The sequence below is a fragment of the Chroococcidiopsis sp. [FACHB-1243] genome, from assembly GCF_014696895.1.
In the GTDB taxonomy this organism is placed as follows: Bacteria; Cyanobacteriota; Cyanobacteriia; order Cyanobacteriales; family Chroococcidiopsidaceae; genus Chroococcidiopsis.
This window is the reverse complement of sequence record NZ_JACJQX010000028.1, coordinates 57,672-101,846: the sequence shown is the minus strand read 5'-3', so window position 1 is coordinate 101,846 and position 44,175 is coordinate 57,672. Positions and strand designations below refer to the sequence as shown.

At 44.7% G+C, this 44,175-nt stretch carries 48 protein-coding genes (1 of these 48 cut by a window edge); 17 read left to right on the top strand and 31 right to left on the bottom strand.

Features of this window, described 5'->3' with window-relative positions:
- Positions 1–226 precede the first annotated feature (226 nt).
- The 4 genes from H6G17_RS20795 to H6G17_RS20780 form a co-directional block, all read right to left on the bottom strand.
- On the bottom strand, positions 227–940 hold the full coding sequence (locus H6G17_RS20795) for a J domain-containing protein (protein ID WP_192160415.1): 714 nt from the start codon (positions 938–940) through the stop codon (positions 227–229).
- Between the two features lie 15 nt (positions 941–955).
- Positions 956–1,918, bottom strand: coding sequence for a cysteine synthase A (cysK, locus tag H6G17_RS20790; protein ID WP_192160413.1), 963 nt, complete (start codon positions 1,916–1,918; stop codon positions 956–958).
- 83 nt (positions 1,919–2,001) lie between these two features.
- Complete coding sequence (locus H6G17_RS20785; protein WP_192160411.1) at positions 2,002–2,439, bottom strand: Rrf2 family transcriptional regulator; 438 nt, start codon at positions 2,437–2,439, stop codon at positions 2,002–2,004.
- 249 nt (positions 2,440–2,688) lie between these two features.
- Complete coding sequence (locus H6G17_RS20780) at positions 2,689–4,500, bottom strand: iron uptake porin (protein ID WP_015157487.1); 1,812 nt, start codon at positions 4,498–4,500, stop codon at positions 2,689–2,691.
- A 705-nt stretch (positions 4,501–5,205) separates the two neighbouring features.
- On the opposite strand from H6G17_RS20780, the gene H6G17_RS20775 reads away from it, so the two are divergent.
- Complete coding sequence (locus H6G17_RS20775) at positions 5,206–6,057, top strand: universal stress protein (RefSeq protein ID WP_192160409.1); 852 nt, start codon at positions 5,206–5,208, stop codon at positions 6,055–6,057.
- A 139-nt stretch (positions 6,058–6,196) separates the two neighbouring features.
- On the opposite strand, the gene psbM is transcribed toward H6G17_RS20775, so the two are convergent.
- The 6 genes from psbM to H6G17_RS20745 form a co-directional block, all read right to left on the bottom strand.
- Positions 6,197–6,310, bottom strand: coding sequence for a photosystem II reaction center protein PsbM (gene psbM, locus H6G17_RS20770; RefSeq protein ID WP_015157485.1), 114 nt, complete (start codon positions 6,308–6,310; stop codon positions 6,197–6,199).
- 184 nt (positions 6,311–6,494) lie between these two features.
- A complete protein-coding gene (locus H6G17_RS20765) occupies positions 6,495–6,794 on the bottom strand; it encodes a 2Fe-2S iron-sulfur cluster-binding protein (protein WP_192160407.1) in 300 nt (99 codons plus the stop codon).
- A gap of 130 nt (positions 6,795–6,924) precedes the next feature.
- On the bottom strand, positions 6,925–8,007 hold the full coding sequence (locus tag H6G17_RS20760; protein WP_192160405.1) for a PrsW family glutamic-type intramembrane protease: 1,083 nt from the start codon (positions 8,005–8,007) through the stop codon (positions 6,925–6,927).
- A 6-nt stretch (positions 8,008–8,013) separates the two neighbouring features.
- A complete protein-coding gene (locus H6G17_RS20755) occupies positions 8,014–8,937 on the bottom strand; it encodes a class I SAM-dependent methyltransferase (protein WP_192160403.1) in 924 nt (307 codons plus the stop codon).
- A gap of 195 nt (positions 8,938–9,132) precedes the next feature.
- Positions 9,133–9,567 carry a large conductance mechanosensitive channel protein MscL gene (gene mscL / locus H6G17_RS20750; RefSeq protein WP_106544316.1) on the bottom strand — a complete coding sequence of 145 codons (435 nt, stop codon included), beginning with the start codon at positions 9,565–9,567 and terminating at the stop codon, positions 9,133–9,135.
- A gap of 117 nt (positions 9,568–9,684) precedes the next feature.
- A complete protein-coding gene (locus tag H6G17_RS20745; protein WP_192160401.1) occupies positions 9,685–10,269 on the bottom strand; it encodes a DNA-3-methyladenine glycosylase in 585 nt (194 codons plus the stop codon).
- Positions 10,270–10,414: 145 nt separating this feature from the next.
- Between H6G17_RS20745 and H6G17_RS34215 the strand changes: the two genes are divergently transcribed.
- Together H6G17_RS34215 and H6G17_RS20740 are read left to right on the top strand one after the other, a co-directional pair.
- Positions 10,415–10,537 (top strand): hypothetical protein, encoded by a 123-nt coding sequence (locus H6G17_RS34215; RefSeq protein ID WP_015157479.1) that lies wholly within the window; start codon positions 10,415–10,417, stop codon positions 10,535–10,537.
- 221 nt (positions 10,538–10,758) lie between these two features.
- Positions 10,759–12,489 (top strand): MBL fold metallo-hydrolase, encoded by a 1,731-nt coding sequence (locus H6G17_RS20740; protein WP_192160399.1) that lies wholly within the window; start codon positions 10,759–10,761, stop codon positions 12,487–12,489.
- A gap of 43 nt (positions 12,490–12,532) precedes the next feature.
- Here H6G17_RS20740 and H6G17_RS20735 read toward each other — a convergent pair whose 3' ends face one another.
- The 6 genes from H6G17_RS20735 to H6G17_RS20710 all read right to left on the bottom strand — a co-directional run bounded on the left by H6G17_RS20735 (position 12,533) and on the right by H6G17_RS20710 (position 19,069).
- Positions 12,533–12,844 (bottom strand): DUF6679 family protein, encoded by a 312-nt coding sequence (locus tag H6G17_RS20735; protein ID WP_015157477.1) that lies wholly within the window; start codon positions 12,842–12,844, stop codon positions 12,533–12,535.
- Between the two features lie 672 nt (positions 12,845–13,516).
- A complete protein-coding gene (locus tag H6G17_RS20730) occupies positions 13,517–14,695 on the bottom strand; it encodes a glycosyltransferase (RefSeq protein WP_192160397.1) in 1,179 nt (392 codons plus the stop codon).
- 530 nt (positions 14,696–15,225) lie between these two features.
- Positions 15,226–16,032, bottom strand: a complete 807-nt coding sequence (locus H6G17_RS20725) for a Nif3-like dinuclear metal center hexameric protein (RefSeq protein WP_192160437.1) — start codon at positions 16,030–16,032, stop codon at positions 15,226–15,228.
- A 149-nt stretch (positions 16,033–16,181) separates the two neighbouring features.
- Positions 16,182–16,595, bottom strand: coding sequence for a secondary thiamine-phosphate synthase enzyme YjbQ (locus H6G17_RS20720; protein WP_192160431.1), 414 nt, complete (start codon positions 16,593–16,595; stop codon positions 16,182–16,184).
- Positions 16,596–16,627: 32 nt separating this feature from the next.
- A complete protein-coding gene (locus tag H6G17_RS20715) occupies positions 16,628–17,719 on the bottom strand; it encodes a glycosyl transferase (protein WP_192160395.1) in 1,092 nt (363 codons plus the stop codon).
- 129 nt (positions 17,720–17,848) lie between these two features.
- Entirely contained in the window at positions 17,849–19,069 is a 1,221-nt protein-coding gene (locus H6G17_RS20710) for an aminotransferase class V-fold PLP-dependent enzyme (RefSeq protein WP_192160393.1), read from the bottom strand.
- 174 nt (positions 19,070–19,243) lie between these two features.
- Here H6G17_RS20710 and H6G17_RS20705 point away from each other — a divergent pair, with 174 nt between their 5' ends.
- From H6G17_RS20705 to H6G17_RS20695, 4 genes are all read left to right on the top strand, one after another.
- Positions 19,244–19,654 carry a VOC family protein gene (locus H6G17_RS20705; protein WP_192160391.1) on the top strand — a complete coding sequence of 137 codons (411 nt, stop codon included), beginning with the start codon at positions 19,244–19,246 and terminating at the stop codon, positions 19,652–19,654.
- 67 nt (positions 19,655–19,721) lie between these two features.
- Entirely contained in the window at positions 19,722–20,129 is a 408-nt protein-coding gene (locus H6G17_RS32780; RefSeq protein WP_199316883.1) for a hypothetical protein, read from the top strand.
- Between the two features lie 66 nt (positions 20,130–20,195).
- Entirely contained in the window at positions 20,196–20,591 is a 396-nt protein-coding gene (locus tag H6G17_RS32775; RefSeq protein WP_199316882.1) for an AraC family transcriptional regulator, read from the top strand.
- Positions 20,592–20,697: 106 nt separating this feature from the next.
- Positions 20,698–21,318, top strand: a complete 621-nt coding sequence (locus H6G17_RS20695; protein ID WP_192160389.1) for an antibiotic biosynthesis monooxygenase — start codon at positions 20,698–20,700, stop codon at positions 21,316–21,318.
- 80 nt (positions 21,319–21,398) lie between these two features.
- Here the strand turns inward: H6G17_RS20695 and H6G17_RS20690 are convergent, their stop codons facing one another.
- The 3 genes from H6G17_RS20690 to H6G17_RS20680 all read right to left on the bottom strand — a co-directional run bounded on the left by H6G17_RS20690 (position 21,399) and on the right by H6G17_RS20680 (position 24,811).
- The gene (locus H6G17_RS20690) at positions 21,399–22,901 is read right to left on the bottom strand and encodes an FAD-dependent oxidoreductase (protein ID WP_192160387.1); all 1,503 of its coding nucleotides are present in this window, start codon (positions 22,899–22,901) and stop codon (positions 21,399–21,401) included.
- 14 nt (positions 22,902–22,915) lie between these two features.
- Positions 22,916–24,247, bottom strand: coding sequence for an FAD-binding oxidoreductase (locus tag H6G17_RS20685; RefSeq protein WP_192160385.1), 1,332 nt, complete (start codon positions 24,245–24,247; stop codon positions 22,916–22,918).
- Between the two features lie 96 nt (positions 24,248–24,343).
- Positions 24,344–24,811: a tetratricopeptide repeat protein gene (locus tag H6G17_RS20680; protein WP_192160383.1), complete on the bottom strand. Its 468-nt coding sequence runs from the start codon at positions 24,809–24,811 to the stop codon at positions 24,344–24,346.
- A 334-nt stretch (positions 24,812–25,145) separates the two neighbouring features.
- Here H6G17_RS20680 and H6G17_RS20675 point away from each other — a divergent pair, with 334 nt between their 5' ends.
- The gene (locus H6G17_RS20675; RefSeq protein WP_192160381.1) at positions 25,146–26,402 is read left to right on the top strand and encodes a GTP cyclohydrolase II; all 1,257 of its coding nucleotides are present in this window, start codon (positions 25,146–25,148) and stop codon (positions 26,400–26,402) included.
- Between the two features lie 143 nt (positions 26,403–26,545).
- Entirely contained in the window at positions 26,546–27,889 is a 1,344-nt protein-coding gene (locus H6G17_RS20670; RefSeq protein WP_192160379.1) for a URC4/urg3 family protein, read from the top strand.
- Here the strand turns inward: H6G17_RS20670 and H6G17_RS20665 are convergent.
- The 9 genes from H6G17_RS20665 to H6G17_RS20625 form a co-directional block, all read right to left on the bottom strand.
- Entirely contained in the window at positions 27,886–28,350 is a 465-nt protein-coding gene (locus H6G17_RS20665; protein WP_015157463.1) for a hypothetical protein, read from the bottom strand. The two genes, H6G17_RS20670 and H6G17_RS20665, sit on opposite strands and share 4 nt — an antisense overlap.
- A gap of 155 nt (positions 28,351–28,505) precedes the next feature.
- The gene (locus H6G17_RS20660) at positions 28,506–29,282 is read right to left on the bottom strand and encodes an MBL fold metallo-hydrolase (RefSeq protein WP_192160377.1); all 777 of its coding nucleotides are present in this window, start codon (positions 29,280–29,282) and stop codon (positions 28,506–28,508) included.
- A 19-nt stretch (positions 29,283–29,301) separates the two neighbouring features.
- The gene (locus H6G17_RS20655) at positions 29,302–29,898 is read right to left on the bottom strand and encodes an aminodeoxychorismate/anthranilate synthase component II (RefSeq protein WP_192160375.1); all 597 of its coding nucleotides are present in this window, start codon (positions 29,896–29,898) and stop codon (positions 29,302–29,304) included.
- Positions 29,899–30,016: 118 nt separating this feature from the next.
- A complete protein-coding gene (locus tag H6G17_RS20650; RefSeq protein ID WP_192160373.1) occupies positions 30,017–30,472 on the bottom strand; it encodes a diacylglycerol kinase family protein in 456 nt (151 codons plus the stop codon).
- 182 nt (positions 30,473–30,654) lie between these two features.
- Positions 30,655–31,188, bottom strand: a complete 534-nt coding sequence (gene ybeY / locus H6G17_RS20645; protein ID WP_192160371.1) for an rRNA maturation RNase YbeY — start codon at positions 31,186–31,188, stop codon at positions 30,655–30,657.
- Positions 31,188–31,415 carry a DUF3285 domain-containing protein gene (locus H6G17_RS20640; RefSeq protein WP_192160369.1) on the bottom strand — a complete coding sequence of 76 codons (228 nt, stop codon included), beginning with the start codon at positions 31,413–31,415 and terminating at the stop codon, positions 31,188–31,190. The genes ybeY and H6G17_RS20640 overlap by 1 nt, the downstream gene beginning before the upstream one ends.
- A 217-nt stretch (positions 31,416–31,632) precedes the next feature.
- Positions 31,633–32,562 carry a hypothetical protein gene (locus H6G17_RS20635; protein ID WP_192160367.1) on the bottom strand — a complete coding sequence of 310 codons (930 nt, stop codon included), beginning with the start codon at positions 32,560–32,562 and terminating at the stop codon, positions 31,633–31,635.
- Positions 32,563–32,835: 273 nt separating this feature from the next.
- Positions 32,836–33,949, bottom strand: a protein-coding gene (gene prfB, locus H6G17_RS20630) for a peptide chain release factor 2 (RefSeq protein WP_192160365.1) whose coding sequence is annotated in 2 segments (ribosomal slippage) — positions 32,836–33,876 and positions 33,878–33,949 — 1,113 coding nt in all. Because the reading frame shifts where the segments join, the coding sequence is not laid out codon by codon here.
- A gap of 175 nt (positions 33,950–34,124) precedes the next feature.
- The gene (locus tag H6G17_RS20625) at positions 34,125–34,853 is read right to left on the bottom strand and encodes a Bax inhibitor-1 family protein (protein WP_192160363.1); all 729 of its coding nucleotides are present in this window, start codon (positions 34,851–34,853) and stop codon (positions 34,125–34,127) included.
- 331 nt (positions 34,854–35,184) lie between these two features.
- Here H6G17_RS20625 and H6G17_RS20620 point away from each other — a divergent pair, with 331 nt between their 5' ends.
- The 5 genes from H6G17_RS20620 to H6G17_RS20600 all read left to right on the top strand — a co-directional run bounded on the left by H6G17_RS20620 (position 35,185) and on the right by H6G17_RS20600 (position 39,718).
- Positions 35,185–35,970: an RNA polymerase sigma factor SigF gene (locus H6G17_RS20620; RefSeq protein ID WP_192160361.1), complete on the top strand. Its 786-nt coding sequence runs from the start codon at positions 35,185–35,187 to the stop codon at positions 35,968–35,970.
- A gap of 89 nt (positions 35,971–36,059) precedes the next feature.
- On the top strand, positions 36,060–37,241 hold the full coding sequence (locus H6G17_RS20615; protein ID WP_192160359.1) for a hypothetical protein: 1,182 nt from the start codon (positions 36,060–36,062) through the stop codon (positions 37,239–37,241).
- Positions 37,242–37,363: 122 nt separating this feature from the next.
- The gene (locus tag H6G17_RS20610) at positions 37,364–38,416 is read left to right on the top strand and encodes a pentapeptide repeat-containing protein (protein WP_192160357.1); all 1,053 of its coding nucleotides are present in this window, start codon (positions 37,364–37,366) and stop codon (positions 38,414–38,416) included.
- 47 nt (positions 38,417–38,463) lie between these two features.
- Complete coding sequence (locus H6G17_RS20605) at positions 38,464–38,895, top strand: hypothetical protein (protein ID WP_192160355.1); 432 nt, start codon at positions 38,464–38,466, stop codon at positions 38,893–38,895.
- On the top strand, positions 38,876–39,718 hold the full coding sequence (locus H6G17_RS20600) for a pentapeptide repeat-containing protein (protein WP_192160353.1): 843 nt from the start codon (positions 38,876–38,878) through the stop codon (positions 39,716–39,718). Before H6G17_RS20605 ends, H6G17_RS20600 begins: the two co-directional genes overlap by 20 nt.
- A gap of 32 nt (positions 39,719–39,750) precedes the next feature.
- Here H6G17_RS20600 and H6G17_RS20595 read toward each other — a convergent pair whose 3' ends face one another.
- Positions 39,751–40,275 (bottom strand): hypothetical protein, encoded by a 525-nt coding sequence (locus H6G17_RS20595; protein WP_192160352.1) that lies wholly within the window; start codon positions 40,273–40,275, stop codon positions 39,751–39,753.
- A gap of 356 nt (positions 40,276–40,631) precedes the next feature.
- Here H6G17_RS20595 and H6G17_RS20590 point away from each other — a divergent pair, with 356 nt between their 5' ends.
- The 3 genes from H6G17_RS20590 to H6G17_RS20580 all read left to right on the top strand — a co-directional run bounded on the left by H6G17_RS20590 (position 40,632) and on the right by H6G17_RS20580 (position 43,022).
- Positions 40,632–41,147: a DUF192 domain-containing protein gene (locus H6G17_RS20590; protein WP_192160350.1), complete on the top strand. Its 516-nt coding sequence runs from the start codon at positions 40,632–40,634 to the stop codon at positions 41,145–41,147.
- Positions 41,148–41,314: 167 nt separating this feature from the next.
- Positions 41,315–41,812: a DUF192 domain-containing protein gene (locus H6G17_RS20585; RefSeq protein ID WP_192160348.1), complete on the top strand. Its 498-nt coding sequence runs from the start codon at positions 41,315–41,317 to the stop codon at positions 41,810–41,812.
- Between the two features lie 25 nt (positions 41,813–41,837).
- Positions 41,838–43,022, top strand: a complete 1,185-nt coding sequence (locus H6G17_RS20580) for an MFS transporter (protein WP_192160346.1) — start codon at positions 41,838–41,840, stop codon at positions 43,020–43,022.
- A gap of 10 nt (positions 43,023–43,032) precedes the next feature.
- On the opposite strand, the gene H6G17_RS20575 is transcribed toward H6G17_RS20580, so the two are convergent.
- Both H6G17_RS20575 and cobQ read right to left on the bottom strand, forming a co-directional pair.
- A complete protein-coding gene (locus H6G17_RS20575) occupies positions 43,033–43,272 on the bottom strand; it encodes a 2Fe-2S iron-sulfur cluster-binding protein (protein ID WP_192160344.1) in 240 nt (79 codons plus the stop codon).
- A gap of 11 nt (positions 43,273–43,283) precedes the next feature.
- Positions 43,284–44,175, bottom strand: the 3' portion of a protein-coding gene (gene cobQ / locus H6G17_RS20570) for a cobyric acid synthase CobQ (protein WP_015157447.1). Its footprint extends 593 nt past the window's final position; 892 of the gene's 1,485 nt are visible here — the last part of the coding sequence; the start codon falls outside the window, past its right edge — the gene reads right to left on this strand; its stop codon occupies positions 43,284–43,286.

Sequence of the window (44,175 nt, the reverse complement as noted above, 5' to 3'; positions counted from 1 at the left end):
CACTCTGACTCCATCCCGAACTCAGGTGTGAAACGCGACTGCGGCGACGATACTCTGGGGGTCGCCCCACGGCACAATAGCTCCGCGCCAGGTTCATTTTTATATTATACAAAGCCCTCTTTTCGTATAGATAAAGGGGGCTTTATTTTTTTAATCTTTTTTGTCAAGTTCTTAAGTCTATCTATCATGTGTCAACTTGAGGAAAACTTCAATATGACTTGACTTCTTAAGCAATCGCCTCTACTAATTTTTGTGCCTCGCAGTGCAATCCGTGGGCAATCCGAAACATTTCTTGCCCGACGTGCAAATAACGTTCATCGTAGTTAAGCGGAAAGTAGGCTAATTCATCTAATCCATCCGCTACTTGATTAATACAGTAATAAAGATGCGCTGCTGCTTTGCCCATGCTGGGGGGATTTGGTATTGAACGAAATGTCTTTTGAGCTTGTTTCAGCCAGTCCTTACAATTGACTATGTAAGCCTGAAACTTGTCCAAAAGTTCGTCATCAAACGGATCGGCAGATAATTCTTCGATTTGTTGTTCTAAAGAGTTTAGGATTCGACATAGCGATCGATTGACAGGTTGATAAACTTGTTGCATCCATATTTCTATTTGCTCGTCAGCATCTCTACCACTGGGACGATTTTGGTAGGAAGAGCGAGTATTTGGGCGTTGGGACGATCGCGGTTGTGTGGTAGTTGAATAAGGCGATCGCTTTGGCGCACCTGCTCCTAATTGGCGATCGTACTGCCGACGACTTTGAACGTCGCTCAACACTTCATAAGCAGCGTTAATCTGAATAATCCGATCGCGATCGCCTGTCTTAGGATTTGTGTCGGGATGAAATTGCTTCACCAAGTGGCGATAGGCAGATTTGATCTCCGCTTGGGTGGCATTAGGTTGAATTTGTAGGGTTTCGTAGTGATTTGAGTGAACCATTCAATCACTTTAGCGTTAACTAACCGTAGCGGGTAGTCTCGGCTCAAGATCTTGAAACAATGGCGTACTCAAGTAGCGTTCGCCAAAGCTGGGCTGAATCATCACAATTAGCTTGTCTTTATTTTCTGGACGCTGAGCTACCCGAACTGCCGCAGCCAGAGCCGATCCAGAAGAAATCCCCGATAGCAACCCTTCTTCCTTTGCCAAACGCCTACCGTAGGCAATAGATTCCTCATCGGTTACAGTAATGATTTCATCAATCAAGTCTACTTTCAGGACTTGCGGTACGAATCCAGCTCCAATTCCTTGAATTTTGTGGGGTCCTGGACGACCTCCCGATAGTACGGGACTGTTAGCTGGTTCGACTGCGATCGCTTCAAACTTGGGTTTTCTGGCTTTAATAACTTCCGATACTCCAGTAATTGTTCCACCAGTGCCAACACCAGCAACTAAAATATCCACCTGACCATCTGTATCTTGCCAAATTTCTTCAGCCGTTGTCTCCTTGTGAATTTTGGGGTTAGCAGGGTTGCGGAATTGCTGCAACATGTAAGCATTCGGCGTTGATTCCACAATTTCTTGTGCCCGCCGAATTGCACCACTCATCCCTTCGATACCTGCCGTTAGTTCTAACTCTGCTCCATAAGCCCGCAGCATAGCTCGACGTTCGGCACTCATAGTTTCCGGCATCGTCAAAATTAACTGATATCCTTTTGCTGCTGCTGCCATTGCCAGAGCAATACCCGTGTTACCAGAAGTTGGTTCGACTAAAATCGTTTTGCCAGGGGTAATCAATCCCTCCTGTTCGGCAGCATTAATCATGCTGATGCCAATTCGGTCTTTAACCGAAGCGGCAGGGTTCATGCTTTCCAGTTTTACAACGATTTGGGCAACACAGCCTTCAGCTTGCGGAATACGATTCAACTGTACTAGAGGAGTACGACCGATGAGTTCTGTAATATTTTGGGCAATACGCATAGTTTATCCTTCGTCAGTTGTCATTTATCATTCGCGAGCAGCAATAGTAATTCCACTACTCACTACTCATTACTCACTGGCAATCAGATATAGTACATAATATCGAGTTGTCGTCTGGCAGCTATCTGTTCGCAAAGATTTTGTAAGGTATGCTGCTGCAAGACCATATTTGCCGCTTGTCGAGCTTCATGCCAAATCTCATACACGACAGCAGTTTCTAACGTTCTAGGCTTACTTTCTTCTTCAGTAGCTCTTGCTTCTATACCTTCTAGGCAGACCAAAACCTCTAGCAAAGTAATTTTCCAAGGTTCTCGCGCTAGGATATAACCTCCCTTGGCTCCCCGTTGGCTTTTGACTATACCACCGCGTCTTAAGGTTGCTAGTAGTTGCTCTAAGTAGCGGTCTGGAATGTTTTGTTGAGCTGCTATTTGCCGAATTTGCAAGGGTTCACCACTTTGGTAGCGAGCTGCTAGCTCTGAGAGGGCAAGCAGAGCATATTCTGATTTACACGACAGTTCCACAAGCTAGTTCCAAGAAGTTGAAGGATATTTTAATTTTTAGTCTTAACTTCTCTATTATACCCCGGTTCTCCACTGGGGTTTGATAGATTTGTGATTTGTCACTTGTTATTTGTCAAGGGGTTCATCAAATGACAAAAGACAGATGACGAATGACCAACAAAAAACCCCGCTGCGATCGCGGGGTATGATGATTGAGAAAACGACTGATTCTAGAACTAAGAGTCACTCAAATTAGTCGGTCACCAAAACTTAGAAGTTGAATGTCGTGCGAAGCGTACCGATGATTGCATCTTCATCGCTGCCAGTTTGACCAACTCGGTTGAGCCAAATCACACCAGGAGTGACGGAAATATTATCGGTAAGTTGGTAGCGGTAGAAGCCTTCAACGTGGAGTCCATATTCATTACTGAAATCTCTGACACCAGGAGCATCTAGAGATGTTAATGTTGGTTGCACGCCAGCAAAAATACCTAACAAGTTACCTTCTTTACCCAGGTCAGAGAAAGCTACACCGCCACCAAATGACCAGATATCACCATTACCACGACCAATAAGAGTAGCATTGGTGTAAGATCCGAAGCCGCTGATCGAGATGGTGTCGCTTAATCTGAAAGAACCAGAAAGACCGTAGGAATTAGAAGAGATTGGCACAGTATCAGCACCTACAGCCGCACCCAAAAGCCTAGATGGATTGTTTGCCTCTAGCGTCCCAACAACACCAGTACTACCGGCGTAATTAAAGATATCGGAGTTTTCATCGTCATCTGGATTGAGGTTGCCGAGAGAAGCTCCGGTGTTGTATGCATTAACATAAGTTGCTGCAAGGGCAATGCGATCGCCAAAGTTGAAGTTCAACTGTCCTAGTGCGGCATAATCACCGTTAAACAAGCCAGCCCCTTGACCTGGATCTTGAGCATTTCTAGCAAAATAGCCAGCTGTGATACTAGGTTTAAAACCACTAGCTTCACCAAAAGGAGCGATGTTAATACCCAAACCTGCCCCACCACCAATCCGATAGATCGGGTTTTCGGAAGCGAAGGTAGATATTGCCCCACGACCGCCATCAAAGTCTTCAAAGAAGGGGTTGTTGGTAGGAGCGTAGTCGGCGTGAACGCCTCCCGCTGCGGCTAGATAAGCTCTGGAGTTTTCGCCAATTGGGAGTTTAAAGTCGTAGGCTGCCCAGTCTACCACAACATCATTACCATTGTCGGCTGGGTTGAAAGTGAGAGTGTTTTGGTAAGTATCTTCACCCACATCTAAGCGAGTCGCATTACCAGCTGATAAACGAGTGTGGAGGATATCGCTACCGGTGAAACTGGTTTGGAAATCCAATCGCACCCGATCTTGGAACACTGTATTAGCGTCGGTGTCTCCGCCAAAAGCATCGCTGACAGCAGCGACCACTTCACCCACGAGTTTAGTGGTAGTCGAGAACTGATTCGCTTCGAGTTCTGCAACGTTAGCTTCTAGGCTGTCTACCCGTCCGCGTAGAGTTGCTAGTTCCGCAGAGAATTCTTCTTGCAATCTTTGCAGGGTAGCTAAGTCTTCCTTGCGAACTTGATCGGCTGTGCCAGCTGCAATTAATTCGTTAACGCGATCGAGAGCAGCGTTCAAACCTGCGGCAAACTCATAACGAGTCATGGCACGGTTACCTCGAAACGTGCCATCGGGATAACCTGCAATTACGCCATAGCGTTCTACCAAAGATTGCAAGGCTTGGAATGCCCAGTCTGTAGGCTGTACGTCTGATAGCTGAGAGACTGAGGTTACCTGCGCGATGTTGTTGCGATCGCCTCGACCTTCATTACCATAACGGTTGATTTCGGAAATTGTATTGTCAGTTTCAGGGGCAGCAGGCACTTGTTGTGCGATTAGCGTTCCCTGTGGTTTTGTAACGCCACTATTGACAATACTTGTCTCTTTGGCTTCAATAGCAGCATTAAGTTCTGAAACTGCTGGAGCGCTGCTTGGTGTAGCAGCGATTGCCGACGTTGAAACTGCGAGTGCGGCAGTCAGCCACGCTGGGCTGAGAATAACGGTTTTCCACAATAACCTAGACATATTCCTTTTTTCCCTCACACCTTTAATCAATCTATATACTCAACTGTTACCTTCGTCTTGCGATCGCAGTACAGCTAGTTTACTAGTATCTGTAGATTAAGATACTTCATATTTAGTTTAACTCCGTTCTCGAATAGTGCAATACTCAATCTAAAAAAAGATTAATAAAATCAAAAAAATATTATCTCACTCCAATCTCAATTCAAGCTTCAGCAAAATTTGCTACACAGCTCTACACTCTGGCTGAGTGACAGTTTGAATAGTGTCACTCAAAAGTTTACTTTCCAATTGCTTTGAACTAAGCCTAGCCAGGGCGATGATTGTTGTACGAACTACGTGAAAGTATTGTCATTATTGTTCAGTCTAAGCACAAAGTTGAAGCGATCTTCACGCTCCTGCTGCTCCGGAAGAAATAACAGTTGAAGCGATCGGATTTTGAGATTTTCTCACCCTCGATCTTAACAAATTTTAAAATACTTTTTTCTATGTAATATATAAGCCAACTTAAATAATAGTTTATCTATCTTTAAAGAAGATAACAAATTGTCAAACTTATTGCAGCAGCATGACCATTATGCTTAAGAATAATAATGAGAGATGATGGCTTGCTAAGCTGCTTGAGCTAACTGAAAAAAAGCAAATTCTAACCCACTCATCCACTAACCAAGCATAAAAACTAGACGCATTCACTATCGGGTTAAATCAATGATTGAAAAAATTTTGCTTGCTGTCTCAGGACTGGGACACGCAGAAGAAATGCTCAAGAATTTGAAAGAGATTCCATCGATCGGACAGGCAAAAGTTACTGTTTTACATGTAGTTCCTTCCCAAGCAACTTCTGCTGGAATGACAACCAAGCTAGAGGAAGGTGACAAAATTATCGCAAATGCTGTGGAGTATTTAGGGTTAGATCCCAGCCGAACTATTACTATGCTGCGACAGGGAGAACCCAAAGACGTAGTGTGTCAAGTAGCAGATGAGGTTGATGCTGACTTAATTATTATGGGTTCGCGAGGACTCAAGCGGTTGCAAGCAATTTTATCTAACTCTGTCAGTCAATACGTATTTCAGTTATCCTCGCGTCCTATGTTGCTGGTGAAGGATGACATTTACGTAAAAAAAATCAACCGCATCATGGTAGCTTATGACAGTTCCGATGCGGCAAAACAATGCTTGCAGTTAGCACTATTTTTGCTGAGGGATATTAAAGGCAGTCAGCTAGTCTTAGCATATGTGAATAAAAATTTGAGCGGAAAACAAGGAGAAGTTGCTCTAGCAGCAGCAGAAAAAGATCCAGTTTTGGCTGGGGCGATCGCTGAAGCGAAAAAGCAAGGAGTGCAAACCCGCTGCGTTACTAGTATGGGCAAGCCAGGCGAAGAAATTTGCCGCTTAGCTGAAGATATGTCTGTAGACTTACTAATGCTGGGTTCACCCGATCGCCGTCCTTCCGTGGCTAAAAGTTTTGTTGACATCGATCGCTTAATCGGCTCATCGCTATCAGATTACGTTCGTGTCAATGCTACATGTCCCGTGCTGTTAGCGCGGACGGTTGGTTGAAGAGCAAGAAGAGAAAGTCGCAAAGCAAGACAAGTCAAAATTCAATCCTACACCCCGTGAACTAATAACTAAAAACCTCTGTAGAAAGAACTACAGAGGTTTTGTTTTTGATTCAAAGCAATTGACAAAACAGTGATGATTAATCTTTTTTTCCTTCGCGGCTAGCGGTTTGGATGTAAAGAATGATTAAAAATACAGATGGAACTAGCACGAATAAGATGCTTGCTACAAAGCCTAAATCGTTTACTTGCATCGCCAGAAAGCCTCTTTTATACGGGGGTTTGACTCTTTCAGGATATCATCAATGCGTGACACAGAGGGAGGGGCGAGTCAGCGACCAGTTGTCAGTTATCAGTTATCAGTGGTGCGTGGCTAGTGACTGGTGGCTAGTGTTATTCTCTCCCTCTGCTCCCCTGCTCCTCTGCTCGATCGCTCCCTCATTTCGGCTTAGTGACAACGCTAACTGGTCCGTTGACTAAAGTTTGACAAGCAAGACGATAGTTAGCTGGCTTTTTCTTCAGTTTTTTGTTTTCAACTGGAGTGCGGGGTGAGAGATTTTCTACACCTTCAACAATCTCTACGATACAAGTACCGCATTGACCATAGCCGCCGCAGTTCATCATTTTGCCCCAAGTCGTATAGAGATCGATACCATTTTCTAGAGCTTTGATGCGGAGGTTTGCCCCATTAGCGGCGATCGCCTCCCGATTTTCTTGCACAAATTTGATGTTAGCCATAGCTGCTCTCTTTACCTGGGTTTCTGTCTCTCCGCCCTGCATCATAATACTTTGCTGAAACAAAAATTATACGTCTTGTTAATTATGTTAAATGATTGCGAAGTTTTATAAATGATTTTTCTAAAGAGTATCATGACAAATTGCGACGGCTAGCAGCAAACCTCAAGTAGCGATAAATTCCCCAGGCGATCGCTCCAGGAATCGAATCGAGTGCCGAGCGACTCGCGATAAACCAGAAAATATCTGGTTCGAGTAGCTGAACGGGATGTAAAGGGCTAAGAGTTCTGACAAGCAGAAAAAAGCCAAAAATTGCATTACCACCGAGCATTAGGGCAAACGCAACCAAACCTCTTTGCCAGTGGCGATGCATAGCTGTCATGCCAGAAATAAGGATAATTGATGGCTGATGCTGCACCTGTCGCCACCAGCTTTCCATGCGCCAAAAGAGCCAGAGCAAAAATGGAAATAGTAAGTAGCTCAAAAGATTTATTGGTGGATTGTAGCGCCAAGCACTAGAAAATATATTAACTAGGGCGTGGCAGATAATAGCGTTTATTAGGAAGTAGTGCGTGGTGTGGTGGTAATTGGTAATTGGTAGTTGGTCGTTGCTCCCCTGCCCCTCTGCTTCTCTGCTTCTCTGCTCCCAGCTCGTCCCAGCTCGTCCCTGCTCTCTTGCTAGGGCATAGCCAAAAGCTGCTGAGAACATAGCATGAATGGGAGTACCGATCGCGCGCTCGAATACAGTTGCTACACCATTGGATAAATAAACCCAGCTTTCTTGAGCAGTGAACCCTAGAGCGATCGCGATCGTCTCTATAAAGATAGAGAGAGCAGGCGATCGCCCGTTACCTCTACGCCCTACTAAGCAGCGAAATGCAACGACTCCAGCTAACTTACATCCTTCTTCAATTGGGGCAACGAACACCAACTGGCGTACAGCTACACCAGCTAGAGTACGAGTAAATCTTTGCCAACCTTCCCACTGGTTGATGATATGCTCGAATATCCACTCTAGACCCAGAGCAATACCGCCAAAAATTGCGCCCCAACCGAAGCACAGTAGTAATAGAAACAGGGGAGGTGGTGCAGTTGCCCGACGATAGTAATAAATCAGCAGCAATAGTGGCGGAATAACTGCCCAAATGAATTCGGAATTCGGAATTCGGAATTCGGAATTAAATACATTCCACTCTGCCCGCGCACCACGCACCACGCACCACTAATCCTTCACCTGAGCCAGAATCGTTCGGTGGCGGGGGCTGTTGCAGGTGATAGTAGGTGGATGGAAACCTGCTGCTACGATTGCTTGAGTCATATCCAAAGTGAAATATTCGTCTAGATATGGCTCTGTACTTTTGAGTAGTGTCAAGATGTAGGGTGGCATCTGGGCATAGATTTCTGACTGGGGATTCATGTCCATAATTGCCAAATATCCGCCCGGACGCAATAACCGCTGCATCTCCTGCAATATCTGCCGTGTGGCTGACTGAGGCAATTCGTGACAGACAAGAAAAATCGAAACGAGATCGTAATTTGCCTCTGGTAGTCCTGTTGCTTCTGCGGCAGCATGTACCCATTCGATTTCGCTCTGGTTTTGCTGCTGCGATCGCTGATGAGCAACAGCAAGAAAATAGGGTGATAAATCTAAACCAGTAATTTTTGCTTGAGGATAGAGTGCTTTTAGAGCAAATGTACTCATACCCACGCTACAGCCTACATCAAGAATTGCTTGTGGGCTGTGAGGAAGTTGGCTTGTGACGATTTCATGATAGCTCTGACGAAGTTTAGCATCGCCAGCCGCGCCTGCATCAGACCAAATTCCTGCATGAACGGCACGCGCAGCGACTTCTACCTCAAAAGCTGCATCCCAACTGAGATTGCCTTGTTCGTAAGCGTGGAAAGAGCAGCAATAATACTCGGGATACTGCAATTGAGGATTGTATACCTGTTGCCAGTGGCTTTCCCATTCTTGAGAGCGTAATTCTCGGACTGTTTTTGTCCAGGGTACGCCGATTTTCTCTGCTCGTTTCACCATCATTTGCCGTGCTTGATGCTTAGCTAAGTTAGCTAGAGGCTGAATTGCCAGCACGGTGTTTACCAAGCGGGAACCTAGTCCCGTAGCAGTATTTGCAGCAACGGTCATGAGTAAGAGTTAAAACAATTTGTTTTCTTATAAACATTTCTGGTTGGCTAAAAGCCAACTGACGTTTTGTGTTGACTAAAAGCCAACAGGCATTTCTGGTTGGCTAAAAGCCAAGCAATACTGCAATTTTACAAGCTTTGGAACTTATGAGATAGGGGCGCGATCGCACCTATGTTTATCTTGCTCAACTCGGAATTAACCCAGGTTCCGAGTCTCAATTGTGGTCGTCAGGCGATCTAATGCTCCTGTCAATCTCTCTTGGGCAATAACAGCAGGATCGGGTGGTGCAGCTTCAGCAGCTTCTGGACTGCGGAAAAATCGGCGCTGGGCTTTTTCAAAGGCACGGATGATTAAGAAAAGGCAAAAGGCAATGACTACAAAGTTGAGAACAGCTGCTAGAAATACACCGTATTTGATGCCGTTGACCGATAAATTTTGTAAATCTTGAACGTTAGCAGCCTGCAATGCCGGATTGAGAATTACGGGCGTAATAATATCTTCTACGAAAGAGGTAACGATCTTGCCAAATGCGCCACCGATAACAACTGCAACTGCCAAGTCAATGACGTTGCCGCGCATGATAAATTTGCGAAAATCTGCCCAAAAACCGCCGCCGTTACTACGTGCCATAAATTTGTCAATCCCCTTTTATATAGAGATTTGATGTTTAGATGAGGATTATACAAGCTTTTTGGGTTTTTGCTCAAATGCGATCGCGATAATTGTCACAAATGCTACATATCATAGTTAAACTTTAGACACAGCCGGACAACCCTGCACGTACCACCGCCAAGGTAGATCTACACCTCGAGATAGTCCGATCCGCGTTGTCTGGACGATCGCAATTTCTTGCTGACGTTGTTCGAGCCATAGCGGTTGTTCTGGTTGTAATATAGTTCCGTTTAAGCCGCGATCGATCTGCAAAACACGACATAGTTTACCTGGTCCAGCCGCTAGACGGTGCAAGTTTTCTTTACTGCCGATTTCCCAGCCACTAGGCAAGCACTCCAGTTGTAAAGCGCGAATGAGTACGGCACTAGGAATTCCTTCGCAGTCCGTGACGATATTCAGGCAGTGGTACATGCCATAGATTTGATACACGTATGCTCTCCCTGCCATGCCAAATACAACTTGATTGCGCGGGGTGACACGCCGATAGGCATGAAAAGCTGGGTCTCTAGGGGCATAAGCTTCTGTTTCGACGATCGCTCCCCTGAGAATTTGTCCAGACGGCAATTGCCTAACTAAAGTGCAGCCAAGTAATGCTGGTGCAACTTCAGTAGATGGACGGGTTAGGGTAGAAGGTTCTAAAATCTGATGGAAGAGAGTCAATTTACCAGCAATTATTTATTTACAATTGAACGGATGAAGGCTGTTAGCGATCGCCCGATCGCGCTCTGCTAATATCCCCAGGGTAGAAGTCTCTCGACTTCAAATCGTTGTGCTTGTCGAAATTAAAGAGAGGAATAATCAAGAAATGGATATCAAACTTGTCTTAGTAGGATTAACGGTTGTATTTACTGTTTGTTGCCTATTTTTTGGCACGAAAAACGGATTTTACGATTCAGACAACTACCACGGTAACGGCTCCGCCCATTAACAGTGACCAGTGACCAGTGACCAGTTATTAGTGAAGAGTTGTTAGTTGTGAGTGCGTGGGGTCTAATTGCGCATTATGAATTGAATTGCCCCCCGATCTTTCCCTAACCTGTCGCTTCTATTCGCTGCTCGCTTCATTCATGACCTAATTATCCTACAATTCATCGTTTCATATTTATCGCTGCGCTCCAACAGCGGCATTAGGTTCGAGTGGAGGGGAAGATGAGCGATCGCATGTCAACATCCTCTATGCCTGTAGGGGAAGCAAATTCAGAACTAGAATGCTTTCCCTATGGTGTGAAGCATGGGGATGAAGGTGTCTGTTTGATGGTCAAGATGGGACCGTACCGCATTCTGCTCGATTGCGGATTGACGGACATTTCTGTTTTACAATCGGGACTAGAACAGCCTAAATCTCATGGTTTACTTGTCGCTACCAACTTGCCAGTAGACCTAGTTCTATGCAGTCATGCTCATCCCGATCATGCTAAAGGTTTACTATCCCTGCATCGTGCCTTTCCGCAACTGCCAATTTATGCCAGCGAAGCAACAACTCGTCTGCTACCGCTGAATTGGTTAGATGAGGATGGAAAGATAGCGCAATTTTGTCAAGCGCTACCTTGGCGATCGCCTGTGGAATTTCAGGATGGATTGACGGCTGAATTATACCCTGCCGGACACTTACCAGGGGCAGCAGCCATTCTCCTTACCTACACGACTGGACGGCGCACTTATACAGTGTTTTACACGGGGGACTTTTTCTTATCTAACTCTCGCCTGGTGGAAGGTTTACCTTTAGAAGAGTTACGCGGTTTAGAACCAGATGTATTAATTATCGAAGGAACCTACGGCACGGCACGTCATCCGCACCGTCGCAATCAAGAAAATCAACTGGCTGAAAGAATTAATCGGGCGATCGCCAGTTCGTATTCTGTCCTTTTGCCTACATCGACTCTAGGTCTAGGGCAGGAAATTCTCATGCTGTTGCGCAGCCATCACAACTTTACCGGGCGCAACCTCGATATTTGGGTTGATGGCAGTGTGGCTCAGGGCTGCGATGCCTATTTAGAATTACTACCACATTTCCCCACAGCAGTACAAAACTTTGCCAAACATCAATCTTTATTTTGGGATGAAAAGGTACGCCCGCGAGTCCGCCGCCTACCACTCGAACAGCGAGGAATTGTCGGTCAATCGCCCTGTATTGCGATCGCGGATAATGTTACCGATTTAAGTCAATACTGCCAACCCAACACGGGACCCTGGTTAGTTCTTCTACCTGAAAATCCTGGTCATCCTAACGAGTTTCAACCCTCACTCCTGACTCCTCAACGCCAGGTGCTTCAAGTCGGGAAACCCGCTCAGCGCACTGGCTCCTCCTCACCCCTAGTAGAGGTAGAAACCTACTTGCTAGCACAGCATAGCGATGGTCCTGGCACGACTCAGCTCATTCACAACCTGCGACCGAAGCACGTTATTTTCGTTCATGGCGCGCCAACTTATCTAGCAGACCTAGCTAGTCTGGAAGAATTACGCAACCGCTACCATTTACATTCTCCAGCCGTTGGCACGCTTGTCGATTTACCCATCGGCGATGTTTTCGTTCAACCAGCTGCTCCAGAAACGAATTATGAAGGAGAACTTAACGAATTAGGCACTGTCGTAACTATTACCTTGCCTGATGCCATTACTGCCGATCCTCGCTGGCGCAATTTTGCCGATACAGGCTTAGTGGAAGCTCGCTGGCAAGGTGAAGACCTAGTTTTGCGGGGCTTGTCGCCCCGCGAGTTGATGAATCAAAATGGCGATCGCTTAGCCTGGACGGATTTGAGCTGCTGCGCTACCTGCAAGTTCCAGCGCGGACAGCGCTGTTGGAATCCAGAGTCGCCCTTATTTGGCTTCAAGGTTACACCGGATGGCTACTGCCCTGCCTACGAACGCCAAGACGAATAAAACAAGTAAAGGCGTTTAAGATAACGCCTTTACTTATTAGAACTTATTCAGGATTAGAATCAGTAAAGCGATTGCGAATGCGCTCTGCTTCGGGGCAGTCGTCAGAAACTAAGGGTTCAGCATTGCCTCGCGGTACAGAAGCTAGCTTCTGAGTCACTGCACCAATGCTTTCTAGGCGAACCATCTCCTCCCAAGAACAGATTTCGTCCTCTTCTTCAGTTTCATATCTGAGAGTGACTAAATCGCCTTCGATATCGATGATGCGGGCTTTCTCGATCCAGCGTTGCTGATCCCGCAAGAAGATACATACTTCACGCCCATCGCAACACAGTTGATAAATCTTGCGGTGTAGCATTTATTGCTTCTACCTTTCTCAACGTCGTTATACCTGTGGACTGTTGGGCTAAACCCTACTACATAATACCCAGTTTGAGCTACTTAACTTTACTCCAATTTGGCAATTATATGTTTGTGTTCCAATTTTTGCTTGTATTTCAGTTTCATATTATATTTCGACCGCCAGCTATTGATTGAAACTACTACTGAGTCTAGCGGACACAAAGAAGCTTATTAGAAACTTCATCTGTCATTAGCAGCGTTTCGCTTATCCTCGCACTCCGACCGATATTAGTGGCTATCGACCGCGCTATATGCATTGAGCAACTTGGAAACTTTTGTACCACCTTTACGCTAGACGTTTACTTAAACAAATTATGCCTTTCCCTCTGCCTCCTCGGCTTGAGTGGCATCTCTCTAAGCGTCAGTTCGAGAAAACTCAACTTTATCAGCTCAATCTATTTTAATCAATTTTAACTCATTCTTTAGCATCTCATCAGCTTGAATAGAGAAAAATCAGGGTTTTCTATAAATCTTCCTCGCTCTTTTGCGCCATTTGACTGGTCATTTGCATTTGTCATTTGTCATTTATCATTGGTGAGTGGCTGGTGACTAGTGGTTAAACTCAATTCTTGTCATCAGCCACTAGTCACCGATCGCTGATTCAAGCAACTGGAATCTGCGTTCTTTCTTACTTGTGAATCCGGTCTGAGTAATGAGACGATCTCTCCTCGCTATTTTTTCGGGTCAATATTCTCTCAACTAAATTCTGTAGATGAGCTTTCCGAGCCATCATTGCTGGCGTACTATTGAGTCCGACTGTAGCTAAAATTGTTTCCCAACGGTAAACCCAATCGTGTTTTAAGAGTGAGTTGATGACATTATCAGTACGTATTTTTTGCAAGCGATCGGGCTGGGAGTCAAGCGCGGCAAGAATTTCAGCTATATTAGGAGCATCGTAAGAAACTTTAATGACTGCATCCTCCCAGTCAAAATTTCGAGTAAAGGATTCGCATTCAGGGGGAACTCCTAGCATGACTGTTCCTGCTGCTGCACCTTCAAAAAAGCGTGCGCCTACTTCTTGTCGATCGCCAGTTGCATTTGCATCGTCAATCTTTGCTCGATTAGCAATAAAATAACGACTCTTTTTTAAAATATTTTTATATAAACTTCGATGAGATATACGATCGGCTGTGTATAGATCTTTGATAGTTTCATAGATATAAAAAAAATTAACTCTTTCAGACAAATCCAATAAAGCTTGATGCGTGACTTGCGAGCGGCGACCAACACTATAAAGATCGACACTACGCTCTCTATTAAGCGGATAAGGACAGAACTTAATTGCATCAATCCCAAATGGAATGTATTTACAAGGGCGCTGAATTATTTCAGAGACTCCCTCGATACTTTGGCTAAAATTCATGAAAATATAGTCAACTTCTTGCAAGAAACTCAGCTGGACTTTCCATTTCTCAATATCTTTTGCCCAAATTTCATCGAGCCAAACTACTACCTTAAGACATTTGCTTCGCCAATTCTTAATTGAATTTATTGTAAGAATGTCTAGAGGAGACTGGCAGATGACAAAAAATAGTTCGTACTCTTTATCCAGATTAAATTGCTTGAATAATGGATTAATTAGCTTGCTACTACCAATAGCTTGAGCCATAGTATTAGCAATTCTATTAGTCACTTTGAACAAGTCGGGATTAAAAACTGGTGTAAGTATATCGGCTGAGTCAAATTCACAAATCAAATCTTCTAGTTCGTATAAATAACAGCGAGCAACATGAAACTTTATCTTTCGCAAAGATAGTAATAAAATTCGAGCGTTTTTCTTAGCATCGAGATTGAAGACTACTGACATATAGCTCACCCCTACTCGAATATTTAAATTGATAGTTTAGTTTTGCAATAGCTACTGCTATGCCACAGCAAAATTCTTCGCTTGTCTATGCAAGCGATCGCATTTATGCAACTAGTGAATTTATCCGGTTGAGTCTGCCGGAATACTACAACAGCTCCTACCAAACTTCCGCAAATTAGTCATGACAAATTATTTTGATATTGTGTAGCAATTTGTTGACAATCAATGCGGTAAACTGATTTAAAAAAATCAAATATTGCTATAAGTACTTAAACTTAAAGCGGCAAAGTTAGTAGAAACAGTGTATGTATGTAAGATGCTGCTGACGAAAATTAGTAAGAATTGTTTGCGGAAGTTGCTTAAACTCTTACTGTCTTGATAAACGTATTGTTTTATACTTTTTAGGTTACTGGCTCGATTGAGGAAAAAATGTAAAATAGACTACAAATTTTTTAAATAGATGTAAAAATGTATAACAATTCTGGCTGTGACTTACGTAAGATCGCGGAGGCGTTTCTGCTTAGTGGCTGCTAGCCTTTGTAAAAAAGCCGAAAATCTTCGTCTTGCTGACTTAGTTGCGCCCATTCCACTTCAGCAGTTTGAAGCTTTGTCACCAATCGGTCGCAAGCTGGACGTTCGGTAGCGTAGTGTCCGGCATCAATCAGAATTAAACCGCGATCGCGACTTTCTTGAAATTGATGAAACTTGCAATCGGAAGTTAAATAAGCCTGCGCCCCAGTTTTTACCACATCTGAAATAAAACTAGCACCAGACCCACCTAAAACAGCCACTCGCTCGATTGGTTTTTGTAAATCTACTGTTGGGGAGAAAATCAGATCGGGAGGGTTCAGTGCTGTTTGAATTTGTTGTAACAATTCTTGCAAAGTTCGGGAAGGGTTAATCTCTCCCACGCGACCGTAGCCTAGTTCTGGCTGTGTCGGTACGATTGGCGTGACTTGCTTGAGTTGTAATAATTGCGCTAGTACGTCAGCAGTACCGTCTGCTACTTGGTCAAAGTTAGTATGAGCTGTATAAACGCCGATATGGTGACGAAAAGCTAGGCGCGTCATGTCCGCGATCGCATTTCCACGACACAAAGATTTCAGTGGACTGAAAATCAGGGGATGATGGGCAAAAATGAGATTAACTGGGATACCCGATTTTTGTAATGCGATCGCCTCTTGCATCACTGCTAGAGTTGGTGTCAAGCATACCAGTACCCTTGCAGGTTGCTCTAATACTCCTGGTTCAATCTGCCAACCAGAATTATCCCAACTTTCTTGCCAAGCAGGATTAGCCCAATTTTCAAACCAATTTATTAAATCTGAGATTTTCATTTTGGATGGTAGTTGGTAGTTGGTAATGGGTAATGGGTAATTGGTGGTTGCCTGAAGCTCACCTGTCACCTGCCCACCTGCTCACCTGTCCCTCTGCCCCTGAAGCTCCCCTGCTCCCAGCTCGTCCCTGCTCCCTGCTCCCTGCTCCCTTATTCAGAAATATGAACGACGAGTTCTCTAATATGACTGCGCTGACGGTGTTCCCAAATGTAAATTCCCTGCCAGGTTCCTAATAATAATTGTCCTCTAGAAATGGGAATTTGTTCGGAAGTGTGAGTTAGGGCTGTACGAATGTGGGCGGGCATATCATCTGCACCTTCAGCATTGTGGATGTAATTCGCTGATTCTGGTACGAGTTTTGCCATGAAGTTTGCTAAATCTTGCAGTACATCAGGATCGGCATTTTCTTGGATTACTAAACTTGCAGAAGTATGGCGTAAAAATAAATTGCAAAGTCCAGTTTCTACACCGGATTGAGCAACAATTGCTTCAACTTTAGCAGTGATGTTAATAAAAGATTTACCAGCGGTAGAAAGTCTGAGAATATGTTGATGCATGGTCAGTTATCAGTTATCAATTATCAGTTAATTCCGACTTACGACTTACGACTTACGACTTCAAGCACGGCTTGGGCGATCGCTTCGTTGCCGTCTTTTGCTATAGATTGAGCTTGTTGAGGCGGTTGAGGCGGTTGGTGGAGAAATTCCCAGTGACTTTGAAAAAATTCTTCTGTGTTGAGAATTTGATGGTAAGAGTAATTCGCAATTCCATCAACTAAAAATTTAGCTTCGGCAAAGTCTTCACGAGTCAGGGTAACTATAGGAATTCCCACGCCAACTGCTTCAGCAAAAGTACCGTAACCTGGTTTAGAAATAACTCTGCCACAGAGGGGCATAAAATCAACTGGACGTAACTTTTGGTCAGTAATTTTGATTAAATTTGGTAAGTTTGGAGCTGTAACATCAAAAGTAAGGAACTGCCAATCGGGGAAAAGTTGAAGGTTTTTAAACGGAATTTGTTGTAGACCTAAACCGCCAAAAGTGAGTAAAATAGTCTTCTCGATTGGGGTACTGACACCCCAATTAGATCGTAGCGTGTCGATCGCATGGCGGGGCGAACCACCAGTTAAACCGACATCGGTAATCTTGGGAAAAGCACTCATGGGTTCGTGGAAAGGCAACCGAAATAGGCGATCGCATTGTGCGTAATGCTTGCCCATCCAATCGGCAAATTCCACAAATTCACCTCCCCAGTCGCGATAAATGAAGTCCCATCCAAAGTTACTACTCATATAACAGGGAATACCTGCGGTATGGGCTATCGCTACTGCCAAAGGAGGGATATCGGCAAGGATCAGATTGACGCGATTTTGACGGATAAAGTTAACTTCTGAGGCAATTATCGAGCGTTCTTGTTTACGGATTTGCTGTAGCTTTTCTAACGTGGCAACTTTGTCCATCGTTAAGCTATCCGACTGGATTACACCTAAATCGAAGGCGCGGGGACGATAAATAAAGTCTCCTTCTATGTAAGATTCCAGTAACCAATGGGGTGCTGTTGTCACCATGATGAGTAAAATATCGGGACACAACTGCTGGATCTTCGCTGCAAGAGAGGCGGTGCGGGTCGCATGTCCGAATCCGTGGTTGGTAATGGCTATGTATATTGTGGGTCTAGATTTTTCCATACGAAGTTATAGATGTTTATTGTCACGCAAAGACGCAGAGGCGCAAAGGGTGCTTAGCGTCTTCGCGCGGACACTTTGCTCAACGGGGGATACCCCCGCACGCAAGTGTCCTTGTCTTTGCGCGACATTTTAGCTTTGCTGGCAAAATCTCTCAATCCCTTCAATGAGGCGATCGATCTCGGAGGGGAGGGTATAGTAATGGACGCAAGCCCTGACGCAGCTTGGATCGACGAGGGTGCGTGTCATCAGGCGTTGTGATTCGAGAAATTGGACGAGTTTTGCATGAAGGGAAGCTCGATCTTTGAGTTGAAATGAGACAAGTCCGGCTTGGGGTGGGGCGTGACGCAGGCAAATAATATCTGATAATTCGTTCAGACGTTGCCAGAGATATTGGCTGAGTTGGCAAATTTGTTGATAGCGTGACTCGGCGGTTCCCCATTGCTGGTGGGTGGCGATCGCGGCTTTCAATCCGGCATACTGTGGAAAGGCTGATGTGGCGACTTCATACCTTCTGCCGTCTGGTTGCCATGCTTGGGGCTGTCCCGTACTATCCATAACTATACTCCGCCAGCCGATGAAGGTAGGCTGTAAGGGAGGGCAGTTATCCGTGCCAAGAAGTGCTTCTGGACGGACGTATAAACCACCAACTCCGGCGGGTCCGCACATCCATTTATGACCCGTGAAGGCGTAGAAATCTGCCCCTAGTTGAGTCAAATTTAAGGGTAACAAGCCGACAGATTGCGCTGCATCGACTAGAATTTGTACGGGGCGATCGCCTTGATGTTGTCTGCATACTTCTACTATTTTGTCAACTGGCAAGACTTGACCCGTATTCCAGAGGATGTGACTGATGACAACTAGGCGGGTGCGGGGTGTGAGGTGTTGGGCGATGACTGCGGCTGGATCTCCTTGGTTCAGCGTCGCCATGAGGGGACAGGTGGAAACTTCTACGCCGAATCGTCGAGCAATTTCTTGGGTAGTGGCGATGACTCCTGGGTGTTCGCAGTCTGAGAGTAAGATATGGTCTTTTGCTTGCCAGTCAATTCCCCACAGGGCAATGTTACAGCCTACGGTTACGTCTTCGGTGAGGGTAATTGTTTCGGGTGGGGCGTTTAGTTCAGTGGCAATTGCCTGTCTGGTTTTCTCGGTTTCTTGAGTAATCCAAACGTTAACTTGAGAGGAGAAGGGACCGTTAAGTTGAATGTATTCGTGGGCAGCAATAATTGCGTCTATGGCTGTTTGGGGCATTGGTCCCTGCCCCCCATAGTTAAAATAAGATTTATTTGCCAGGGCGGGGAATTGCTGGCGATGTTGTTCGGTTCGGGTTTGTGCCGCAGAGATGCTCGTCATGGTGTAGCAAGCGGGGAAAAACGCCATTCGCTCACTCTAGCATTATCTTTATCCTGTTGCTGTGGTAGGAGAGGCGCGATCGCTTGGGATATCAGGAAGAAATGGTTAAGTACATCAAAGTGCTGGGGCGATCGTAATATAATACATTTGTTCTAGTACATGCGAGAGGCTTGTATGACTCTAGGAACGATGAACCACCTCTGCCTCACAGTCAAAAGTTTAGAACAATCCGAACCTTTTTACGATGCGATTCTAGGCTTTATGGGCTACCAGCAGGTAGAAAAAAACGATATCTATATTATGTGGTGGTTGCAGGATGCTGGAGCAATTGAAATTACTGTTGCTAATCCAGATTCGCCTAACAAATTTCACGATCGCTACTCTCCTGGATTCCACCATCTGGCGTTTAATGCCGATTGTCGGGAGCAAGTAGATAACTTATACAAATTAGTTCAAGAAATGGGCGCGACAGTCCTCGATCCTCCCGCAGAATATCAATACTCACCTGGTTACTACGCCGTTTTCTTTGCCGATCCTGATGGGCTAAAATTGGAGTTAGTTCATATGCCAAATTTGCCTGAGTAGGTGCGATTGTTTTATCCAAAAGGATGAGGCGAATGAAGTGAGAAATTAAGAGAATGGCAAAGGGAAAATGAGCCGAGAAAACACAACCAAGAGTAAACGTTTTCTAGAGATTGTACCGCATTCGCCCATTCTATCTAGCCAAGTAACTGGGTTAGACCTTATTCGTGTCGAACATCATTATCAACCTGCAAAAGGATTCTCTGAATGCTGTCTTCCTCAGCATCTAATTAGCATTCATCTTGGACACCCAATTCAACTAGAGCGAACAGCAGAGGGACAATGTATTAGCGAACGTCTGATACAAGGTGACATCATGATTACGCCGCCTTATCTGTATCGCAAATTAGCTTGGGATCGTGATGCTGACTTCCTGTTACTTCGTCTTGACAGTAAGCTTTTCATATCTGCTTTTTATGAATCAGCAAATATTGAAATTATCCCACAGTTCAAACTTCACGATCCACTCATTCAATAAATTGGTTTAGCACTCAGATCGGAATTAGAATTAGAGGGATTGAGCGATCGCCTCTATGCAGAATCAATGGCAAATGCATTAGCAGTGCATCTTTTAAAACATTACTCAGTACGGAAATATAAAGTTCGCAATTGCGCTGGTGGTTTATCTAAATTAAAAATCAAACAGGTGATTGATTACATTCACGACAACTTGGAGCAAAATCTGACCTTAGTAGAGATAGCTGCTGTCATTCAAATAAGTCCCTATCACTTTGCTCGTTTATTTAAACAATCTATAGGAATTACACCCCACCAGTACGTAATTAGCAAACGAATTGAGAAAGCAAAACAATTGCTAGAAGAACACAACTCGATTGTTCTTGTTGCAGAGAAGGTGGGATTTCAAAGCCAAAGTCACTTTACAAAGATGTTTCGCAAATATACAGGGATAACTCCCCAAGCTTATAAAAAATTGCTATAAATCCAGCAAGATTGTTACAACTTTAGCAAGAATGCGTGAGACAAGACGATAAAAAAACTTTACTATAACTGGCAAGTTAGTGTAGCATTAATGTAGAAAATCTAAGATGATTCAAATAGATAGCACCAATGCCGTTACTGTCGGGTTAGATCTTTACAGCGTCGCCCCAAGGCATCAAGATGGTTTGGTAGAAGCAATTGTACAACAACAGATTGAATCTTGGTTATCTAGCAATTTCTTAAAATCTGCTAGCGTTCATAAAAGTTTAGATAGCGTTCGTGTCTTTACCTATAGCCAGTGGATGCCTAAATTCGATTATCGCAATTTATCACGCCCAACTATTTTTACTGAATTTTTTCCTCCCGATTCCCATTTACTCGAAGTGTTCGCTAGCCGGTCGCTATCTCAAGAAGTTTCGATTGTTGCAGGCGATCGCATCACTCATTTAGCAGAGTTTAGAATGATTTCTGCTAATCAGCAAGAAATGGTGAAACGCGCATCATCTGAACTCGATCGCGCTATGAATAATTCACCAGGTTTGATTTCGGCTACTTTTCATCGTAGTCTAGATGGTACGAGAGTTTTCAACTATGGGCAATGGGAGAGCCAAGAAGCATTTGAAGCTATTTTGAAGCAGCCTGGATTTAATCCAGATGAGCCTTATTGGGCGGGAATTGCTCGCAACGAATTCCATCTATATCAAATCGTTCATGCATACGAAAAATAGACTTAAGCCAAGTATTAGGCGAATAGAATTCGCGGCTACACAAACTAAGTCCGCCTGCGCGGACTAGTAACAAATTAAAATTATGGTAGCCAAAATTGAGGGAAGATATTACCTAAATTACGTAAATTATAGTTAAGCGATCGCATCATTTCTATATGTGGCTCGTCTGATTCGACGGGAATAATTTCGGCTTTCATCCCTTTCCCAAATCTTTCTAGAACTAAATTTGCTGCTTCTAAACCAGTGACGTAGGCTTTTTCTTGCGACCAAGAACCGTGACGGTTAATAATCCAATCACCGCTCATAAATACATTATCTATACTCGTCTTCTCTGGCAACATATTTTGATAGCTACCAGGGGCAAAATGAGTTACGGCTCTAGATAAACGAATGATACTGCGATCGCATATTTTAGCTGCTCGAAATTCTGGTACGCAAGTTGCTAAATAATCTTGCACCATCTGAACAATTTCCTTATCGCTCATTGGTAACAGTTGGTTAGCATGATAGAAATCTGCTTCGATGACTGTTTCCGGTATGTCGCGATATTCATCGTGTAAAGCATTGAGATCGAAAAACGTCCAACCCGTGGTAGCATCAAAGCCAAAACAAGCATTGGAAGGACGGGGAATGTGAATTTTGCGATCGCACCACAGTCGAGTTGCTAATACATCAACTGCGCCTAAGTTCATCAAGCTACGAAACTCTTTACGGTTTTGCAAGCTGGAACTACCGCTAACAATTTTCTGCATCCCGCTGACTCCTACAGCAAAGATAACAGCATCCGCATCGAAAACTTCATCCCCACAAACTACAGCTTTTGCCAAACCTTCACTATCGAGGAGAATATCGCTGACGCGACGGTTAGATAGAATTTTGCCTCCCGCTTGTTCGATTTGTTCTACCCAAGGACGAAAAATCTTTTCTCCTACAGTACCCCGACACCAAACTACGTCAAAATCTGGTTGGTGCGCCAGAATGAAATAATACAACATTCCCAAAGCAGCAGCCGCAGAACACTGTTCGCCTGGTGCAAATAACCCCACCAGCAGCATCGGTTCAAACGAGTCATGGTAAAGTCTAGCTGATACGCCAAAATCTTTGAATAGTTCGCGAGCTGTGACTTTATCGTAACGCTGCCAAGCTGCATCACTATTATCGAAATCTACTACAGCATAAAGTAAGGGTAAAGCACTAAGGCGATCGCTTAAAGGTAATCGTTTGAACTGAGTGTAGAGAAAAGTTCCTAGTGGTGTAGGGAGGCGCGGTAAATCTTGAAAAATTGGCGACTCTACCTCTAATCCAGCAGGGGAATATTGGGAAGAACGGGTAAAAGGCGTAAAAGGATTAATCCCTAGTTCCCGTACCAAAGAAAAGATATTGCTGTAAGGATACCAGAAACCATGAATTCCTGCTTCTACCGATCGCCCGCCTGGAGTTTTCCAACCCGCAACCAAACCCCCAGGATAAGCACCTGCTTCTAACAGCGTCACATTGTACCCTTGTTTTGCTAGGCGATATGTAGCTCCTAATCCAGCCCAGCCAGCACCAATAACGACGACTTTCGGATTCTGTGATTCCATGCTTGAGAGTCAGCCTACGATCGCATCAACGCCTTAATCTTACCTGGATTGAGCAACCCATAGGGATCGACCATTTGTTTAAACTTCATCTGTTCTGGGTCGATAACTTTTCTGCCACCGTCTTCAATAATATATGTATGCGGATTAGCAATGAAAACCCCGTGTTCTTCGTGATAGCGGATAATTTCGTTCAGGCGTTCCTCGGTAGTATATTGCACTAATTGCAGAGCAGCGGGAACAGTTCGACCGCCAACACGGATAAATTCTAAATGCATCATCACCTCGTCGCTGAAGTAACGATACATATGGTCTACTATTTGGAGATTTTTATCGGCAGGAAACAGACTTTGTAAATAGGTAATATTAGGATCGGCACTACGAGCGTGTAAAGTAGTATGATTCCAGGTAAATTCTGCCAAGTTGAATTTCTTACCTGCATCTTGTTGCGATCGCTGATAGGTAATACAACCGCCGTATTCTTGTACCAATCCAGGTAATAATTCCAAACTCGGTTCAGCTACCATTAACAGTGCTGCGTGAGTTCCATCAGGAATGTATTGACGTGCGCCGAAATAAGAGGGAATTGACCAAGCAAAAATAGAAATAAGCTTTTTAATCATCCCATCAGCATCGCCCAAAGCCTGACCGAAATGGGCAGCCGCCATAAAACTTTCAAAAGTGACAATCACCTCAACCCAAGGATAAGCCGCACCGAGGGGAATTTCTAATTCCGTGATAATGCCATTAATCCCCCAAGCATGGTTGACTTTGTGGATCTCATCTCCTCGAAGTTCAATCGCTCTGGGTTCGTCTTCCATAGTCACGACACGAATAGCATTAATATTACCGCGATCGCGCAACTGTCCGTAATTAATCGAGCCAATTCCCCCACTTCCGCCAGCAATAAACCCGCCAATCGTCGCCGTCCGATAAGTAGAAGGAACCATCCGCATCTCCCACCCCGTCTCTCGCGCTTTCTTATCCAAAGCAGCTAATTTCACCCCTGCTTCTACCCGCGCTACTCCCGATTTAATCCAGCGAATTGCCTGCATCCGCGACATATCCAAAACCACGCCACCGTGGAGGGGTACGCACTGCCCGTAATTGCCCGTTCCAGCCCCCCGTATCGTCACGGAAACGCGGTATTTAACGCAGGTTGCTGCAACTTGCATTACCTCTGCTTCTGTCGTAGGACGGACAACCAAATCCCCCTTTTTCCCATCTAACTGAGCTTGCAGTATGGGACTGAAAGTGTGGTAATCCTGAGATAACTTAGCAACTTGGTTAGGATCGCTAATAACTTCAATTCCCTGTAACTCAGCCGTCAGTGCATCCCAATCAATCATAATCAGTTATCAGTTATCAGTTATCTGTTGTCAGTGGAACCAGTGGCTGGTGACTAGTGACTAGAACTACTCGCCTATACCTTAGCTCTTTGCCCCTCATAACTTTGCCGTACATTCCAAGAGCAGCCTTTGATTATCTATGGCATATGGCTGAATCTTCAATGCTTGGCGAAAAGCGCGAATTGCAGCGGAATAATTTGCTAGTGCCATTTGGCATAAACCTAGACCGTGCCAAGCACCAAAATGCATTGAGTTGAGTTTAACGACTGTCTGACAATCTACCAATGCTTTTTCGTACTGGGCAGTGAAGTAGTATAGAATAGCTCGGCGATTCCAAGCTTCGGCAAAATCTGGCTGGTCGCGAATAAGTTCTGTCAAGACTGCTTCTGCCTGCGACACTTTTCCAGTCGAGAAAAGAACTTGAGAACGTTGGATGCATTCCCAACCGTAGTCCCCTTTTTGATAAAACCAAGCTCGCCACAGCGCTTCTGTTGCTGCCTGACGCACGACTTCATCAGGATGCTTCAGGTTTTCTAGAAAAGATTGAATAGACGACTCATTCATACGTTCGTTGTCATAGCTAAGTTATTAGTTAAGTCGGATGTTAAAGGCGATCGCGGTATGACTAAGGGCTTTTACCCGTTTCCTTCAATTTTAGAATTAAGCAAGTCCTGCCACTTTTTTGTAATTTTTTATACATAAATTCGAGAACTTAGTATCCTGAACCTCAGATTTAACCCAAGAGCAGCCAATTTCGTGCTATGGGTTACTATTGAAACCAAAATTCGATCGCTATAATTGAAGTTTCCCCCTTAAGGTTTGCTATTTGTAGCATCTTACTTTGTCTGGTTGCGTCACAGCCCTCTTAACCCCATTAGCAGGTAGAGCAAATACAACGATGCAAGAGCGAAAAAGTAGTCCCAGGCATATTATTCTGACTTCTCACCCGAGCAATTTTGGTTCGCAACCTATTCCGATTCGCTGGGGAGACAAAGACCCAATGCAACGGGGTCCGGTCGTGGCTACCCTCGCTAACCCAACTCACAGAAATGCGATCGGGACTCATTCAGGAGGTTATGCCGTCTATCGCGCTCTGGCTGTAGCAAGCGGGGTATTGCAAGCAGATCATCGTGCCGATTTAACAAATACTTCGCCTGTCGAGAAAATTGGACCATATCCGAGTTGGTACGACCCGGAGAAAATAGTTTCGCTCGATCCGTTTGGGGCAATGGTAGGCGAGGCATTTGCGTCTTATTACCAGGAAGGATACGATATTAGACCGACGATCGCAATTACCAAGGCGCACGTTTATCTTCCAGAATTACAAGCAGCGGTGGAAAAAGGGCGGTTGGCGATCGATGGCAAGCTGCTCAAATCTAAAGGCGATGTCCTTGTCACTAAAGCAGCGATCGAGCCTGTATGGTATTTACCAGGCATTGCCAAACGCTTTCAAATTTCGGAAGCAGACTTGCGCCGTGCCTTGTTCGAGCAAACGGGGGGGATGTTCCCAGAATTAGTGACGCGATCGGATTTAGAAGTATTTCTACCACCAATTGGCGGAGTCACAGTATATATATTTGGCGATTTGGCAGCAATTACCGATCCCAATCGACCCTTGGCAGTGCGGGTTCACGATGAATGCAATGGTTCCGATGTTTTTGGCAGCGATATTTGTACCTGTCGTCCTTACTTAGTGCATGGGATTGAAGTCTGCATTCAAACAGCACAGGAAGGGGGTGCAGGAGTCATTGTCTACTGTCGGAAAGAAGGTCGGGCATTGGGAGAAGTGACAAAATTTTTAGTTTACAATGCTCGCAAGCGGCAAGAAGGAGGCGATCGCGCTGATGCTTACTTTGCCCGCACGGAATGTGTTGCTGGGGTGCAAGATATGCGCTTCCAAGAGTTAATGCCAGATGTATTGCATTGGTTGGGCATGACTCGAATCGAGCGTTTGGTATCGATGAGTAACATGAAATATGAAGCCATCACCAACTCAGGTATTGAAGTTGTAGAACGAGTACCGCTCCCTGACGATTTGATTCCCCAAGACGCACAGGTGGAAATTGAGGCGAAAAAAGCCGCTGGCTACTACACTCCTGGCGTGGTACTAGATCCGCTAGGATTGGCAGAAATTAAAGGTAGAGAAATGGAATGAATTCGGAATTCCGAATTCGGAATTAACACCCCAAACTCGTACGGGCGGGTTTTGACTGAAGATTTGTTGTCAAAGCCCGTAAATCTTTTGCTAAACCCGCCCCTACACCCCATATCCCCTAATCTGTTCCCTATTCCTTGACGATGAATCTTCAAACTTCGCCATCCAACCTTCAGTCTCCAGAAGAGGCGATCGCCTATTTGCGTTCTCCCAGGGCAATTCGCGATCGCTGCGGGCAGTTGTTTGAGTTGGCACGGCAAGATAAGTTGAGTCACTTCCGCTGCGATTTGACGCAGTTAGGACGGGTGGCAAACTATGTTATTGCTGTCATGCAAGAGCAATATCCCGATGGGCAAATTCCCTTCCATAGCCGCTGGCAGCACTTTGAAGTTGGTGGAGTACCGCGTTTAGCTCAGTTAGAGCGGCTGTTGGCAGGGCTGTCGCCAGTCGAGCGAGCCGTGACTCAGTTCGATCTGGCGATCGTCAGCGTGCTGTTAGATGCGGGTGCGGGCGATCGTTGGTTGTATTGCGAACGGGAAACCGATTCAATCTTTCAGCGATCGGAAGGGCTAGCAGTGGCTAGTTTTCGGATGTTCTGTCAAGGTGCTTTCTCCAGCCATCCTCATCAGCTTTTACAAGTTGATGCCCAAGGATTGCAATCTCTGAGTGAAGCAACCCTAGCTCAAGGATTTCAGATAAGTGAGGATAATCCATTGGTAGGGTTGGCAGGACGAGTAGAACTATTACAAAAATTAGGGCGATCGCTCCTCGCTTGTCCGCAAATGTTTGGTGACGACAATCCCCGTCCGGGTCATCTCGTGCATTATTTATTAGAGCGATCGCACCACAAACAACTACCAGCTGCAACAGTTTTGCGTGCTGTTTTAGAAGGACTCGGCAGTATTTGGTCTGGCAGAATTGAAATAGCCGGAGTTAACCTCGGCGATGTTTGGTATCACTCAGCGTTGGAAGGGAGCAGGGAGCAGGGACGAGCAGGGAGCAGAGGAGCAAGGGAGCAGAGGGGCAGAGGGGTAGAGGAGCAGGGGAGCAACTACCAATTACCAATTACCAATTCCCTCGTACCATTTCACAAACTTTCGCAATGGTTGACTTATTCTCTTTTAGAGCCACTACAAGAACTCGGTTTAGAAATTACGGGACTTGACGACCTGACCGGATTACCAGAATATCGAAATGGTGGTTTGTGCCTCGATCTCGGACTGCTACAAGCCAAACACTCAGATATTTTCCACTACACCCACTCAGTGGACTCGGAAGTCGTTGTCGAGTGGCGAGCATTAACTGTGATTCTATTGGACCAAATTGCTGCAACGATCCGCCAGCAGTTGGAAATGGATGCTAAGCAGCTGCCTTTAGTCAAAATTTTGCAAGGCGGAACTTGGAGCGCCGGACGGCGGATTGCTGCCGAACTCAGACCGAATGGAGTTTCCCCCATTCAGTTACAGAGTGACGGTACGGTGTTTTAGCGAAATACTAAGCGCTGCAACAAAGTTTTCAAAAATATGCCGAGCTGAAATTGATAAAATTCGATCGCTAACCAACAAATTGTTAATAAGTGTGACAAAAAGGTGAGCCAAATCCAAGCATACGGTAGCCAATATAAAGGAGTATCTGGGAGTGGCGGAAAGATATAGACGGTCAGCCCAACTATAGCTGTTGGTACTGCTACGAGAGCGATCGCGGCTAGAGTATAACCCCAGCCAAATTCTACGCCGTCATAATAAGCTTCTATCCACCTTCTGCCATTCCAACGCCAGACTAGCGGTGGTTGACAGGAGAGCATTTTCAACTGCTGTCTTTCTACATCAGTTTCAAAAATCTGCTGGCAGCAGTCGCAAGCCATCGCTTCCATTAAAGGCATAGCTTGAACCTTGCCCAAACGACAGGCTGGGCAGGGATAAATGCTGTTAGAGTTCAACTGCATCATCGCTGTCAGGAAACTACACCTTTCCAAGTTAGCAGTTATTACGGAGTAGGGAGTGCACGAGCAGTGACCAGTGACCAGTTATCAATGACTAACAACCAACGAGCAACTACCAACTACCAACGATCGATGACAAATGACAAATGACCAACTACCAGTTAAAACTTATAACTCAATACCTGAATTGCAGTTTCGTCCTTGGGTAAGTCGGCGGGTTTAACAGTTAAACTATCGCTTTGGCTGCGACGTATGGGAGTTCCTTCCATCAATGACAAAAATTCATCTAGCGGCACGATGTCGCAGGCAGCAGGATCGGCGGCTTGGGTACGATAGTGAGTCGGAATGACTAACCTGGGATTGATACTTTTGACGGCTGCTTGAGCTTCTTGAGGGTTATAAGCTTTAGCACCACCCCCCACTGGCACTAGTAACACGTCGGGACGACCTATGAGGATTTTTTGTTCGATTGTGATTGGTGCAGCAGCTCCCCCTAAGTGCAAAATCCTGATCCCGCCTTGCGTCCACAGCCATGCTACGTTAGTACCAAACCTTCTCCCCTTTTCGCGATCGTGGTCGATCGCAATTCCTTGGATCTGCGTTCCTTTAAATTGGTATACTCCAGGTTCAAAGATCAGCTGGGGATTGCCAGGAACTTCTTCTACTGCCCCTTCATCCAATAATTGACTACTAATTAAAACCAAATCTGTTTCTACTTTCGGTGGTCTGTATCCCGCCGTACAGCCTAGCTGCCGAAAAGGATTGACCAGAATTCGCGCCCCACCACCAGTAAATAGAAAACAAGTATGACCCAACCATCGTACCGTTAACCCGCCGCCTGTTTGAGCTACAGCAGGCTGAGATTTTGCTGCAAGCGTCACTGCTAAGGTAGAAAGTAGCCCAGCTCCAGCATAGCCAATCAACTGTCGTCGTTTCATTGCTTCTCCGTTCACTCCACTAGTGGGACGGCAGTTGTTTCAGGAAGTTGCGCAGCAATTGCTTTCCTGAAGTTGTGAGGACGCTTTCTGGGTGAAACTGGACTCCTTCAATGTGAGGATATTGCCGATGTCGCACTCCCATAATTGTCCCGTCCTCAACCCAGGCGGTAATTTCTAACACGTCTGGGCAGGTCTGCCGTTCGATCGCTAAACTATGATAGCGGGTTGCGGTCAACGGATTTTCTAAATCTTTAAATACGCCTACTCCCGTATGGGAAACTGATGAAGTTTTACCATGCATTAATTCAGGTGCAGAGACAACTTTACCACCAAAGACTTGTCCGATGCTTTGATGCCCCAAACATACGCCCAATATCGGTGTATTCTCGCCTAACTGGGCGATCGCCTCCAGAGAAATTCCTGCATCTTCTGGGCGACCTGGACCTGGAGAAATCACAACCCCATCTGGCTGTAACTCGCGGATCTGCTCGATCGTAATTTGGTCATTACGATAAACCCGAACCTCTGCTGCAACTGGGAACTCTGCCCCCAATTCACCCAAGTACTGCACTAGGTTATAAGTAAAACTGTCGTAATTATCAATAACTATAATCATTTTTGAGTGGTGCGTGGTACGTGGTGCGTGGGGAGGAGTGAGGGTCAAGAAGTGAGTTTTCTGTCAATCCCCCTTGTCCCCCTTGTCCTCCTTGTCTCCCTTGTCCTTATTCCTATTGTCAATTTAAATATGAAACAATTAGTCTCACAAGGGGAGGCAACAAAAGAGCGGCGGCGACTAAAAGGGCAGCGATAGCCGAGATTAAGACTGCTCCGGCGGCGCAGTCTTTAGCAATCTTAGCGAGTTCGTGATATGTCTGCTTTACCGTCAAGTCTACAACAGACTCGATCGCGGTATTGAGTAATTCCATCACTAGCACTAAGCCGCTAGTCAGCGTAATCACAGCTATTTCGACCAAAGGCAAACGTAATAATAAGCCCAGAAAGACAGCAAGAGTTCCTATACAGATATGGATGCGGAAGTTGCGTTGAGTTTTAAACGCATAAGCAATGCCACTCCAAGCATATTTGAAGCTTACCAATAAGCTGGAGGCGACTTGCCAAGAGAAATCTCGCTGAATTGGAACCACTTTTTCTGTTCTACTAGGCGTTGAGGTCGAAACTTTTTGGGTCATAGATGGCAAACATCAATAATTTTTGGTTTTTATATCTAGCCGAGTTACAGCCTATTACTTGCTTAATTTGTCAATTTCCACAGACAGTTTAATTTAGACATATCTCATCTAGCGAGACCATATTAGTAACAAATTGTCGCGATCGCGTTGTGCCAATATTTACAATTACAATCTTGCCCAGTTTAATCAAGATTGACATCAAGACCAACTATCCTTAGTAGCAAAGTTTGCTGTTCCAGCATCTCTGATAGGGTTTCCTCATCTGGGTGATCCCAACCTAAAAGGTGTAAAAGACCGTGAGCGGCTAACCAAGCTAGCTCTGTCGATAGCGAATGTGCTTGTTGTTGTGCCTGCCTGCTAGCGGTATCAATTGAGATCGCAATATCGCCTAAGTATAGAGGTAAAAGCGATCGTAACTCCTCTAACTGCGGTACGTCCGATTCCAGTGCGGCAAAGGCTAAAACATCTGTAGGCTTATCTTGCTGCCGATACTGCGAGTTAAGTGCTTGAATTTCCGCATCATCCGTTAGACGTAAACTCAGTTCGTAACTGTCAGCAGCAGGAAGCTGAGAGGATAAACTCTCTAGCCAGCACTCAAACCATTTTTGCCAAATTTGGGCATCAACTGCTGGTTCCATTCCAGAAGCTTCAGTAAAACAGTCCTGCACGCAGACTTCAACTTGTACGCCAGAATTTTCTGTATTCCTGGTTGTCATTATCGAGTTATGTAAGCTAAACCCACCAGTAAAGTCAATAATCCTATGGTTGTGAGGGCAAAATGTTTCAAAGAAGTCCCTCTCTTTTTCACCATGTTGCGCATAGCGAGTTTTACATAACTCGGTCGAGGCTCAGGGGTGACTTCATTCGCCACATGAGACGGTACTTTTGGCGCTTCCGTTAGTTGTGCCTCAGCGGTTTTCGTCGTGTCAGGTGAATTCTCCATGAGATTGACCCTAAAGTTTTGCTAGGTTCTTTCTCAAATGTAACAGTTTGTTGCACCAATAATGTAGTCCGTACCCAGGTTAATAGCTGAGAAACAAGCGCAAATCGCTTTGCGCTCGTTCCCAATCTTTGTCTCAGTTTCTAAAGATTGCCGATTATACTAACTACAGCGATCGCTCCCATTCGGCATTAGACAAGCAATGTTATTACTAATGTTGTTACTTGCGTCCGACAAGTATCTTCTGGCGCTCGGTCACTTCCTCAGTGCGAACCTCTTCACCATAAACTTCTAATAAACGACAGCGCACCCGATCGGAAATTTTAGCTAGTCCGCCGCCTCCGTGAGTATCTGATGGTTTCAGCGTATTTCGGGTAATCCCGAAAAAGTGAGTCGCAAAACGGTGATGCACTGGTTCTGGTAGTCCTACAAAAAACATCAGCCTTTCGTACCGCAGGTATTCAAATATTCTTGCTCCGGTATCGTAAAATATCGCGGCGGGTTTCAAAGCATGGCAAGAGCGCCGCAACTCAATTGGTCCCTTCTTAAATATTCTGTGGAGTAGCATGAAGCGCGATCGCAGTTTATTGAAAGGTGACAGCAATGAGTATTCATTGTCTATATAAAAGTCTACAAATGACTTTCCTTGCCTCAGTGCTTCTCGAATAGGAGCTACCTTGAGCAGAGTTAGCGGTATCCAAGGACGTTCGTGATAGAGAGCATTTTCTAAAGCGGTTCCCTGAAAAGCAGGTTCTTCAAGCCAACTTGGTCCATTGGTAAAGCCACAACCAAAAACCTGCGGTTCGTCAATATATTCTTTGAAAAAGCTAATTATAGCGGAATCCTGAATTTCCAGATCCGAGTCAACTAATAAAACTTTCTCTGCGGCAATATGATTAAAAAGCCAGTCTAAAGTTTGACCGTGAGGACGTAAGGGAGCGGTTAAAATATCAAAATCATACCGCTTCATCAAAGCTAAAAAATGTTTTAAACTACCATCAGTTGACTCACAGTCGATCAACAGTACGGGCATTTTTGCATGACGAATAACAGATAGTAAAGCTAAGGTTGTAACTAGTTTTGTATTGAAATTAATAATAACTGCTCTTTCTGTTTCAGCAGATAGCTCGGATAAACTTTGAATTAGCACGATTAGTGTCCTAAAATAATTCTTTTTGGGTTTCGACGTGGAGCAAACAGCATTAACAGCACATGAGGAAACTGATTTTTGTAGCTATTTATTGCATTAATTATGAAGATTAAATTTAAGCAGAGCAATATGGAAAAGTTCAGCAAACTAATTCAGGGTCAATGGTTTGCAAAACAAAAAAAGAGCTAAGGACTGTGAACAGCAAAACCATTTTGGTTTTTTTCCTCCAGTTTCCTCAGCTTTCTTTTTTCTGCTCTGAGTCTTGCTTGTCCCTTAACTAGCCACTAGTTGCTTCTCCTGGCGTAGATAAGACTCAATAAAGGTATCGAGTTCGCCATTCATTACGTCGGTAATTGCTGTTGTTTCTATGTTTGTCCGCAAATCCTTCACCATTTGATATGGATGGAAAACGTAGTTGCGGATCTGGTTGCCCCAGGCTGCTTCTACCATATCGCCGCGAATTTCAGCGATTTCTTGAGCGCGTTGTTCTTGGGCAATAATTAACAGCTTGGCTTTGAGGATCGCCAGGGCTTTCTCTTTATTTTGTAGCTGCGATCGCTCTTGGGTACAGCGGACGGCGATTCCCGTAGGAACGTGGAGGATGCGCACGGCTGTTTCTACTTTGTTAACGTTTTGTCCTCCCTTACCACCAGAACGAGTGGTGGTAATTTCCAAATCTTTATCGGGAATTTCCAACTGTACGGAAGTATCGATTTGGGGCATCACTTCCACACCAGCAAAGCTAGTCTGGCGTTTACCGTTGGCGTTAAACGGAGAAATCCGCACCAAACGATGAGTTCCTTTTTCGCCTTGTAAATAGCCGTAGGCATAGCGACCGGAAATTTCTAAGGTAGCGGATTTAATTCCGGCTTCATCTCCTTCCGAAATCTCATCGAGTTGGACTTTATAACCGCGATCTTCCGCCCAACGAGTATACATCCGCAGTAACATTTCCGCCCAGTCTTGGGCATCAGTTCCACCTGCTCCAGCATTAATCGTTAAAATTGCGCCTTTGTCATCGTAGGGACCGGATAACAACTGTTGCAACTCCCATTGGTCGAGTTCGCGGTTGAGGCTGGTAACGTTTGTCTCAGCCTCTTGCAGCAGAGATTCGTCCGTTTCGAGTTCCAGTAGCTCTAGTAGGGCTTTGGTATCTTCTAGGCTACCTTGCCAGCGATCGTATTGCTGGATATGAGTTTTCAGGTCGTTGAGTTCCTGAAGTGTTTGCTGTGCTTTGGTTTGGTCGTTCCAAAACTCCGGTTGGGCAGCAATTTGTTCTAGATCTTGAATTTTTGCCGTCAGTGCGGGGATGTCAAAGATAGTCCTGGGTTTTACCCAGGCGATCGGACAACTTTTCAACTTCGCGTTTGATTTCTAGTGCTTCCATATAGGTTTCGAGTAGCGATCGCTCACTGAGTGATAGGGTGCGTTAACAACGCATCCTACTTGTATTGATGATTTTAACCAGAGTTGAAAACCTTTGGGGCAACAACCAAAAAAAACCGTGGCTGTTTTGAAGCCACGGCAGATCGTTTGTAGAGACGTTAGATGTAACGTCTCCACTAGTCACGGCTATTCAAGGCAATTAACAACCGCAAGATGAAAATAAACAGATTGATGTATGTCAGATACATCGACAGCGCCGCAGGGAGATATTGGTCGTTATGGTAGGTACGAGGCAGAACGTAGAAATCTACGACTGCTGCACCAACAAATAAACACACGCCAATGCCTGAAATTGCAATTTCTAACCAAGTCGGCGTATAAATGCCAAACAGAGCAAACAGAAATTGTGCCAAACAGACAACCACTAGGGCAATGACTCCCAGGCTGACTGTTTTCGTCAATGCCATGCCGTCCTGTTCTGACAAGTTAGAACCAATTTGACGTGCCGCAATAAAGGTGACACCGCAGCCGAGGGCAGCAAACCCCACACCTGCAATCCCTACGCCTTGGGCTCTTAGTGCCATAAAGACGATGCCGCTAAGAGTATAGCCAGTTAGCAAGCTATATGTTGCTAGTAGAGGCAGGGCAACGCGATTATTACCTTTCTCAGCAACGTTCATTGCCACGAAGAACAGAATCAGTTCCAAAATGACCGCACCAATAAACGTAGGGAAGAATAACCCTGGATTGGCACGGATGACACTTAGACCACCGTAGGTTCCCAGTGCTGTTAGTACCAGCCCGCCACCTAGATAAGGCAGGGCGTTAGCAATAACGTTTGGACCTACTATGGCGCTAGTCTTAGCTTGACGAATTGCTTCGCGAAAATTGCTAGTGCTACTCATGGAATTTTTTCTTAATTTTTTAACAGGTTGTGCAAGAGCAACGATATTGTGACATATGCCTATTTTGGCTTAAACCTCTAACAGTTAACCAGGGTGAGACTAGCAGCAGAAATCTGAACCTAATCTTAAGATATTTGGCATTCTCAGCCAGTCAACTCAGCAGATCTACGGAGAAAATTCACCGCAATCTGCTAATCTCCTCATAAATTCAGTAAGAACGACATGGTTTGAGAAGCTTTCTCCACCGACAATAATTTTCAGCTTTGATTAAAGATTTTGCACCACCTGTTAATTCCCATTAGGGAAGCTTAGATCGCTGTTGAGGATTTTTATGTCGATAACTCATACTAGAGGCTGCTCTAATGGGATAGAGCTATTAATTGCTTATTATCAACATCCTTCGATTGCATTGCGCAATAAACTTGTAAGTATGCACACTGGTTTGGTACGAAAGATGGCGCATCAATTTAGCCGCCAATGTACCGAGCCATATGAAGATTTAGAACAAATCGGTTACTTTGGTTTAATTCGTGCTATCGAGCGCTTCAACCCTTATCAAGGTTATGCTTTTAGTTCTTTTGCAATTCCTTATATTCGAGGTGAAATTTTACATTTCTTACGCGATCGCACGGGAGTTGTGAAAATTCCCCGTCGTTGGCAAGAACTTCACAATCAAGGACAGAAGGCTCGTAAAGATTTAACATTAACTCTCGGTCGCACTCCTACAGATATAGAAATTGCTGAAGAATTGAATGTTGCAATTCAAGAATGGTTAGATAGTAAGCTCGCTTTTCAAAATCGAATTGTCTTAAGTTTAGATAGTACAGTTATTCAACATCTCGATTGCCAAATTAAATTAGCTGATGCTTTACCCGACCAGCGCTCTACTAGCTTGCAACAACAGGAAGAAGACCGCCAACAATTGCAAGGAGCAATGAATCAGCTAGAAGAAAAAACTCGTAAAGCTGTAGAATTTGTTTTCTTGAAAGAGTTTTCTCGTAAAGAGGCTGCTAAACGAATTGGTATTAGCCCGATGACTGTAACTCGATATCTTCAAAAGGGTAAAGAACAGTTGTTCTCTTTACTACAACCTCAAATAGCTCAAACTAGAGCATGATAATTCGTAATTCATAATTCGTAATTCGTAGTTATGAATTGAATAAACATCGAAAAGTTTCAAACTGTAACACCAAAACACTAAAGCTTATGTACTCCAGCGATTCAGCATTAGTAGATTGTTTTCCTCACCAGATGGAAACTGAAGGTATTAAGTTGGATGACCGAAGAGGTGTCAAGTTTAGTGGTAAATGGGTGCAAGTTGAGAAATTAAAGAAGAGTGATTCAAAGAAGAGCGATCGCGTTGTAAATTTCTCTTTAAAACAAGAGGAAAAAGAAATTGTTAATGAATTGTCTAACGATCCGTTATTAAATTTGCTTTGTCTATTAGTTGAAGCAGGTCGAGAAATTCCCGACGATCGCTGTCAGCTCTACCGAGAAGGGCTAGAAATTTTATTGAGTCAATGGGATGAAGCTTATCATATTCCAGGCGATCGCTTCTACAAAAATTTGTCCGTACAGCACAAACAAGACTTATTAAGTAAAATTGCTTTGGCTACATTTGAAACTGGAGGTAAGTTTAGCAAACAGGATATTGAAAAATCTATTACCGAGTATATATTTAACCTGCCAAAAGCACCTAATAGCCCGGAACTCTTGCAACTTACGACTGAGACACTTCTGAATTCTATTCAATACCAACATCAGTTATTTGTCGAATTAGCTCCAGAGGTTTATTCTTTCGCTGACATCAGATTTCACGAGTATTTTGTAGCTCGGGAAATAGCCGATCCTTCTCATCCTCAAAGAGCAGAACAAGCTTTAAGAAATTTAGCTGCTCGGATTTCAGAACCACGCTGGCACGAAGTTTTTGTCTTCGTTGTTGGCATGTTACGAAATGCTGATTATTTTCTCAGTTTAATGAAGCAACAAGCTGACGCGATCGCCGCAGTCGATCCAGAATTATCGCGCTTTCTTGTCTGGTTGGATGGCAAGTCACATCATCTGAGCAAACCCAAGTTTAAACCAGCTGCTTTCCGTGCCTTTTATTTAGAATTTATCCTCGACCTCAAATCAGATTCTCTACAAGAGGAATGTAGCGATCGCTATCTTCATTTATCTGATATTGATGCTTCAAGTTACGAGCTGATAAATTTCCCCTTTACTTCCCAGCAAAAAGCTCTTCTCAAACAGTATTACGATGCCAATCAACTCATACTTGATTGCCTGCGCCAAGCACAATACATGACGCGGAGTTTACGTACAGAAATTGAAGAAACACTTTTAGTTCCTTCATATTTAAGCTGTCCGCTAAAAACGGCGATCGCTTAATATAAATACCTAACATAAATTTCTTGTAGGGGCGCACAGAGAAAGCGCCCCTACAATGTTGTCACGATCTAGCAGGTTTATGGTAGTGTTAAAGCTGAAGATCGCACGGCAAAAATCGCTAGATGACTAGTGAAGCAGACTTGCTGCTCAGGCAAGGTATTTCTCAATACCAAACAGGTGAATTTGAGCTGGCATTGCAGTCTTGGCAACAAGCATCAAATCTTTATCGCAGCAGCCAAAATTTCAAGCGCGAAGGCGCGGCTTTAGGGAATTTAGGCGCAGCTTATCAAGCTTTAGGAAACATACCCCAGGCGATCGCCTGCTTTCAACAACATTTGGAGATCGCCCAGAAAATTCAAGATGCAACTGGCGAAATGAATGCTCTTGCCAATATTGGTAATGCTTATTTGGCATCAGCAGAGTACGTTCGGGCAATCGAGCACTGGCAAAAACTTTTGGCGATCGTACCAGCACAAGGCGATCGCTTACAGGAAGGACAGATCTTAAACAGCCTGCGACAAGCATACGCTAGTTTAGGCAAATTGACCCAGGCGAGAAAATATCAACAGCAACAGTTGGCGATCGTGCGGGAATTACTCAACTCGGCGATCGCGACAGACTTTGTTTCTAGTCTAGAAGCGATCGGTTTAGATCCTACACAAGATTTATTCGGAGCCGATCTCAGTCAATTCGATCTTCGTAATGCTAGCTTGAGTCGCGCTAATTTAGAAGGGGCAAATTTGAGTGGTGCTGACTTGACATTTGCCGATCTGAGTCGCGCTAATTTGAGTGGTGCTTGTCTTGTGCGTGCCAAACTCAGTAATGCCAATCTTCGCGATGCGAATCTCAGTCATGCCGATCTGAGCGATGCAGACTTACGCGCAATTCTACCCCGCGTGAATTTAAGCAGTGCGAATCTCAGCCGGACAAATTTATCGAGTGCCTATCTTCAGAATGCTAACTTACAGGGGGCAAGTTTAAACGGTACGCTACTACAACAAGCAGATTTGCATGGTGTTGATTTGAGTCAAGCGAGTTTGAATGCAGCTAATCTCACCCGCGCAGAATTGAATGCAGTCAAAGTAGAAAAAACACGCTTTGTTGATGTCGTCGGAATTTCAGCACAGATGAAACTTGAGTTTCAGCAACAAGGGGCAATTTTTGACTCAGTTTAGCAAGATTCTTCTAATGGTATTATTCAGTTGCGTCTAGACTGTGCCAAATGACCCAACAGCAAAATCCTCCACCCACTCAGCAACAGCCTACTTCACAGCAGGAGACGATATTTGGTAGACGCACAAAAAGAATTTTGATGAATGTCTGGGAAACCTTAGATTTGCTAGGTTCAGCTTTGATGGGGGATCTGTGGCGAACCATTTATCTGAGTATTCAGGATGCAATCGCTTTGAGTATTCTTCTACGCATTCCTGGCGCGATCGGACATTGGATTATTGGGAAAGATTTCTCCAGCTTCGATCTTTGCCTTCAAGAAAATGCTTTGGGTGCGTCGCGCTATGCTTGTTTTATCATCGTTGCATCTGATTTTGCTCTTTGGATCGTTCTAGCCGGAAGAATAATCGGTCGCTTTTGGGCAAACTTGAGCGATTTGAGCAAAAATAAAGGAGGTGGCAGTCATGGCTCAGGTCAACCGTAGAAAGATGAGTCTGTATAATGAAGCCAAAGCTGGACTTAGTTCGTTGGTCAAGCAAACAGCTACAGTCTTTTTGGGTTTGCTGGTCTTATTAATAGTCACAAGCGGTAGTCCACCAGCCTCTATGATGGGATTGTTGGTCTTGGTGGGTGTTGGTTTTGTATCTTGGACTGAGAAGAGGCGGCTTATAGAGTCAGAAGAAGCTGATTTAAAGCGACATCTAGCAGTTCACAGCTTTACAGTTCAGGAAACTCAGCCGAATACAGATTTAACACATAATGAGAGCCAAGTACGACTAAAGTTTAGCCCAAACAAGCTAGCAGTCGAAGATAAATGCTATGGAAATACACCAAAGTCACTAAAACCTCAAGAATTTCTCTATCTGAGCAAACAAATTCAGGAGGCGCAAACAGATGACTTTATTGAGCTAGCGAAAATTGCTGGTTTAGACCCTTTAAAAGACTTTGTTAGAGCCGATTTAAGAAATGTGGATCTGAGTAATGCTAACTTAACGGGAATCAACCTGAGTGGTGCATACTTAGGTAAGGCTAACCTTAGTGGTGCTAATCTGAGAAACGCTAACTTGAGCAACACAGTTTTATCTCATACTGACCTCAGTAATGCTAACCTGAGTAATGCTAACTTGAGTAGTACTATAGTATACGGCGCTAATTTGAGCTTTGCTAAGCTTGATGGCGCAAAGGTAGATGGTAGCAGATTTGTTGGTTGGAATACAGGACTCACCGAAGACTTAAAGCGTGACTTGCAGCAAAGAGGCGCAATTTTTGAAGATTCTGCGGGCGATCGCCAGCCAATCTCAACTTAGATTTAAATAGCGATCGCGCCATCATGTTTAATCTATGGATTACTACCAGGTGTAGGGGTTAAATCTTGTTGCGTTGAATTACTACCAGGTGCAGGTGCTAAATCTTGTTCCGTTGTCTGTGCTGCTGCTGGTTGCGGTTCGCGTACTTCCCAGCGGCATTGTTTTTGTTCTGGCTGCTGATAGTTAACTGCCATTGTAAACGAGCGTGTAGCAGCGCGGTTTTTGTCGAAATTTATGTCAGCCCGCGTGTAGTTTTTTCCAGCGATCGCCGTCCACTGTAATATCTCGTTGGCATACGCTCCATCGGGAACGAAGCGCATTTTGTATTTTACTTGGTCTGGAGAGTCTCCCGATCGCACGAATAGCAATCCCTGAGCGATGTCTGCCGATCGTTCCAAGACATCAGCAGAGATAAAGCTACATCGATCGCCTTCGTCTCCCTCCACCAGCGCTAAGAAAGAACGGTCAGAGCTAGTTTCTACTTGTTGGGCTGGCGTTTCTTGGCTGGAAAAGACGACTAAGGCGATCGCTAAGATTGGTAAGATAGCTGCTTTCATAACTCCTCATCCCTCAAAGCACTCAGACGCAACTGATTTGTTATATAGTACAGCGAATTTGCTCTCTGAGGCTGGGAATATTTGAGCGAATCGAGAAAGAAGTTACAAGCGACAAGTCAAAAGCACGCTTCTGCATTTTCCGTACTTTCTATCTCTGTTCATTGATTCTTAATAACTTATCGCCTTTGCTCTTAACTTTATAGAGCTAGAACTATCTACAGTCATCGTACCTAAAGTTGTGAATTGCCAGTTATAAATGTGTCAATGGCGCAGTTTCTTCATTGCGCGCAATCTGCATTGCCGATTACCTAACATTTAACTACGAGTGTATTAATGATATATAAATTGATAAAATTATGTTTTCTAAAATTCCTCTTTGGCTGCTTAGTATCTCAATATTTATTATTTTGACAACTCTGTATTTAGGCTTTTCTTGGCTATCTTTACAACTTAGTTCACCACAAAAACCGCAAGTTCTACCAGTTTTAGCCAGAATTGAAGTTGCCAAGCAAATAATTTACTTAGAAGTTCCTCAAACCCCAGAGCAAGAAGCACAAGGCTTAATGTATCGTACTATAATTCCTAGGAATAGGGGAATTTTATTTGAAGTCAATCCGCCTCAAGCGATCGAATTTTCCATGCAAAACATTCTCGTACCAGTCGATACAATTTTTCTGAGAAATACGGAAATTCAGCAAATTCAAATAGCTGTTCCTACCTGTAACGAAGTCAATTGCCCCACGTATAGCTCAAAGGTAAAAGTAGACCAAATGGTTCAGTTACAGGCTCGAAGAACTGTAGAGCTAGGTTTAAAAGCTGGCGATCGCCTACCAATTGAGTTTCTTGACTTAGATACTAAAACTTTTCGCTGACCTCGACTTAACAAAAATTAATGTCAGTTCTTTTGTTTTAGATAAAAGATTTAAGCAAGAGTTAATTTACACTATTTGCAAGAACGATTTTTGGTTAAGAAATTAGTCGATTTCTGGTTAAAAAGTCGAATAGCTTCGGTTAAGAAATCGTTAAAGCGAGGGCTTTTATGTTAACTGCGACCCAGAAGAAGCACCGGAAGATTTCAGCTAATAATGCTTTTTGCATAGTCACATTGGTGAGCGGGCTGCTTTTACTAATAATTCAAGCTCAAATTGAAAAACAACCACAATCTCTACCTGTAAGTGCGAAAGCGCAAATTTCTGGACAAGAAATTGAGTTGGAAGTTGCTCAAACAGCGCAGCAACAATCTATGGGACTGATGTACCGTGGCGAACTTTCACAGACAAGAGGAATGCTGTATACTATCGATCCACCTCGCCCAGTTAAGGTTTCAATGCAAAATATGCGCTTCCCTGTGGATGTCGTCTATTTACAAAACGGACAGATCGCAGCCATTCAAGTAGAAGCACAGCCTTGCGATGCAATTGCTTGCCCTACATATAGCTCCAAGGCAACGGTAGATCAAATGATTCAGCTACCAGGTGGCACGACAGCAACATTAGGATTAGAGGTAGGCGATCGCGTCCCAATTCAGTTTCTCTAACGATGAACCCCCTAGAGCTTAGCTCATGCAGCCAACTAACTCGTTACCTATCAAAATCACCTTGCTAGTTGTCAGTACGCTGACTGTGATGGCGGGTGCAACAATTGCACCTTCGCTACCAGCGATGAAACAGCACTTTAGCACCATACCGAATGCAGATTACTGGGTAAGGTTGATTTTGACAGCTCCAGCCCTATTTATTGCCTTGGCTGCGCCCTTTATTGGTGCGACGATCGATCGATTGGGACGCAAACCCGTGTTGATCGTTGCCTTACTCGTATACGGACTAGCAGGTAGTTCGGGGCTGTGGTTGAATGCGATTGGCTTTATTCTGTTCGGACGAGCGCTATTAGGTTTGAGCGTGGCTGGGGTGATGGTAACGGCGACGGCGTTGATTGCAGATTACTACACGGGGAAAGAGAGAGGGCAGTTTTTGGGTATCCAAGCTGCTTTTATGGCATTAGGAGGAGTCGTTTTCCTAACTTTAGGTGGCTTTCTTGCCGATATTGATTGGCGAATGCCCTTTTTTATCTACTTAATTGCTTTAGTCTTAGTCCCGTGCGTCGTGTTATTGCTACCGGAACCGAATCGTACAGCTAAGGGTGCTGGGGCTAACGTTGCAGACGAACCAACCAGCTTGGCGACTGGTTTAGTGGTATTGACCTACGCGATCGCCCTGCTCTCGCAAATCGTATTTTATCTAATTCCCGTACAACTCCCCTTTTACTTACAGCAATTACTACAGGCAAGCAGTTCTCAAAGCGGGTTAGCGATCGCCCTTGCAACTGGGTGTTCTGCGGTTAGCTCGTTATTGTACCAGCACGTCAAAGCCCGTCTCAGCTTTATTAGCATTTATGGCATTGCTTTTTTAAACATGGCACTGGGATATGAATTGATTAGTTTTGGTGCGGGTTATGCGGTGATTCTACTAGGATTAGCGATCGCGGGTCTGGGTTTGGGTTTACTCATGCCAAATATGAACTTTTGCCTCACTTCAATCGCTCCTGGTGTAGCCCGTGGGAGAGTTTTAGGTGGGTTAACGACTAGCTTTTTTTTAGGACAATTTCTCTCGCCCCTCGTCAGTCAGCCTTTAACTAATTTCGTAGGAATAGCTGGGACTTACAGAACTGCTGGAATTGTGATGGGGATAATGGCTATAGCTGCCTTAGTATTTTTGACGCGGGCTAAAACAGCGGGAAATGCTAGCTAGATATTGATTCTCACCACGCCGGATCGAAATAAAGATCGATCGTTAACTGTTCCTGTCCCGGAGGAACTGCAGTAATACAAGCGCACACTGTATTATCTCCATCAATCTCGACTTCGCAAGCGTGACAGGAACCCATCATGCAGCCGGTGGGGATGACAACCCCCGCTCGGTCTGCTACATCTAACAATGGTTCTCCGACTGTGGCTTCTACAGTGACATCATCGGGTAAAAAATTGACTCGCACAGTCATAATTCCTAACTTTAAGGCGATAAAACCGAAGATAAGTCTAGGTGCGTTTCTACCATACCTGCTAGGGAGTCGAGCATTGCTTCTCGCTGCTCGCGATAATTAGAAATACCTGTCGGTAGAGATTTAAGTCCCCTTTGTTGCCGCAGGCGATTTAACCAAGCCCTCCGCCAGGGTCCATTATCGAAAATTCCGTGCAGATATGTTCCCCAGATTGATTGACTACTATCTACCATGCCAAGACCAGTATCGTCAAACAGGGGTTGATAGTCGTTAGCTTGGGCGGGAGGCAATTCCACTAAACGCGATCGCCCTTGGTGAATTTCATACCCCGATACGGGCAATCCTGACTGCGGAAAATTCGATATGACTTGACGCTGGCGAGCAACTTTATGCATCGTGATTGCCGTTCTGATTGGCAGCAATCCTAAACCTGGATACCTACCAGCTTCGCCCTCTAGCCCTTCTGGATCGGCTAGCTGTTGCCCCAGAATTTGGAAGCCGCCGCAGATACCTAAAACCGTTCCCCCAGCCGCCGCATAGTTTTGAATTGATTTTGCCATCCCGGTTTTATGCAGGACGAGTAAATCGGCAATTGTGGTTTTCGTCCCTGGGAGAATCACCGCATCTGGATGTCCTAATTCGTGTTTGGGGCTGAGATATCTCAAACCAATACAGGGTTCGGATTCTAACGGATCGAAGTCGGTAAAGTTAGAAATTCGCGGCAGGCGAATTACGACAATGTTGAGTTCGCCTTTAGCCCGAGAGGGCTTGCGTTCAAACAAATCGAGAGAATCTTCGGCGGGGAATGAATGATCCAGCCAGGGAATGACACCAATGACGGGGATTCCCGTCCGTTCTTCCAGCCACTTAATGCCCGGTTCTAAGATCGATCGCTGTCCGCGA

Coding starts and splice junctions, on each gene's coding strand:
- H6G17_RS20795 (WP_192160415.1), bottom strand. CDS start 940: ATGGTTCACTCAAATCACTACGAAACCCTACAAATTCAACCTAATGCC.
- cysK (WP_192160413.1), bottom strand. CDS start 1,918: ATGCGTATTGCCCAAAATATTACAGAACTCATCGGTCGTACTCCTCTA.
- H6G17_RS20780 (WP_015157487.1), bottom strand. CDS start 4,500: ATGTCTAGGTTATTGTGGAAAACCGTTATTCTCAGCCCAGCGTGGCTG.
- H6G17_RS20775 (WP_192160409.1), top strand. CDS start 5,206: ATGATTGAAAAAATTTTGCTTGCTGTCTCAGGACTGGGACACGCAGAA.
- psbM (WP_015157485.1), bottom strand. CDS start 6,310: ATGCAAGTAAACGATTTAGGCTTTGTAGCAAGCATCTTATTCGTGCTA.
- H6G17_RS20765 (WP_192160407.1), bottom strand. CDS start 6,794: ATGGCTAACATCAAATTTGTGCAAGAAAATCGGGAGGCGATCGCCGCT.
- H6G17_RS20755 (WP_192160403.1), bottom strand. CDS start 8,937: ATGACCGTTGCTGCAAATACTGCTACGGGACTAGGTTCCCGCTTGGTA.
- mscL (WP_106544316.1), bottom strand. CDS start 9,567: ATGGCACGTAGTAACGGCGGCGGTTTTTGGGCAGATTTTCGCAAATTT.
- H6G17_RS34215 (WP_015157479.1), top strand. CDS start 10,415: ATGGATATCAAACTTGTCTTAGTAGGATTAACGGTTGTATTTACTGTT.
- H6G17_RS20740 (WP_192160399.1), top strand. CDS start 10,759: ATGAGCGATCGCATGTCAACATCCTCTATGCCTGTAGGGGAAGCAAAT.
- H6G17_RS20735 (WP_015157477.1), bottom strand. CDS start 12,844: ATGCTACACCGCAAGATTTATCAACTGTGTTGCGATGGGCGTGAAGTA.
- H6G17_RS20730 (WP_192160397.1), bottom strand. CDS start 14,695: ATGTCAGTAGTCTTCAATCTCGATGCTAAGAAAAACGCTCGAATTTTA.
- H6G17_RS20725 (WP_192160437.1), bottom strand. CDS start 16,032: ATGAAAATCTCAGATTTAATAAATTGGTTTGAAAATTGGGCTAATCCT.
- H6G17_RS20715 (WP_192160395.1), bottom strand. CDS start 17,719: ATGGAAAAATCTAGACCCACAATATACATAGCCATTACCAACCACGGA.
- H6G17_RS20710 (WP_192160393.1), bottom strand. CDS start 19,069: ATGACGAGCATCTCTGCGGCACAAACCCGAACCGAACAACATCGCCAG.
- H6G17_RS20705 (WP_192160391.1), top strand. CDS start 19,244: ATGACTCTAGGAACGATGAACCACCTCTGCCTCACAGTCAAAAGTTTA.
- H6G17_RS32780 (WP_199316883.1), top strand. CDS start 19,722: ATGAGCCGAGAAAACACAACCAAGAGTAAACGTTTTCTAGAGATTGTA.
- H6G17_RS32775 (WP_199316882.1), top strand. CDS start 20,196: ATGGCAAATGCATTAGCAGTGCATCTTTTAAAACATTACTCAGTACGG.
- H6G17_RS20695 (WP_192160389.1), top strand. CDS start 20,698: ATGATTCAAATAGATAGCACCAATGCCGTTACTGTCGGGTTAGATCTT.
- H6G17_RS20690 (WP_192160387.1), bottom strand. CDS start 22,901: ATGGAATCACAGAATCCGAAAGTCGTCGTTATTGGTGCTGGCTGGGCT.
- H6G17_RS20685 (WP_192160385.1), bottom strand. CDS start 24,247: ATGATTGATTGGGATGCACTGACGGCTGAGTTACAGGGAATTGAAGTT.
- H6G17_RS20680 (WP_192160383.1), bottom strand. CDS start 24,811: ATGAATGAGTCGTCTATTCAATCTTTTCTAGAAAACCTGAAGCATCCT.
- H6G17_RS20675 (WP_192160381.1), top strand. CDS start 25,146: ATGCAAGAGCGAAAAAGTAGTCCCAGGCATATTATTCTGACTTCTCAC.
- H6G17_RS20670 (WP_192160379.1), top strand. CDS start 26,546: ATGAATCTTCAAACTTCGCCATCCAACCTTCAGTCTCCAGAAGAGGCG.
- H6G17_RS20665 (WP_015157463.1), bottom strand. CDS start 28,350: ATGATGCAGTTGAACTCTAACAGCATTTATCCCTGCCCAGCCTGTCGT.
- H6G17_RS20660 (WP_192160377.1), bottom strand. CDS start 29,282: ATGAAACGACGACAGTTGATTGGCTATGCTGGAGCTGGGCTACTTTCT.
- H6G17_RS20655 (WP_192160375.1), bottom strand. CDS start 29,898: ATGATTATAGTTATTGATAATTACGACAGTTTTACTTATAACCTAGTG.
- H6G17_RS20650 (WP_192160373.1), bottom strand. CDS start 30,472: ATGACCCAAAAAGTTTCGACCTCAACGCCTAGTAGAACAGAAAAAGTG.
- ybeY (WP_192160371.1), bottom strand. CDS start 31,188: ATGACAACCAGGAATACAGAAAATTCTGGCGTACAAGTTGAAGTCTGC.
- H6G17_RS20640 (WP_192160369.1), bottom strand. CDS start 31,415: ATGGAGAATTCACCTGACACGACGAAAACCGCTGAGGCACAACTAACG.
- H6G17_RS20625 (WP_192160363.1), bottom strand. CDS start 34,853: ATGAGTAGCACTAGCAATTTTCGCGAAGCAATTCGTCAAGCTAAGACT.
- H6G17_RS20620 (WP_192160361.1), top strand. CDS start 35,185: ATGTCGATAACTCATACTAGAGGCTGCTCTAATGGGATAGAGCTATTA.
- H6G17_RS20615 (WP_192160359.1), top strand. CDS start 36,060: ATGTACTCCAGCGATTCAGCATTAGTAGATTGTTTTCCTCACCAGATG.
- H6G17_RS20610 (WP_192160357.1), top strand. CDS start 37,364: ATGACTAGTGAAGCAGACTTGCTGCTCAGGCAAGGTATTTCTCAATAC.
- H6G17_RS20605 (WP_192160355.1), top strand. CDS start 38,464: ATGACCCAACAGCAAAATCCTCCACCCACTCAGCAACAGCCTACTTCA.
- H6G17_RS20600 (WP_192160353.1), top strand. CDS start 38,876: ATGGCTCAGGTCAACCGTAGAAAGATGAGTCTGTATAATGAAGCCAAA.
- H6G17_RS20595 (WP_192160352.1), bottom strand. CDS start 40,275: ATGAAAGCAGCTATCTTACCAATCTTAGCGATCGCCTTAGTCGTCTTT.
- H6G17_RS20590 (WP_192160350.1), top strand. CDS start 40,632: ATGTTTTCTAAAATTCCTCTTTGGCTGCTTAGTATCTCAATATTTATT.
- H6G17_RS20585 (WP_192160348.1), top strand. CDS start 41,315: ATGTTAACTGCGACCCAGAAGAAGCACCGGAAGATTTCAGCTAATAAT.
- H6G17_RS20580 (WP_192160346.1), top strand. CDS start 41,838: ATGCAGCCAACTAACTCGTTACCTATCAAAATCACCTTGCTAGTTGTC.
- H6G17_RS20575 (WP_192160344.1), bottom strand. CDS start 43,272: ATGACTGTGCGAGTCAATTTTTTACCCGATGATGTCACTGTAGAAGCC.